Here is a 57,671-nt window from a genome sequence, read left to right as displayed (position 1 = left end):
CGACAGGCGGGTATGCGAACGCTTTTTGAAAACGGCTGCCTGGCCGTGGAGCAAGGCTTAACCACCTTTGAAGAGTTAATCCGCGTATTGGGGATGCCGCATGGCGAGTAAGCAACTCTGGCGCTGGCATGGCATAACCGGCGACGGCAATGCGCAAGATGGGATGCTATGGGCAGAGAGCCGTGCTTTGCTGCTCATGGCACTACAGCAACAGATGGTTACCCCACTAAGCCTGAAGCGAATCGCCATCAATTCTGCGCAGTGGCGAGGAGATAAAAGCGCGGAAATCATTCATCAACTGGCGACGCTGCTCAAAGCCGGGTTAACGCTTTCTGAAGGGCTGGCACTGCTGGCGGAACAGCATCCCAGTAAGCAATGGCAAGCGTTGCTGCAATCGCTGGCACACGATCTCGAACAGGGCATTGCCTTTTCCAATGCCTTATTACCCTGGTCAGAGGTATTTCCGCCGCTCTATCAGGCGATGATCCGCACGGGTGAACTGACCGGTAAGCTGGATGAATGCTGCTTTGAACTGGCGCGTCAACAAAAAGCCCAGCGTCAGTTGACCGACAAAGTGAAATCAGCGTTACGTTATCCCATTATCATTTTAGCGATGGCAATCATGGTGGTTGTGGCAATGCTGCATTTTGTTCTGCCGGAGTTTGCCGCTATCTATAAGACCTTTAACACTCCGCTACCGGCGCTAACGCAGGGGATCATGACGCTGGCAAGCTTTAGTGGCGAATGGGGTTGGTTGCTGGTGCTATTCGGCTTTCTGCTGGCGATAGCCAATAAGCTGCTGATGCGCCACCCAACCAGGCTTATCGCACGGCAGAAATTGCTGTTACGCATCCCGATTATGGGTTCACTGATGCGGGGACAAAAACTCACGCAGATCTTTACGATTCTGGCGCTGACACAAAGTGCAGGCATTACTTTTTTACAGGGCGTTGAGAGCGTCAGAGAAACAATGCGCTGCCCGTACTGGGTGCAACTTCTGACACAAATCCAGCACGATATCAGTAACGGTCACCCCATCTGGCTGGCGCTAAAAAATACCGGTGAGTTTAGCCCGCTCTGTTTGCAATTAGTGAGAACAGGAGAGGCATCCGGCTCGCTGGACCTCATGTTAGACAACCTCGCCCATCATCATCGGGATAACACAATGGCGCTGGCGGATAACCTCGCAACCTTACTGGAACCGGCGTTGCTGATCATAACGGGAGGAATTATCGGTACGCTGGTGGTGGCAATGTATCTGCCAATTTTCCATTTAGGCGATGCGATGAGTGGGATGGGATAACGCTGGCGTGTTGCTCCACGCCAGCGTTGGGAGATTACAGGTTGTTGAAGATGCGGTTTTCTTGTTCCAGCACACGAATAAACGTGGTGCGCTTGGTCAGCTCTTTCAGGCGTGAAGCCCCAACGTATGTACAAGCTGAACGCAGGCCGCCCAAAATATCACGCGCGGTATTTTCAACCGGGCCTCGCAGCGGCAGCTTAACGGTTTTACCTTCTGCTGCGCGATATTCCGCAACGCCGCCAACGTGACGTTTCATCGCAGACTCGGAGCTCATGCCGTAGAACAGCATAAATTTCTCGCCGTTCTCCTCAACGATGCGACCGCCGCTCTCTTCGTGGCCCGCCAGCATGCCGCCAAGCATGACGAAATCGGCACCGCCGCCAAAGGCTTTCGCGACATCGCCCGGCGTGGTGCAGCCACCGTCGCTGACGATCATTCCGCCCAGACCATGCGCAGCATCGGCACATTCGATCACCGCAGAAAGTTGCGGATAACCGACGCCTGTTTTGACGCGAGTTGTACAAACAGAACCTGGGCCAATGCCAACTTTAACGATATCAGCACCGGAGAGGATAAGCTCCTCACACATTTCACCAGTCACTACGTTGCCAGCACAAATGGTTTTGGTCGGCCACGCTTCACGCGCTTTCGCAACGAACTGCACGAAGTGTTCGGAATAACCATTCGCCACGTCAATACAAACGAAGTTTAATGCCGGGTTCAGGTCGAGAATCTGTTTAGTTTTTTCGAAATCCGCATCAGACGTGCCGGTAGAAACCATCACATGTTTCAGCACATCAGCGGAAGAATTGTTGATAAACGCTTGCCACTCTTCGACAGAATAGTGTTTATGCACAGCAGTCAAAATATCAAAAGAAGCCAGCGCAGAGGCCATAGAAAATGTGCCTACGGTGTCCATATTGGCGGCGATAATCGGCACGCCGGACCAGCTCTGACCTGAATGTTTGAAGGTGAATTGACGTTCCAGTTCAACATCGGAACGGCTTTTAAGAGTGGAGCGTTTAGGGCGGATGAGAACGTCTTTAAAACCTAACTTCAGATCTTCTTCAATACGCATGTGCGGATTCCTGGGGTTAATGGCTATAAGGGTAAGAGCGCAACTCCAGTGACGTTATCATACGCACTAATCAATGCGGCGCAAGACTGCGAAATTGTCTTTTTTTACGCTACAATCCCATAAATTTACCTGGTAAATAGTGAGCGAACGTTTCATCAATTTCGCTTTCGTGCGCTCATTTTTAACGTTTTGATAATCATGATGAATTCCCGGGAATATAAATTATGAGGTATATAGTTGCCTTAACGGGAGGCATTGGCAGTGGCAAGAGTACCGTTGCCAATGCGTTTGCTGATCTCGGAATTAACGTCATTGATGCCGATATTATTGCGCGTCAGGTGGTTGAACCAGGTGCACCTGCGCTACATGCCATTGCTGATCACTTTGGCGCTAACATAATTGCTGCTGATGGAACATTGCAGCGCCGGGCCTTGCGCGAGCGGATTTTCGCCAACCCGGAAGAGAAAAACTGGCTTAACGCCCTGCTGCATCCGCTGATTCAGCAAGAGACGCAACACCAGATCCAGCAAGCAACTTCCCCCTATGTACTGTGGGTTGTGCCATTGCTGGTAGAAAACTCACTGTATAAAAAAGCGAATCGAGTGCTGGTGGTGGATGTCAGCCCAGAAACGCAACTTAAGCGCACCATGCAGCGCGACGATGTAACTCGCGAGCATGTCGAACAAATCCTTGCTGCTCAGGCAACGCGCGAAGCTCGCCTTGCCGTGGCAGATGACGTCATTGATAATAACGGCGCACCGGATGCAATCGCATCGGATGTTGCCCGCCTGCACGCACACTATTTGCAGCTTGCGTCGCAGTTTGTCTCACAGGAAAAACCGTAATGCAGACCCAGGTCCTTTTTGAACATCCACTAAATGAAAAAATGCGTACATGGCTGCGCATTGAGTTTTTGATTCAGCAACTCACCGTTAATCTACCCATCGTTGACCACGCTGGCGCGCTGCATTTCTTCCGTAATGTCAGTGAATTACTGGATGTTTTCGAGCGCGGCGAAGTCCGCACTGAGCTGTTGAAAGAACTTGACCGGCAGCAACGTAAACTCCAGACCTGGATTGGCGTGCCTGGCGTGGACCAGAGCCGTATTGAAGCATTAATTCAGCAGTTAAAAGCGGCGGGGAGCGTATTAATTTCCGCGCCGCGTATCGGGCAATTTCTGCGTGAAGATCGTTTGATTGCTCTGGTGCGTCAGCGACTGAGCATCCCAGGCGGCTGTTGTAGCTTTGATTTACCTACATTGCACATTTGGCTGCATCTACCCCAGGCGCAGCGCGACAGCCAGGTAGAAACCTGGATTGCCAGCCTGAACCCGCTCACCCAGGCACTTACCATGGTGCTGGATTTAATTCGCCAGTCGGCCCCCTTCCGTAAACAAACCAGCCTGAATGGTTTTTATCAGGATAACGGTGGCGATGCCGACTTGCTGCGCCTGAATCTGTCACTCGATTCACAGCTTTATCCGCAAATTTCCGGTCATAAGAGCCGTTTTGCCATTCGTTTTATGCCGCTGGACAGTGAAAACGGACAGGTACCAGAACGTCTGGATTTCGAACTGGCCTGTTGCTAAGGAGTAAAAATGTCAGAAACTATTACGGTGAATTGCCCAACCTGCGGGAAAACGGTGGTGTGGGGTGAAATCAGCCCGTTTCGGCCATTTTGTTCCAAACGTTGCCAGCTGATCGACCTCGGAGAATGGGCTGCTGAAGAAAAACGAATCCCCAGCAGTGGCGATCTTTCCGAAAGCGATGACTGGAGCGAAGAGCCAAAGCAGTGACATTTTGTCTGATGCGACGCTGGCCTGATAAGACGCGGGCAGCGTCGCATCAGGCATCGTGTGCAAATGTCGGATGCGGCATAAACACCTATCCGACGTACACGCGCTTAAGCTTCGCAATTACCGGTTCATTGGCTGGCGGAAACTCATCGGCATTAAGACCGACCAGCGACATCCACTTACCGGGTTGCCCTTCTTTACCCCACGGCTCCCCTTCCCAGCTTTCGACCAGCCAGAACCACAGAGTTATATGCCTGTCCGGGAATTCATATTCCAGTTTTTCAAATAGCGAAAAATGTTGTGGGGTAATCCCGACCTCTTCCTGAAGTTCACGCACCACCGCCTGTTCCGGCGTTTCGCTCATTTCAATTTTACCGCCGGGAAACTCCAGTTTATTCGCCATGTGCGCATCTGCTGCGCGACGGGTTATAAAGATTTCATTGTTCTCGTTGCGAATAATACCTACCGCAATTTGCAGCTTTTTCATTGTCTTAAACCTATAAAAAAGGCGCAGAATCCTGCGCCTTTTACTTCAACTGTTAGCTTTTATTGCAGGCGACCATGGCACTGCTTGTATTTTTTACCAGAACCGCACGGGCAAGGATCGTTACGTCCTACTTTGCGCTCACCGGTTTGCGCCGCCAGTGCAGCTGCAGCTGCAGAGTCGTCATCCTGATGGCTAAGCTGCTGCATTTGCGCTAAACGCTCGGCTTCCATACGACGCTGTTGTTCCAGCTCCTCAACCTCTTCAGGCATACGTACCTGAACTTTGCTCAGCGTGCTGATAACTTCATATTTCAACGACTCCAGCATCGCTGCAAACATGGAGAACGATTCACGTTTGTATTCCTGCTTCGGATCTTTCTGTGCATAGCCACGCAGGTGGATACCCTGACGCAGATAGTCCATCGCCGCCAGGTGCTCTTTCCACAGAGAGTCGAGAGTTTGCAGCATGACGCCTTTTTCGAAGTGACGCATCATCTCAGCACCAACCACTTCTTCTTTACGCTGATACACTTCGATGGACTGCGCCAGAATGCGCTCACGCAGCGTCTCTTCATGCAGTTCTGGTTCTTTATCCAGCCACTCGGCAATTGGCAAATCGAGGTCGAAATCGTTCTTCAGACGTTCCTGCAGTCCCGGAATATCCCACATTTCTTCCAGCGACTGTGGCGGAATGTAGGCATCAATGGTCGCTTTGAACACATCTTCACGAATGCTGTTGATGGTTTCGCTCACATCGCTGACATCCAGCAGTTCGTTACGCTGGGAGTAAATGGCGCGACGCTGATCGTTAGCCACGTCATCATATTCCAGCAGTTGCTTACGAATGTCGAAGTTACGACTTTCAACTTTACGCTGGGCGTTGGCAATCGCTTTAGTCACCCACGGGTGTTCAATGGCTTCGCCTGGCTTCATACCCAGTTTACGCATCATGCCGGATACTCGGTCGGAAGCAAAAATACGCATCAGCGCATCTTCCATCGACAGGTAGAAACGGGAAGAACCAGCATCCCCCTGACGACCAGAACGACCGCGCAACTGGTTATCGATACGACGGGATTCGTGACGTTCAGTACCGATGATATGCAGGCCACCTGCTTCCAGTACCGCATCGTGACGAACCTGCCAGTCGGCCTTAATTTTTTCAATTTGCTCTGCGGTCGGATTTTCCAGCGCGGCAACTTCTGCCTGCCAGCTACCACCGAGCACAATATCTGTACCACGACCCGCCATGTTGGTCGCGATAGTCACCGCAGCCGGATAACCTGCCTGAGCAACAATCGCCGCTTCGTTGGCATGGAATTTGGCGTTCAGGACGTTGTGCTTAATACCGGCTTTGGTCAGTTCGTTTGACACCAGCTCAGATTTTTCGATGGAGATAGTACCCACCAGCACCGGCTGGCCTTTCGCAGTACGTTCTTTGATATCTTCAATGATCGCCTGAATTTTTTCCGCTTCAGTCATGTAGACCAGGTCCGGCAGATCTTTACGAATCATTGGACGGTTGGTCGGAACAACGACGGTATCCAGCTTGTAGATGGAGCTGAATTCGAAAGCTTCGGTATCAGCAGTACCGGTCATCCCCGCCAGTTTTTCATACAGACGGAAGTAGTTCTGGAAGGTGATCGAAGCCAGCGTTTGGTTTTCGTTCTGGATCTGCACACCTTCTTTCGCTTCCACAGCCTGGTGCAGACCATCGGACCAGCGACGCCCCTGCATGGTACGACCGGTGTGTTCGTCAACGATGATAACTTCACCATCTTTAACGATGTAGTCGACGTCTCGGGTAAACAGCGCATGAGCGCGCAGCGCCGCCGTTACGTGGTGCATCAGCATGATGTTTGCCGGAGAGTACAGAGACTCCCCTTCATCCATGATGCCTTCTTTCACCAGCAGTTCTTCAATCAGCACCAGACCACGTTCGGTCAGGTTCACCTGGCGAGATTTTTCGTCCACCGAGAAGTGGCCTTCGCCCTGGAAGGTTTCGGAGTCTTCTTTTTCCTGACGGATCAGGTGTGGAATAATTTTATTCACGCGTTTATACATTTCCGAGCTGTCTTCTGCCGGGCCGGAAATGATCAGCGGTGTACGCGCTTCATCGATCAGGATGGAGTCCACTTCGTCCACCAGCGCATAGTGCAGTTTACGCTGTACACGTTCTTCAGGACTGAACGCCATGTTGTCGCGCAGGTAGTCAAAGCCGTATTCGTTGTTCGTACCGTAAGTGATGTCAGCTGCGTAAGCTTCACGCTTTGCCGGTGCTGGCATGCCCGGCAGGTTGATACCAACAGTCAGGCCAAGGAATTCAAACAGCGGACGGTTGTTTTCGGCGTCACGTTGCGCCAGGTAGTCGTTGACGGTAACTACATGCACGCCTTTACCGGTTAGTGCGTTCAGGTAAGCAGGCAGCGTTGCGGTCAGGGTTTTACCTTCACCGGTACGCATTTCGGCGATGCAGCGTTCGTTAAGAACCATACCGCCGAGTAACTGAACGTCGAAGTGACGCATACCAAAAACACGCTTACTGGCTTCACGCACCACAGCGAAGGCTTCCGGGATCAAGTTTTCCAGCACTTCGCCTTTTTCCAGACGCGCGCGGAACTCTGCGGTTTTCCCTTTCAGTTCTTCATCGGAGAGTTTTTCCATCTCCGGTTCCATGGCATTGATGATGTTGACCACTTTGCGCATCCGGCGCAGGGTGCGATCGTTACGACTACCGAAAACTTTAGTTAATAATTTGATTAGCATAATAAAATCTCAAACGCCCCGCGTTGCGGAGTCAATAAAATGAAGTAAAGGTTTATTGTTGTTAGCTGAGGCGTTGAGGGCCAGCACGGATGCCTTGCGCCTGGTTTATCCAGACGGGCGTGCTGAATTTTGCTTGCGGGGTAAAATGCGCATAATCAATGCGATAACCCTTTCCAGACGGCGTGCCTTCCTGGGTCAACAGCGCGCTGAGCGTATCCAGTAATGCAAGATGTTGCGCCTGAAGAGGCAAAGATTCTTCAGCAACGGGCAGCGTTTGCGGTGCCATTGCGAAGGAAAGATGGCGGATTACCGTGCGAATGGCATGTTGATGCCAGTAATCAACGGAATAGTTCGAATTCGGGCGGCGCGTGTTCGCTTCCAGCAAGGCCAATTGACCAAAGTTAACTTTGGCTGAAGGCTCGTGGTTGCGGGTTGTCGCTTTTGCGGGCGCGTTTGGTTCGGCGGCATTGCTGAGTGCAGGCAAACCTAAACTCGCCGCGACCATCCCTAATAAGAGATGCGGCCAGAAGTAGCGTTTACCAAACTGTCGCCAGCGCGTCAGTATTCCACTCACGTTATTGCCATCCCGATCGTATTCAAACGTATTTAGCGCACAAATCTTATCATTAAAGCCTGAAGTCCACAGCACGAATGAAGATAAGTTGTGCGTAAAAGTGCTTAATAAAACAGCGTTCGCACCGTTTTTTATAGCTCTTATAAAATTCAAAAAAAAACGACTGGTTCACCTGGCCGGAGAGAGTGCCAGATTTGCCAGTCGAATTTTATACGACAGTATAAATGTCGTTATGCCAGTACGGCTGAAGGCGCTTTGAAGGCCAACGGCAGTTCTGCGTCGTCCTGGAAGGTCACATATTCCCAGGCTTCCTGTTTTGCAAGGACAGCCTGCAGCAGTTTGTTATTCAGTGCATGACCAGATTTATAAGCGGTAAATGCACCAATAATATTGTGACCACACATGAACAAGTCACCGATCGCATCGAGCATTTTGTGACGCACAAATTCGTCTTCAAAACGCAGGCCGTCTTCGTTCAGTACGCGATAATCGTCAACAACGATGGCACAATCGAAGCTGCCGCCCAGGCACAAACCACGGGACTGCAGATATTCGATATCACGCATGAAACCGAACGTACGCGCACGGCTGATCTGGCGCATAAACGCATCAGCGGAGAAGTTCATCGCATAGCGCTGGTTGCTGGAATCAATAGCCGGATGGTTAAAATCGATGGTGAAATCCAGCGAAAAACCATTGTACGGCTTAAATTCAGCCCACTTATCGCCATCTTCGACACGAACAGTCTCTTTGATGCGAACAAATTTCTTGGCGCAGTTCAGCTCGTCGATACCGGCGTCAAGCAGCAGGTATACAAACGGAGCGGCGCTGCCGTCCATGATCGGGATTTCCGGCGCGTTAACTTCGATAACAATGTTATCGATGCCCAAGCCCGCGAGAGCAGCATTGAGGTGCTCTACGGTTGAAATCCGTACATCATGCTCGTTGACCAGACACGTACAGAGCATGGTATCACGCACAGATTTGGCATCGGCCGGGAAATCTACCGGTGGATTCAAGTCGGTGCGACGATAGATGACCCCGGTGTTGGCCGGCGCAGGGCGTAACGTCAGGGTGACTTTCTTGCCGGTATGTAAACCGACACCCGTCGCCTGAACGATACGTTTAAGTGTCCTTTGTTTGATCATCGTATTATCTCGCCAAATTACCTATCCAACCGAAGTGTACTATACATTCGGCGGGCCAGTTTAGCACAAAGAGCCTCGAAACCCAAATTCCAGTCAATTCTTAATCAGCTTGCTTACGCAGGAATGCTGGGATATCCAGATAATCTGGCTCTTTCGCAGTTTGCGGCGCATTGTCATTCACGACTTTAGCAACCGGCTTCTGCTCCTGGGTCAGCGGAGCCATCCCGTGCTGCTGGTAGCGATCCATCACTGGCTGCTGAACCTGCTTATTGGTCACCAGAGTGATTTCAGGACGTTTGTCCATGCCGATACCTGTCGCAACAACAGTTACGCGCAGCTCGTCATTCATATCCGGGTCAAGAGAAGTACCGATAACCACAGTCGCGTTGTCGGAAGCAAATGCACGGATGGTGTTACCTACCGTTTCGAACTCATCCAGACGCAGGTCGAAGCCCGCTGTGATGTTAACCAGCACGCCGCGCGCGCCAGACAGGTCGATATCTTCCAGCAGCGGAGAAGAGATAGCCATTTCAGCAGCTTCTTCCGCACGGTCTTCACCGCTCGCCACGCCAGAACCCATCATTGCGTAGCCCATTTCAGACATTACGGTGCGAACGTCTGCAAAGTCCACGTTCATCAAACCCGGACGCGTAATCAGTTCGGCGATACCTTGTACAGCACCTTTCAGTACATCGTTCGCTGCGCCAAACGCATCCAGCAGGGAGATACCGCGGCCCAGAACTTTCAGCAGTTTGTCGTTCGGGATAGTGATCAAAGAGTCCACATGCTTGGACAGTTCAGTGATCCCCTGCTCCGCGAATGCCATACGCTTCTTGCCTTCAAAGTTGAAGGGCTTAGTGACGACAGCAACGGTCAGGATACCCAAATCTTTTGCCACTTCAGCGACGACTGGTGCTGCACCTGTACCGGTACCACCACCCATACCCGCAGCAATAAAGACCATGTCTGCACCTTCCAGCGCCGCACGCAGTGCATCGCGATCCTCATCAGCCGCATTGCGGCCAACTTCTGGATTAGCGCCAGCTCCCAGTCCTTTGGTGATACCGCTACCGATTTGAATCGTCTGTCCAACCGCTGTTTTACGCAGCGCTTGTGCATCGGTATTTACCGCGAAGAATTCAACACCTTCAATGCGCTCGCGCACCATGTGTTCAACAGCATTACCGCCGCCGCCGCCGACGCCGATGACTTTAATCACCGCGTCATTGGTAAGTTCCATTGGTTCAAACATAGTTTCTCTCCGATTTGTGCCTGTCGCCTGAGGCCGTAATCATCGTCGGCCTCATAAAAAATTAAAACTCTTTTCGCAGCCAACTATTGAGTCGCTTGATCCACGAGCCAACTGATGCTGTAACACGTTTTTCTACTTCAGCTTCACCGTTAAGATGTGACTCTTTCCCATAGTGAAGCAATCCCACCGCCGTCGAATAATACGGCTCCTGAGCATAATCCGTTAAACCGGTAATGTTCAGCGGCGCGCCGATACGCACTTGCGTATGAAACACGCGCTGAGCACAGGCTGCAAGACCTTCGATCTGCGCTGCGCCACCGGTTAATACAATGCCTGCCGCCAGGTGATGTTTAACCCCTTGTTGGCGAAGCTTTTCCTGCAACTGCAATATCTCTTCGTTGACCAGATTGAGCAGCTCGGTATAGCGCGGCTCGATCACCTCTGCCAGGGTCTGACGTTGCAGACTCCGCGGCGGACGGCCGCCTACGCTCGGCACTTCCACGCTCTCATCTTTTCCAACGATGGAGCCCAGCGCACAACCGTGGCGAACTTTAATCGCTTCGGCGTCACTTGGCGGTGTGCCAAAGGCGTAAGCGATATCACTGGTCACGACATTGCCAGCATAAGGAATTACCTTCGTGTGGCGCAATGCCCCACCGGTATAAACGGCGATATCCATTGTACCACCACCGATATCGACAACGCAGACACCCAGTTCACGTTCATCTTCCGTCAATACCGAATAACTTGATGCCAGTCCGGCAAATATCAGTTGGTCAACTTTCAGCCCACAACGTTCAACCGCTTTGACGATGTTTTTCGCCATATCGTTGTGACATGTGATCAGGTGCACTTTTGCCTGCATCCGCACGCCCGAAAGTCCTACCGGATTCTTGATCCCTTCCTGATAGTCAATCGCATACTCTTGCGGGATCACATGCAGCACACGATGCTCATCGCGCACACGCACCGATTTCGCGGTATGGACGACGTTTTCCACATCTTCTTGCGTCACTTCTTCTTCAGAAATAGGCACCATACCAATTTCATTCTGGCAGCTGATGTGCTTACCAGAAAGCGCCAGATATACCGAAGAGATCTGACAATCTGCCATCAATTCTGCCTGGTCAATGGCGCGTTGTACGCACTTGACCACGGATTCGAGGTCGTTCACCCCGCCTTTATCCATACCACGCGACGGGCAGCTGCCCACGCCAATGATATTGACCATACCGTCGGGCAGAACTTCCCCTACTAAAGCGGCAACCTTCGCGGTACCAATCTCCAGTCCTACTACCAGTTTTCTGTCCGTCGCCTTGATCATTGTTGTTCTGCCTGTGCCTGATTTTGTTGCTGAGTAGATTCCTCTGGCGGCAAGGGCGCCCAGCCTACTGCCGCTCCAGAGTCATAACGCAAATCAACGTAGCTAATCCGTTTGCCATCGGTTTGCGCCTGCTGCTGTAAAACCGGATAAAGTTCTACAAAGCGAGCCAAACGTTTCATCGTATCGCCCCGGCCAAGATTGAGCTTAATATCGTTATTCAGCGTCAACTGCCAGGAACGCCGCGCGGTCATCGCCGCTTCCTTCAGAGTAAATCTGTCCTTTGCCAGCATCTGCCCCATTTCGCGATAGCCCTGCAACACTTCATTGGCGCTGCCTTCCGGGCCATACAGCATTGGAAGCACCTGCTTGCTGGTGCGATCTGGCGGCACGCTGAAAGTGTTTCCTTCCGCGTCTACCATATGTTGATCATTCCACCGCGCAATCGGCACATATTCAACCAGATGAATCTTCAATTCATCAGGCCACTGCTTTCTGACGCTCACCTGCTTAATCCACGGCAGGCGTTGTTCTATTTGCGTCTGGATGATGTTGACATCCTGGGTCATAAAGGTACCTGGCTCACCCAATGCCAGGATCGACTGCCGGATATCGTCATTACGCGTGTAATGGCGTTCACCGGTCAACACCAGCTTTGAGAGCGGCAGGCGTTGCGCATCTTCCATCCAGCCCAACACGACCCAGCCGCTCACCAACACTGTCGTTAAAACGGTCAGCAGGAAAAGGATCCCCGCCAGACGCGTTCCATTATTGCGGCGAGAAGAAACCTCTTCTTCGCTGTTTCGCGTGTTCAGAGCAGCCTGCGACATATTAGTCCGCCAGTTCCAGAATTCGTACTACCAACTGCGAGAAGCTCATACCTGCCTGACGTGCCGCCATCGGCACCAGGCTGTGGCTGGTCATACCCGGTGAGGTATTGGCTTCCAGCAGATAAAACTGTCCATCGCTGTCCAGCATAACGTCAATACGTCCCCATCCTTTGCAACCTAACGTCGTCCATGCTTTCAGCACTAATGCCTGCAAATTGGCCTCTTGTGACGCTTCCAGACCTGCGGGGCAGAAATACTGTGTCTCATCAGAGAGATACTTCGCCTCATAATCATAGAAGGTTCCGGACGGTTGAATACGTATTGACGGTAAAATTTCTTCACCGAGTATCGCAACCGTGAACTCCGGCCCACTTAGCCATTTTTCAATCAATACTTCTTCATCGTGCTGAAATGCCAATCTTAATGCATCTTGTAGAGCATTTTCTGCTACTACTTTTGACATTCCCACACTGGAACCTTCGCGGCTCGGCTTAACGATAACCGGCAAACCCAGAATAGAAATTTCTGCTAACTGCTTATCACTCAGGCCTTTTTCAAACTCTGCGCGGGTTAATGCTACCCACGGCGCTACCGGTAAACCAGCGCCCTGCCAAAGCAATTTGCTGCGTAGTTTATCCATTGAAAGCGCAGATGCCATCACTCCGCTGCCGGTATAAGGCAAGCCCATCAGCTCGAGCATACCCTGCAGCGTGCCATCTTCACCGCCGCGACCATGTAGCGCGATAAACACTTTCTGAAAGCCCATCGACTTCAGTTGCGTCACGTCGACTTCTTTCGGGTCGACAGGATACGCGTCAATACCGCCTTCACGCAGCCCGGCTAACACCGCTGCACCAGAATTCAGAGAAACTTCCCGCTCAGCGGAGGTCCCGCCCAACAGGACCGCGATTTTATCAGTCATGTTGTTCTTCCTCCGGAGTTTGCGGCTTCAGTTTGATTTCAGCTAAAGAACGGGCAATTTTTCCGATATTACCAGCCCCCTGAACGAGAATCAGGTCGTTACCGGTTAATACCGGTGCCAGCATCTCGGCTACCTGCGCCGGGTCCGGCACCAGAATGGGATCAATTTTCCCACGTCCACGAATTGTGCGACACAGCGAACGGCTGTCCGCTCCCGGAATTGGCGCTTCGCCAGCCGGATACACTTCCAGCATCAACAGGGTATCAACCTGCGTCAGCACATTGGCGAAATCATCATACAGGTCGCGCGTACGGGTAAAACGGTGCGGCTGAAACAGCATTACCAGGTTTTTATCCGGCCAGCCTGCACGCGCCGCTTTAATGGTGGCGTCCACTTCCGTCGGGTGGTGGCCGTAGTCATCGACCAACATCGCCGTACCGCTTTTACCATTCACTGGCTCCAGCGGGAATTCACCGAGGAAATCAAAACGGCGACCAGTCCCCTGGAAGCTCTCCAGCGCACGCAAAATAGCCTCGTCGTCAATGCCCTCTTCCGTAGCAACCGCAACCGCAGCTGCGGCGTTCAGCGCGTTATGACGACCTGGCGCATTCAGGGTGACGCGCATCGGCTCTTTGTCCTGGCGCAGCAGCGTAAAGTGCCCCTGCGGGCCAATCTGCTGATAATCTTCTACACGCACGTCGGCATCTTCGCTGAAGCCGTAAGTCGTGGTCTGACGTCCCACACGCGGTAACAATTCGCGGATCACCGGATCATCAACACACATCACCGCACGACCGTAAAACGGCAGGTTGTGCAGAAAATTAATAAAAGTCTGTTTTAAATTCTCAAAGTCGCCCTGGTAGGTATCCATGTGGTCGGCTTCGATATTGGTGACAATCGCCACCATCGGTTGCAGATGCAGGAACGATGCATCACTCTCATCTGCTTCGGCAATCAGGTACCGACCATGCCCCAAACGCGCATGAACCCCCGCCGCTTTTACCAGCCCGCCGTTAACGAAGGTTGGGTCGAGCCCCGCTTCTGCGTAGATGCTGGAAACCATCGCGGTGGTTGTCGTTTTGCCGTGTGTTCCGGCAATGGCGATGCCATGACGAAAACGCATTAACTCAGCCAGCATTTCAGCACGACGGATCACCGGAATACGCGCTTCATGAGCGGCAACAATTTCCGGGTTATCGGCAGAAATCGCGCTGGAAACAACGACCACGCTGGCATCACGTACGTTTTCCGGGCGATGGTTGAAATAAATCGTCGCACCCAGATTCATTAACTGCTGCGTGACCGGATTTGGCGCTAAATCGGAACCACTGATCTGATAACCTTCATTGGCCAGAACTTCGGCAATACCGCCCATACCGGCACCACCGATGCCGACAAAATGTATGTGCCGAACGCGACGCATTTCGGGCACGATGGAACGCAGTTTTGCCAATTGTTGTGTATTCATTCTTTACGCCATTAACTTCTTAAATTCATACGATGCAAAAGGCATCGCTACAATTACGCCCGGGCAGCCCGGCTCACTTCATTTGCCACTCGCTCGGTGGCATCCGGAATGGATGCCGCCCGGGCGCGTTCTGCCATGGTTAATAAGGTTTCTCGCGACCACCCGGCCAGGGTGTTGGCGACAGCATCCACGCTAAGCTGTGACTGCTCGATAATTTTGGCTGCGCCCGCTTTTTCCAGCGGTAGCGCATTCCAGTATTGCTGACGGTCTTTATGTTGAAACGGCACAAACAACGCCGGAAGTCCTGCCGCGGCGATTTCACTCACCGTTAACGCACCGGAGCGGCAAACAACGACATCCGCCCACGCATACGCCGCCGCCATATCATCAATAAATTCCGTCACTTTATGCTGCGGTTGTCCCGCTTCGGCATACGCCTGTTCAACGGATTGTTGCGAACCTTTGCCGCTCTGATGCCAGATAGTGACTGAATCACCCAGTTTTGCAGCAACCTGCGGCATTGTCTGATTAAGAATGCGTGCGCCCTGGGAACCACCCACTACCAACACACGAACCGGACCTTCACGTCCAGCCAAACGTTGCTGCGGCAACGGCAGCGCCAGCACATCGGTACGCACCGGGTTACCCACCACTTCCGCATTAGGGAAAGCGCCTGGAAACGCCTGCATCACTTTGGTAGCAATCTTCGCCAGCCATTTATTGGTTAAGCCCGCAATACCGTTTTGTTCATGAAGTACAACCGGAATGCCTAACGACCACGCAGCCAGACCACCTGGACCTGATACATAGCCGCCCATACCGAGCACCACGTCAGGTTTGTACGCTTTCATAATCGCCCGCGCCTGACGCCAGGCGTTGAAGATACGCAGCGGCGCAGCTATCAGTGCTTTTATACCTTTTCCACGCAGACCAGAGATACGAATGAAATCAATTTCGATGCCATGTTTTGGCACTAAGTCCGCTTCCATACGGTCGGCAGTCCCCAGCCAGCGAACTTGCCAACCCTGAGCCATTAGATGGTGCGCAACCGCCAGTCCCGGGAATACATGTCCACCGGTTCCGCCTGCCATCACCATTAATCGCTTTCCTTGACCACTCATCGTGAACCTCGTACAAACGCCTGCGCTTTCTCCAGACGCGTTTCATAATCAATACGCAACAGCATCATGATGGCTGTCGACATAATCAGTAAGCTCGAACCACCGTAACTGATCAGCGGCAATGTCAGACCTTTGGTCGGTAACATCCCCGCCGCCGCGCCTACGTTAACCAGCGCCTGGAAACTAAACCAGATACCAATAGAACAGGCGAGAAAACCGGAAAAACGGTGGTCAATTTCTAATGCTTTGCGGCCAATCGACATCGCGCGAAAAGCGACGAAGAATACCATTAAAAGTGCCAGCACCACACCGACATACCCCAGTTCTTCGCCGATAATGGCGAAAATAAAGTCAGTGTGCGCTTCCGGCAGATACTCCAGTTTTTGTACCGAGTTACCTAAACCTTGTCCCCACAGTTCACCGCGACCAAACGCCATCAACGATTGCGTTAACTGATAGCCGCTGCCAAAGGGATCTTCCCACGGATTCCAGAATGCGGTAACACGGCGGATACGGTACGGTTCGGCGAGGATCAGCAACACAACAGCTGAAATGCCCATACCGATAATGGCAATGAACTGCCACAATTTCGCTCCCGCCAGGAACAACATCGCCAGCGTAGTCACAAACAACACCACCACCGTACCAAGGTCTGGCTGTGCCAGCAGTAGCACTGCCAACACCAGAATTACGCCCATCGGTTTCAGAAAGCCGCGCAGGTTATTACGTACTTCGTCGCCTTTACGCACCAGATAGTTGGCGATATAGCAAAACAACGACAGTTTTGTCAGCTCCGCAGGCTGGATACGCAGCAAGCCGAGATCGATCCAACGCGATGCCCCTTTAACCGAGCTACCCACTACCAGAACGATCATCAGCAGGATGATAGATCCGAGCAGCATCGTGGCACTGTAGCGTTGCCAGAACTCCATCGGCAGACGCAGCGTAATGATCGCCAGAATGAATGCCAGGATCAGATAGACGCCATCACGCTTCGCGAAGAAGAACGGATCGTTGGTTAAGCGTTGCCCTATGGGCATTGACGCCGAGGTCACCATGATAAAGCCAATCGCCGCGAGGCCGAAGGTCAGCCACAGTAAGGTGCGATCGTACATGATCAGGCTGTCGGTATCTTTTTCCCGCGAGCCCATCACCCAGCCCTTTAGCGCCGTGGAGATCCAGACCAGAATACTGAATCCTGGCAGGCGCGGCATTTTCAGGCGAGGGAGAGATAAACGCATCAACCTAACTCCTTCGCCAGACGGGCAAACTCATTGCCTCGTTGTTCAAAGTTCTTGAACTGATCAAGGCTGGCACAGGCCGGGGAGAGCAGAACCATATCGCCCGGCTGAACACGCGGAGCCAGCAAGCGCATCGCCTGTTCCATGGTTTCGGTTTGTTCTGCCACTTCCGGGCGTAGCGCCGCCAGCTGCGCGCCGTCCCGACCGAAACAATACAGACGTACGTTATCGCCATTCAGGTAACGCGCCAGTGGGCTAAAATCTGCCGATTTACCATCGCCGCCCAGCAACAAATGCAGCGTGCCGTCTACGTGCAGGCCATTCAGTGCCGCTTCCGTACTGCCGACGTTGGTCGCTTTTGAATCGTTAATCCAGCGCACACCGTTATGCTCCAGCACAACTTCAAAGCGATGCGGCAGACCAGTGAATGTGGTTAACGCTTTCAGGCTGCTGGCGCGCGGCAAACCAGCGGCATCTGCCAGTGCCAGAGCTGCCAGTGCATTGGTGTAGTTATGCTGCCCGGAAAGTTTCATTTCTTTCACGTTCAGCACTTTCTCGCCCTTCACCCGCAGCCAGGTTTCACCCTGCTGATGATTCAGGTGATAGTCACCCATGTTGACGCCAAAGCTGACGCAGCGTTCATCCGCACCGCGAATCGGCATTGTTAAGGCATCATCAGCATTAACCACGCAAATTTTTGCGTTTTCGTAAATGCGCAGTTTTGCTGCACGATACTGTTGTAAACCAAACGGATAGCGATCCATATGATCTTCAGTTACGTTCAGAATGGTCGCTGCTACCGCCTGTAAACTGGAGGTGGTTTCAAGCTGGAAGCTCGACAGCTCCAGCACGTACAGTTCGCACTCATCATCCAGCAGCATCAACGCAGGCAGGCCAATATTGCCACCCACACCAACGTTAACCCCCGCCGCTTTCGCCATTTCACCCACTAGCGTGGTGACCGTGCTTTTGCCGTTAGAACCGGTGATCGCCACAATCGGTGCTTGTGCTTCACGACAGAACAGCTCGATATCGCCAACGATTTCGATTCCGGCATCAGCGGCAGCGCTTAAGGATGGATGCGCCAGTGCAATACCGGGACTGGCGACAATCAGATCGGCCGCCATCAGCCATTCATCATTCAGACCGCCCGTGTGGCGTTCTACAGCTTCGGGTAATTTATCCAGGCCAGGCGGTGTCATACGCGTATCCATAACGCGCGGCGTCACACCGCGAGCGAGGAAAAAGTCCACGCAAGAAAGCCCGGTGAGGCCCAGGCCGATAATGACGACATTTTTACCCTGGTAATCAGCCATGATTAACGTACCTTCAGCGTTGCCAGACCAATCAGGACCAGCATCAGCGAAATAATCCAGAAACGTACAATGACGCGCGGTTCCGGCCAGCCTTTCAGTTCATAGTGGTGATGAATCGGTGCCATGCGGAAAATACGTTGTCCGCGCAGTTTAAAGGAGCCGACCTGCAGGATGACGGAAAGTGTTTCTACCACGAACACGCCCCCCATAATCACCAGCAGGAATTCCTGACGCAGCAGTACGGCGATAATACCTAACGCACCACCTAACGCCAGCGAACCGACATCGCCCATAAAGACCTGCGCCGGATAGGTGTTAAACCACAGGAAGCCCAGCCCTGCCCCGACTATCGCGGTACAGACAATGACCAGTTCCCCGGCGTGTCGTAGATACGGTATGTGTAAATAGCTGGCAAAGTTCATGTTGCCGGTCGCCCACGCCACCAGCGCAAAACCACCGGCGACAAATACGGTCGGCATAATTGCCAGACCGTCAAGACCATCAGTCAGGTTTACCGCGTTGCCTGTACCCACAATGACGAAGTAAGCCAGCAGAATGTAGAACAGCCCCAGTTGCGGCATCACATCTTTAAAGAACGGAACCACCAGCTGCGTTGCGGGCGTGTCTTTGCCGGCAAGGTACAGCGCGAAGGCAACACCCAGCGCAATGACCGACATCCAGAAATACTTCCAACGAGCGATCAACCCTTTGGTGTCTTTACGCACCACTTTGCGATAGTCATCAACAAAGCCAATGATGCCGTAGCCTACCAGCACCACCAGTACGCACCAGACGTACGGATTGGATGGATAAGCCCACAGCAGTACGGAGATCACAATCGCTGTCAGGATCATAATCCCGCCCATGGTCGGCGTACCGCGCTTGCTGAAGTGTGATTCAGGACCGTCGTTACGCACCACCTGACCAAAGGAAAGTTTTTGCAAATGAGCAATCATGCGCGGGCCCATCCACAATGAGATGAACAGCGCAGTCAGCAGGCTGACGATGGCGCGAAACGTCAGATAGGAAAAGACGTTAAAGCCGGAATAATATTTGACCAAATGTTCGGCCAGCCAAACTAACATGTCCCATTCTCCTGTAAAGCGCGTACTACCTCTTCCATGGCAGCACTACGTGAACCCTTAACTAAAATCGTAATTACCTGTTGCTCAGCAATCAGTGATTTAAGACGCGCGATAAGCGCAGTTTTATCGGAAAAATGTTCGCCAACGCCGCTGGCGGTGCTGATAGCATGGCTTTGTTTGCCCACGCTTAACACGCGGTCAATACCAGCTGCTTTTGCCGCTTCGCCCACCTGTATATGGCAGGCTTCGCTTTCAGCGCCCAGTTCCGCCATATCGCCCACCACCAGCACGCGGTAGCCCGGCATTTCAGCCAGTACCTGGACTGCTGCAGTCATTGAACCAACATTGGCGTTGTAGGAGTCGTCGAGCAGCAACTGGTTTTCTACCAGTTGAATGGGGAACAGACGGCCTGGAACAGCTTTCAGATTTGCCAGCCCCGCTTTGATAGCATCAAGCGTTGCGCCCACGGCCATGGAGAGCGCAGCGGCTGCCAGCGCATTCGCAATATTGTGACGCCCCGGCAACGGCAGCAGAACATCGACGCTACCTGTTGGGGTTTGCAGCGTAAATTCCGTACCGTGCGAAGTCACATGGATATTGGTGGCGGTGAAATCGCTGTTGGCGGCATTGGGTGAGAAACGCCACACTTTGCGTGAGCCAATTACGCTCTGCCAGTTCAGCCAGTCGTTGTTGTCAGCGTTCATGATGGCGATACCGTTTTCCGGCAGGCCGCTAAATATTTCACCTTTCGCTTTCGCGACACCCGCAAGCGAGCCAAAACCTTCCAGATGTGCCGCTGCCAGGTTGTTGACCAGCGCCGCTTCCGGGCGAGTCAGACTCACAGTCCAGGCAATTTCACCCTGATGGTTCGCGCCAAGTTCAATAACTGCGTAATCGTATTCCGGCGTTAAGCGCAACAGCGTCATCGGTACACCGATGTCGTTATTGAGATTGCCTGCCGTATAAAGTGTGTTGCCGCACTGGTTTAAAATTGCCGCCGTCATCTCTTTAACGGATGTTTTGCCGGAGGAACCTGTCAGAGCAACCACGCGCGCCGGAACTTGCTGGCGAACCCATGCAGCCAGTTCACCAAACGCCAAACGCGTATCCTTGACGATTAACTGCGGCAGATCGATATCCAGCGGACGGCTAACCAGTAGTGCGCCTGCGCCGCCAGCTTTCGCCTGGTCGGCAAAATCATGAGCATCGAAACGTTCGCCTTTCAGGGCAACAAACAGGCAGCCCGGCGTCAGTTTTCGCGTGTCAGTGGTTACAGCATCAAGGGTAATATCTGCACCTTGCAGTTCACCGTTGAGAATATCGGTAAGTTGGCTAAGGGTTACGCTAATCATGCAATCACCCCCAGCAGACGCGCCACCGTGACGCGATCGGAGTAGTCCAGACGCTGATTGCCAACAATCTGGTAATCCTCATGACCTTTGCCCGCGACCAGTACCACATCATTCTCTTTAGCCTGCATAACAGCGCAAGTCACCGCTTCAGCACGGCCTTCCATCACTTTGGCATGTCCGGCATCTAACATTCCCGCCAGAATATCGTTGATGATGGCACGCGGTTCTTCGGTACGCGGGTTATCGTCCGTTACCACCGCCACGTCAGCGAACTCTTCAGCAATTGCGCCCATCAGTGGACGTTTGCCTTTATCACGATCGCCACCACAGCCAAAGACGCACCACAGCTTGCCCGCACAGTGCAGGCGCGCCGCCTGTAAGGCTTTTTCCAGTGCATCTGGCGTATGCGCGTAATCCACCACCACCGTCGGTTTGCCTGGTGCAGTGAACACTTCCATACGTCCGCAAACCGGTTGCAGACGCGCGGCGGTTTTCAGCAGCTCAGCCAGTGGATAGCCGAGTGCCAGCAGTGTCGCCAGCGCCAGCAGCAGGTTGCTGACGTTAAAAGCGCCCATCAGATGGCTTTCAATTTCCCCATCGCCCCAGCTTGAGCTAAAGCGAATAGTCGCACCGCTGTCGTGATAGTTCACTTCAGTCGCTTTCAACCAGCGTCCGTGACAGTTCGGATTGATATGATCTTCCATTGACACCGCAACCGCGTCTGGCAGTTTTGCCAGCCAGCGGCGACCCACTTCATCGTCGGCGTTAACAATCGCCTGACCGCAATGATGTGCAGAATAAAGCAGCCATTTCGCCGCTTCGTAGTGTTCCATATCACCATGGTAATCAAGGTGATCGCGGCTTAAGTTGGTAAAGACCGATGCCGCAAATTTCAATGCCGCCACACGGTGCTGTACCAGCCCGTGGGAGGAAACTTCCATTGCGCAAAAAGTCGCGCCCTGATCCACCAGCCCCGCCAGCTCATGCTGAACATCGACTGCCGAACCGGTGGTATTTTCTGTCGGGATCACTTTCCCCAGCAGGCCGTTACCAACGGTGCCCATTACCGCGCTGGTTTCGCCAAGCAGTTGGCTCCACTGTGCCAGCAGCTGGGTCGTCGTGGTTTTGCCGTTGGTGCCCGTTACGCCTACAAGACGTAAATTGTCAGAGGGTTCATGGTAAAAGCGGCCCGCCAGTGCAGATAAACGCTCGTTGAGCTGGCTGAGATAGATGACCGGTACGCCGTGCATTTCACGGATTTCACCGTCGGTCGCCTCATCTTTCGCCTCTGCAATAATGGCAGCCACACCTTGCGCTATCGCCTGCGGGATATATCGACGCCCGTCCGCCTGATGACCTACTACAGCTACAAAGAGATCGCCCGCCGCAGCCACACGGCTGTCGAGTGTCATCTCTCGCAGTGCTCGCGAAGGTGCGTCTGGCACCCACGGAGCAAGAAGGTCGCGCAAATTACGATCTGCCACCTGTCCCCTCGCCTTGATTAATCACAAATTCATTTTTATCGCCCGTTGTCAGCGCATCCGGCTCGATGTTCATGGTACGCAATACGCCGCCCATGATGGCACCAAAGACCGGCGCGGAAACGGCGCCGCCGTAGTATTTACCCGCCTGCGGATCGTTGATAACAACAACCAGCGCGAAGCGCGGCTGACTCGCAGGCGCAACGCCTGCGGTATAAGCAATATATTTATTGATGTAGCGACCGTCCGGCCCGACCTTTTTCGCGGTACCGGTTTTAATGGCGATACGATAGCCTTTAATCGCCGCCTTCACGCCGCCGCCGCCCGGTAGCGCCACGCTTTCCATCATATGCACCACGGTGCGAACAATGGATTCCGGGAAGACACGTTCACCGGGAACCGGGGGGTCAACTTTGGTAATCGACAGTGGGCGATAAATGCCGTAGCTGCCGATAGTTGCGTAGACTCGCGCTAACTGTAACGGTGTTACCATTAGCCCGTAGCCGAAAGAGAAGGTGGCCCTCTCTATGTCAGACCACCGTTGTTTTTGAGGATATAAGCCACTGCGTTCTCCGACCAACCCCAAATTGGTCGCTTTTCCCAGTCCAAAACGTGAGTAAGTATCTACTAACGCTGAGGACGGCATCGCTAACGCCAGCTTGGAAACACCGACGTTACTCGACTTCTGTAATACCCCGGTCAGGGTTAATTCGCTGTAGCGTGCCACGTCTTTGATTTCGTGGCCGTTAATTCGATAAGGAACGGTATTCAGTACCGAGTTTTCCCGCACTACGCCACGTTGCAACGCGGTCATCACCACCATCGGTTTAACCGTTGAACCCGGTTCAAACACGTCAGTGATGGTACGGTTACGCATCGCCTCTTTCGGCGTGCCACTCAGATTGTTTGGGTTGTATGACGGGCTGTTAGCCATCGCCAGCACTTCACCGGTGTTGACATCCACCAGCACGGCGCTACCAGATTCAGCTTTGTTAAAGGCCACCGCGTTGTTCAGTTCGCGATACACCAGCGCCTGCAGGCGTTCATCAATACTCAGCGCCAGGTTGTGCGCCGCCTGACTGTCGGTGGAAGAGATATCTTCAATTACGCGACCATAGCGGTCTTTACGCACAATGCGCTCACCCGGCTGCCCGGTAAGCCATTTATCGAAACTCTTCTCAACGCCCTCAATCCCCTGACTATCGACGTTAGTAAAGCCGATGAGGTGAGCGGTCACTTCGCCGGATGGATAATAACGGCGAGATTCTTCACGCAGATGAATCCCCGGCAGTTTCAGTTTTTTGATGTACTCTGCCATGTCAGGGTTTACCTGACGCGCCAGATAAATAAAGCGCCCTTTCGGGTTGGCGTTAATGCGGGCTGAAAGCTGATCCAGCGGAATATTGAGTGCGTTAGCCAGCGCCTTCCAGCGATCACCGACGCTGATACCGCCAGCGTCATGCACTTCTTTCGGGTCAGCCCAAATCGCTTTAACCGGCACGCTCACCGCTAACGGGCGACCAGAACGGTCAGTAATCATGCCGCGGGAGGTGGAAACTTGCTGAACGCGAAGAGAACGCATGTCGCCCTCTTTTACCAGCATATCCGGGGAGATAACTTGTAACCACGCTACGCGTCCGAGCAGAAAAGCCAGCGCCAGGAGAATACAGCCGCATAACAACGCAAAACGCCAACTGATAAAGTTGGCATGTTCTTCCTGACGTTTTGGTTTCTGCGTTTTCGCCGCTGCTTTCATGCGTCGCGTTTATCCTTATTTTTGCACTACGATATTTTCTTGTGACGGATCAACATGCTGCATTTGCAGCTTTTCCGTGGCTATCCTTTCCACCCGGCTATGGTCGCCGAGCGCATTCTCTTCAAGGATCAGGTTGCGCCATTCAATGTCTAAAGCATCTCGCTCCAGCACCAGTTGTTCGCGCTGAGCGGTCAGTAAACGGGTATGGTGCGCCGTGGTTACCACGGTCACCGCCGTCAAAATAATGCAAATGAACAGGCAGAGTGGCAGCTTCCCAAATCGCAAAAGATCGTCACCGATAACACCAGGCAATGCATGGCGCTCGTGGCTTCCCATCGATCCTTTAACTTTGCTTAGAGCTTCTGTCACTCTGCTGATCATGCGTTCGTCCTCTCTGCAATACGCAGAACTGAACTACGGGCACGAGGGTTCTCAGCCACCTCTTCTTCGCCCGGCATTAACTTGCCTAGTGCTCGCAGCTGACGGCCACCCAGTTTTTTGAGCTGCTCTTCAGTCATCGGTAACCCTGCCGGAACTTGCGGACCGCGGCTGTTTTCACGCATAAAACGTTTCACAATACGGTCTTCCAGCGAGTGGAAGCTGATGATCGAAAGCCGCCCACCCGGGGCCAGCACGTTGAGCGAGCTTTTTAGCGCCTGCTCTATCTCCTCCAGTTCACTGTTTACCCAAATGCGCACCGCCTGGAAGGTCCGGGTCGCGGGATGTTTAAACTTATCTTTCACCGGCGTTGCAGCAGCCACGACTTCCGCCAGTTCTTTGGTGCGGGTCATCGGCTGTTCGCGGTTACGCTCGACAATTGCGCGGGCAATGCGTTTGGCAAAACGCTCTTCACCATAGGTTTTCAATACCCAGGCGATATCGGCTTCTTCTGCGGTTTGTAGCCATTCAGCGGCTGACTGCCCACGGGTTGGGTCCATACGCATGTCCAGCGGACCATCGCGCATAAAGGAAAAGCCGCGTTCAGCATCATCAAGTTGCGGTGAAGAGACGCCAAGATCGAGGAGAATGCCATCGATCTTGCCGATAAGATCGCGCTCGGCAACGTATTCGCCCAGCGCGGAGAAAGGTCCGTGGATGATGGAGAAGCGCGGATCATCAATAGTCTTCGCAACGGCGATAGCCTGCGGGTCGCGATCGATCGCCAACAAACGCCCCTCTTCGCCAAGCTGCGAGAGGATCAGACGTGAGTGACCACCGCGACCAAAAGTCCCATCAATGTAGATGCCATCAGGACGGATATTGAGGCCATTAACGGCTTCATCCAGCAGCACCGTAGTATGTTTATAGTTTTCCATCATTTTATAGAGACAAGTCCTGCAGTCGCTCCGATAAGTCTCCGGTAGCCAACTGCTCTGCGTCGATATCTTCCTTGACCTGTTGATGCCAGGTTGTTTCATCCCACAGCTCAAACTTGTTGAACTGTCCAACCAGCATCACTTCTTTTGTCAGCCCGGCATGTTGCCGCAGTACTGGCGCGATTAACAATCGACCTGCGCCATCCATCTGACATTCGCTGGCATGACCTAACAGTAGGCGCTGCACACGGCGCTCAACCGGGTTCATGCTCGACAGACGCGATAATTTTTGCTCGATAATTTCCCATTCAGGCAGGGGGTAAAGCAGCAGGCACGGGTGATGAATGTCAATGGTGCAAACCATTTGACCGGCAGCGTTCTCAAGCAGCTGTTCCCGATAACGGGTAGGCACTGATAAGCGCCCTTTGCTGTCGAGATTGACTAACGTTGCTCCCCGGAACATGCCAGCCTCACCCCTTATTCCCACTTTGCCCCACAATTTCCCACTGAAAGGAGTTTACGGAGCGGAGGAAAAGCTTGTCAAGCCAGTCACAAGGCATACCGAGGTAAAAAACCCGATGTTTACGGCTAATATCAGCGTTGTTTATTTTACGTCCAACGTGCGAAGCAAATTAACGTTATGAATAGCTGTAAGAAAAAATCCCTCATCGTCATCACCGTTTTAAAATGACTCACTATTTTCCACAGCAAATATAAAGTGTCAGTTTGCGACGCGAGCGGCATTTTAGGACATATCTTCCCCGGTTAACAGTCCCTGTTGCGTCTGTGTGGCGCTTGATGCCAGCGGGTTTGCGCAAAAGCAAAGAAAAGTGTTTGTTAAATCGGCAATTCATCTCTGCATGTAACAAAATAATGCAAAAACGCGCTATCGATATCACTTAATTATTGTGAATTTCAGCTGGTGAGGTAATTAACGGGCAGGTTTAAAAGCATTTATCAATAATAGCCAGGAATAGTCTTATTTACTTTAAGGATATTGATGTCCATTCCCGTACTCAACGCGCCAGAGAGAAATTCACCTGGCGCGTATTTTTGTTCGCGGCTTAGCTACGGCTGAGCACGCCGCGGCGATAGAGATTACGTTTAATGCGCGTTAAACCAGGTTTTGGCTTACGCGGTTCGTCCAGGCTTGCCAGGACAATCTCCAGCACACGCTCTGCGACATCGCGGTGACGTTGAGCCACTGCCAGCACCGGGCACTGTAAGAAGTCGAGCAGTTCGTTATCGCCAAAGGTGGCAATTGCCAGGTCAGAAGGCAGTTTGCCGTCACGACGTAGCGTGACATCCATCACCCCTTGCAACAACGCAAACGACGTTGTGAACAGTGCCTGCGGCATCGGATGCGTTTCCAGCCATTTTTCGAATAACTGGGCAGCCGCCTCCCGCTCATAGCTGTTGGCATAAAGGAAATGCACTTCGCGCGGATCATCTTTCCAGGCAGTACGGAAACCTTGTTCACGCAGGAAGCTGACAGAAAGCTCCGGCAGCGCGCCAAGATAAAGTACCGTCTCGGCGGGAAACTTACGTAACTCTTCCGCCAGCATTTCGGCATCATCCTGATCGGCACCAACCACGCTGGTGAAATGTTCACGATCGAGGGCGCGGTCCAGCGCGACAATCGGGAACGGGTCGTTAGCCCAGCGTTGATAAAAAGGATGCTCAGGTGGCAACGACGTCGAAACAATAATGGCATCAACCTGACGCTGCAAAAGATGCTCGATACAACGCATTTCGTTGTCGGGCTGATCTTCCGAGCAGGCAATCAGCAGTTGATAACCCCTTTGCCGCGCCTGGCGTTCAAGATAGTTAGCGATGCGGGTATAGCTGGTGTTCTCCAGATCGGGGATCACAAGACCAATAGAACGTGTGCGTCCAGCACGAAGCCCAGCTGCCACGGCGTTCGGGTGGTAATTGTGCTCACGCACCACAGCCATGACTTTTTCAACGGTTTTGTCGCTCACACGGTATTGCTTCGCTTTGCCGTTAATAACATAGCTTGCAGTGGTCCGCGACACTCCCGCCAGCCGAGCGATTTCATCCAGTTTCACAATTGCCCCTTGCGTAAAATGTAAAAACCATAGCCATTGTACTGGTATGGGTTAAATTCATTAACATCTAAGCGCAGAAAATTAACTGCGGCAACTGCTTTTATTCCAGGTTCCCACTGATTTCGCAAAAAAAGCCCAACGTGACATGTTGGGCTGCAAATTGCGCATTGAGATCATTCTCAACGCATTATTTTTTCGCCGCGCGAAAGTCCGACCACACCAGAGCGAGCAACTTCCACAATTTTCGCCACATCGCGAATCGATGCTAAAAATGCATCAAGCTTATCGCTGGTACCTGCTAATTGAACGGTATAAAGCGAGGGTGTGACATCGATAATTTGCCCACGGAATATTTCCGTATTACGTTTCACTTCGTCACGCCCGTAGCCGCTGGCCTGAATTTTCACCAGCATGATTTCCCGCTCAACATGCGCCCCCTGCCCCAACTCGCTCACGCGTAATACATCGACCAGCTTGTGTAATTGCTTTTCGATCTGCTCAAGCACTTTTTCATCGCCCACGGTCTGGATGGTCATACGCGATAATGTCGGATCGTCGGTTGGCGCAACGGTCAGGCTTTCAATGTTGTAGCCACGCTGGGAAAAAAGGCCAATCACGCGGGATAACGCGCCTGATTCATTTTCGAGTAAGACTGATAATATCCGGCGCATAATCAGGTTCTCTCCGTTTTGCTTAACCACATTTCATCCATTCCGCCCCCGCGAATCTGCATCGGGTAGACGTGCTCACTGCCATCGACGGTGACATCAACAAACACCAGGCGATTATTGCGCACCTGTTCCAGCGCCTCGCTAAGTTTGCTTTCCAGTTCTTGCGGATGAGAAATCTGGATCCCGACGTGACCATAGGCTTCCGCCAGACGAACGAAATCGGGTAGCGATTGCATATAAGATTGTGAATGACGGCCGGAATAGATCATGTCCTGCCACTGTTTCACCATCCCCAGATAGCGGTTATTGAGATTCACCACCAGTACCGGCAACTCGTATTGCAAGGCGGTAGACAGTTCCTGGATGTTCATCTGAATACTGCCGTCGCCAGTGACGCAAACCACGGTTTCTTCTGGCAACGCCATTTTGACGCCCAGTGCCGCAGGCAAACCAAACCCCATCGTGCCGAGGCCGCCAGAGTTGATCCAGCGACGCGGTTTGTCGAATGGATAATAAAGCGCAGCAAACATCTGGTGCTGCCCGACATCGGACGTCACGTAAGCGTCTCCCTTCGTCAACCGCCAAAGAGTCTCGATCACCGCCTGCGGTTTAATCTTTTCACTGTGAGAGTCATATTTCAGGCACTGACGAGCGCGCCACTGTTCAATCTGTTGCCACCAGTCGCGGATCTCATCCAGCGGTTGATGGACGGATTCTTGCGACAGGAGTTCAAGCATTTGTTCAAGGACCTGGCGAGCATCCCCCACAATCGGGATATCAGCAGTCACGGTTTTAGAAATGGAAGTAGGATCAATGTCGATATGCAGAACCGTGGCATTTGGGCAGTACTTCGCCAGATTGTTCGTCGTTCGGTCATCAAAACGCACCCCGACGGCAAAAATCACATCCGCGTTATGCATCGTCATATTGGCTTCGTAGGTGCCGTGCATTCCCAGCATGCCCAGTGCCTGACGATGCGTTGCCGGAAACGCCCCCAGCCCCATTAATGAGGAAACAACGGGCAGATTCAACGCCTCCACCGTTTCTTTTAGCTGCTGATGACAGCCCGCCGTGATTGCCCCACCGCCTACATAGACAACCGGTTTTTTTGCCGCCACCAGCGTTTGCAGAGCGCGCTTAATTTGCCCTTTATGCCCGGAGGTCGTGGGATTGTAAGATCGCATACTGACCGACTCCGGCCAGACGTAGGGTAATTTGTTCGCCGGATTAAGAATATCTTTGGGTAAATCAACGACCACGGGCCCAGGGCGACCACTTGCCGCCAGCCAGAAAGCCTTTTTCAGCACCTGCGGAATGTCTTCCGTTTGCTTAACCAGAAAACTGTGTTTAACCACCGGGCGAGAAATCCCCACCATGTCGCACTCCTGAAAGGCATCGTAGCCTATCAACGAGGTCGCTACCTGCCCGGAAAGGACAACTAAGGGAATGGAATCCATATAAGCGGTGGCAATGCCAGTAATCGCATTGGTCGCCCCTGGACCCGACGTTACCAGCACGACGCCGACTTCCCCGGTCGCGCGCGCCAGACCATCGGCCATATGCACCGCCGCCTGCTCATGACGAACTAAAACATGATCGATACCACCCACGGTATGCAATGCATCGTAAATATCAAGGACCGCGCCTCCGGGATAACCGAATACTTGTTTAACGCCCTGATCGATAAGCGATCGGACGACCATCTCGGCTCCAGACAACATCTCCATGGCCTGCCTCACTGTTTGACGGAAAAAATGTGTAAAACACATTAACCGTCCGATCTTGCTTAAGCAATTGGCAGACAGAGACATAAACACGAGGTAATAAGAATAAACAGGAGGAAAGGTGAAAAGAAACGATAAAATCCTCCATTACAGAGGATTAAATTGATAATAAATCGGCTGAATCCTACAACTTACAGCAATTTCTCTATTTTTTTAATTAATCCTAAAATAGAGAGAACACACATTCAGAATAAAATTCTACATTCAATAAAAAATGCAGAATAAACCAGACATTGATGTCTGACCTATTCTGCATTCAGTTAGCGTTTGCAAATTGAGACTAATTGCTCTTCCATCCACTGATGGCCTTTATCGCGCCCGGCAGCTTCATGCCAGGAGAGATAACAGGTTCTGCTGTTTTGTTTTAACGGCAGCGGTAATACCTGTAACTCTAAGGATTCAGCGAACTCTTCAGCCAACCAACGCGGCGCAATAGCGACCAGATGCGTTTGCGACACCACGCTCAGTACACTCATCATTGCCATGCCCTGATACGCGATACTGGCTTGTTTATCTACCGTGTCATACCACGGTTGACTAAATGACGCGAAACGATCGAGCGAAACTGCCGCATGTTGTTCGTTATAAACATCATGTTTCAGTAACGGGCCTTTAATTGTTGGATGATTTTTGCTGGCTACCAGCACCATTTCATCTTTAAATAATGGCACACTGGTAAATTCAGGACGATGGAAGTCTTCATAACTAATCACAAACTCCGTTTCCTGATAACGCAGCTGATGTTCAGTGTTCTGATTTAATGAAGACTTGAACATAACATGTATATTTGGCGCAGTTTGCTCAATGTGATTATAAATCTGCGAGGTCAGAATGCTGTCTAACGGGCTGCAGACACAAAGATGAAATACACGTTCACTACTGGCAGGCTCAAAACCTGAACCTGGCAATTCATTTTGTACTAATTGCAATGCCTGACGAACTGAACCAAAAAGTTGAAATGCGCGAGCAGTCGGTTGAATGCCACGGCCATAACGAACAAAAAGCTCGTCATTAAACATCACCTTCAGGCGTGCAACCGCGTTACTGACCGCAGGTTGCGACATCCCCAGAACATGAGCGGCACGGGTGATGTTTTGCTCCTGCATCACGGCATCGAAAACGGTTAATAAGTTGAGATCGACCATGCGTAGTTGTGGCTTGCTTAACTCCGCCGTCTCTGGTTGATCTGTTTGTACCTCTGGCATACTTAACTCCACTGTCACACTTAACTCCCTTTCCCTTATTGGAATGCAGAGAAATAATCCTCGAGAATATGATTTATCATGCATATAAAATAAGAAAAAGGAAAATGAGAAAAATTAGGAAAACATAAAGATACGGGTTCTTATAAAAACAGAACCCATTGCCGAGTAAAGCGTCATTTACCGCAGCATAATAATCCATAATGTTTTTGTCGCGAAAACAATCTAATCATAACTACCGCGAATACTCAATCATCCACAAAATGGATTAAATGTGCTTTTTTAATAATTAATTTATATGTTTAATGCATTAATTCTTAACATTAATCGAACAATAATATTCACCAAATGAATATCAAAAAATTAGCAAAGCATATAATTCAATACAAATCATCAAGATAGGTTTTGTAACGCGTGCATTTTATCCCCCTTTTCCTCGTTGATTAGATGCAAAAATTTATTCTGAAATATGTCAACCGATGAAAAGCGTCGGTGGTTAAGCAGAAATTAATATCGCTTGTTTTAACCACCGCAGCACAATTAGCTAATTTGACGAATGCAGAACTCACGCTGGCGGAACGTTTTTGTTGCGTCAGGGTTGACATCCGTTTTTGTATCCAGTAACTCTAAAAGCATATCGTATTCATCTGGAGCTGATTTAATGACTCACATCGTTCGCTTTATCGGTCTACTACTACTAAACGCATCTTCTTTGCGCGGTAGACGAGTGAGCGGCATTCAGCATTAAGCCAGCACGCAGTCAAACAAAAAACCCGCGCCATTGCGCGGGTTTTTTTATGCCCGAAGCGAGGCGCTCAAAAAGAGACAAGGACCCAAACCATGAGCCAGCAAGTTATTATTTTCGATACCACATTGCGCGACGGTGAACAGGCGTTACAGGCAAGCCTGAGTGCGAAAGAAAAACTGCAAATTGCGCTGGCCCTTGAGCGTATGGGTGTTGACGTGATGGAAGTCGGTTTCCCCGTCTCTTCGCCGGGCGATTTCGAATCGGTGCAGACCATCGCCCGCCAGGTCAAAAACAGCCGCGTATGTGCGTTAGCTCGCTGCGTGGAAAAGGATATCGACGTGGCAGCTGAATCTCTGAAAGTTGCCGAAGCCTTCCGTATCCATACCTTTATTGCCACTTCACCAATGCACATTGCCACCAAGCTGCGTAGCACGCTGGACGAAGTAATCGAACGCGCTATCTATATGGTGAAACGCGCCCGTAATTACACCGATGATGTTGAATTTTCTTGCGAAGATGCCGGACGCACACCCATTGCCGATCTGGCGCGCGTGGTTGAAGCGGCGATTAACGCCGGTGCCACCACCATCAACATTCCGGACACCGTGGGCTACACCATGCCGTTTGAGTTCGCCGGAATCATCAGCGGGCTGTATGAACGCGTACCCAACATCGACAAAGCCATTATTTCCGTACATACCCACGACGATCTGGGCCTGGCGGTCGGCAACTCACTGGCGGCGGTACATGCCGGTGCACGCCAGGTGGAAGGTGCAATGAACGGGATCGGCGAGCGTGCCGGGAACTGTTCGCTGGAAGAAGTCATCATGGCGATCAAAGTTCGTAAGGATATCCTCAACGTCCATACCGCCATTAATCACCAGGAGATATGGCGCACCAGCCAGTTAGTTAGCCAGATTTGTAATATGCCGATCCCGGCAAACAAAGCCATTGTTGGCAGCGGCGCATTCGCACACTCCTCCGGTATCCACCAGGATGGTGTACTGAAAAACCGTGAAAACTACGAAATCATGACACCAGAATCTATTGGTCTGAACCAAATCCAGCTGAATCTGACCTCTCGTTCGGGGCGTGCGGCGGTGAAACATCGCATGGATGAGATGGGATATAAAGAAAGTGAATATAATTTAGACAACCTGTACGACGCTTTCCTGAAGCTGGCGGACAAAAAAGGCCAGGTGTTTGATTACGATCTGGAGGCGCTGGCCTTCATTGGTAAGCAGCAAGAAGAGCCGGAGCATTTCCGTCTGGATTACTTCAGCGTGCAGTCAGGTTCTAACGATATTGCCACTGCCGCCGTCAAACTGGCCTGTGGCGAAGAAGTCAAAGCAGAAGCCGCCAACGGTAACGGTCCGGTCGATGCCGTCTACCAGGCGATAAACCGCATCACTGACTATAACGTCGAACTGGTGAAATACAGCCTGACCGCCAAAGGTCACGGTAAAGATGCGCTGGGTCAGGTGGATATTGTCGCCAACTACAACGGTCGCCGCTTCCACGGCGTCGGCCTGGCCACCGATATTGTCGAGTCCTCCGCCAAAGCCATGGTGCACGTACTGAACAATATCTGGCGTGCCGCAGAAGTCGAAAAAGAGTTGCAACGCAAAGCTCAACACAACGAAAACAACAAGGAAACCGTGTGATGTCGAAGAATTACCATATTGCCGTATTGCCGGGGGACGGTATTGGTCCGGAAGTGATGACCCAGGCGCTGAAAGTGCTGGATGCCGTGCGCAACCGCTTTGCGATGCGTATCACCACCAGCCATTACGATGTAGGCGGCGCAGCCATTGATAACCACGGGCAGCCGCTGCCGCCTGCGACGGTTGAAGGTTGTGAGCAAGCCGATGCCGTGCTGTTTGGCTCGGTAGGTGGTCCGAAGTGGGAACATTTGCCGCCAGACCAGCAACCAGAACGCGGCGCACTGTTGCCTTTGCGTAAACACTTCAAATTATTCAGCAATCTGCGTCCGGCAAAACTGTATCAGGGGCTGGAAGCATTCTGTCCGCTGCGTGCTGACATTGCCGCTAACGGCTTCGACATCCTGTGTGTGCGCGAACTGACCGGCGGCATCTATTTCGGTCAGCCAAAAGGCCGCGAAGGTAGCGGACAATATGAAAAAGCGTTTGATACCGAGGTGTATCACCGTTTTGAGATTGAACGTATCGCCCGCATCGCGTTTGAATCTGCTCGTAAACGTCGCCATAAAGTGACGTCTATCGACAAAGCCAACGTGCTGCAATCCTCTATTTTATGGCGGGAGATCGTTAACGAGATCGCCACGGAATACCCGGATGTCGAACTGGCGCATATGTACATCGACAACGCCACCATGCAGCTGATTAAAGATCCATCACAGTTTGACGTTCTGCTGTGCTCCAACCTGTTTGGCGACATTCTGTCTGACGAGTGCGCAATGATCACTGGCTCAATGGGGATGTTGCCTTCCGCCAGCCTGAACGAACAAGGTTTTGGTCTGTATGAACCGGCAGGCGGCTCCGCACCCGATATCGCAGGCAAAAACATCGCCAACCCGATTGCACAAATCCTGTCGCTGGCACTGCTGCTGCGTTACAGCCTGGATGCCGATGATGCGGCTTCCGCCATTGAACGCGCCATTAACCGCGCATTAGAAGAAGGCATTCGCACCGGGGATTTAGCCCGTGGCGCTGCCGCCGTTAGTACCAATGAAATGGGCGATATCATTGCCCGCTATGTGGTAGAAGGGGTGTAATCATGGCTAAAACGTTATACGAAAAATTGTTCGACGCTCACGTAGTGTACGAAGCCGAAAACGAAACCCCGCTGTTATATATCGACCGCCACCTGGTGCATGAAGTGACCTCACCGCAGGCGTTCGATGGTCTGCGCGCCCACGGTCGTCCGGTACGTCAGCCGGGCAAAACCTTCGCCACCATGGATCACAACGTCTCTACTCAGACCAAAGACATTAATGCCTGCGGTGAAATGGCGCGCATCCAGATGCAGGAGCTGATCAAAAACTGCAAAGAATTTGGCGTCGAGCTGTATGACCTGAATCACCCGTATCAGGGGATCGTCCACGTAATGGGGCCGGAACAGGGCGTCACATTGCCGGGGATGACCATTGTCTGCGGCGACTCACATACCGCCACCCACGGCGCGTTTGGCGCACTGGCCTTTGGTATCGGCACTTCCGAAGTTGAACACGTACTGGCAACGCAAACCCTGAAACAGGGCCGGGCGAAGACCATGAAAATTGAAGTCCAGGGCAAAGCCGCGCCGGGCATTACCGCGAAAGATATCGTGCTGGCAATTATTGGTAAAACCGGCAGCGCAGGCGGTACCGGGCATGTGGTGGAATTTTGCGGCGAAGCAATCCGTGATTTAAGCATGGAAGGTCGTATGACCCTGTGCAATATGGCAATCGAAATGGGCGCAAAAGCCGGTCTGGTTGCACCGGACGAAACCACCTTTAACTATGTTAAAGGCCGTCTGCATGCGCCGAAAGGCAAAGATTTCGACGACGCCGTTGCATACTGGAAAACCCTGCAAACCGACGAAGGCGCAACTTTCGATACCGTTGTCACTCTGCAAGCAGAAGAGATTTCGCCGCAGGTCACCTGGGGCACCAATCCAGGCCAGGTGATTTCCGTGAACGACAATATTCCCGATCCAGCTTCGTTTGCCGATCCGGTTGAACGCGCGTCGGCAGAAAAAGCGCTGGCCTATATGGGGCTGAAACCGGGTATTCCGCTGACCGAAGTGGCTATCGATAAAGTGTTTATCGGTTCCTGTACCAACTCGCGCATTGAAGATTTACGCGCGGCAGCGGAAATCGCCAAAGGGCGAAAAGTCGCGCCAGGCGTGCAGGCACTGGTGGTTCCCGGCTCTGGCCCGGTAAAAGCCCAGGCGGAAGCGGAAGGTCTGGATAAAATTTTTATCGAAGCTGGTTTTGAATGGCGCTTGCCTGGCTGCTCAATGTGTCTGGCGATGAATAACGACCGTCTGAATCCGGGCGAACGTTGTGCCTCCACCAGTAACCGTAACTTTGAAGGCCGCCAGGGGCGCGGCGGGCGCACGCATCTGGTCAGCCCGGCTATGGCTGCCGCCGCGGCTGTGACCGGACATTTTGCCGACATTCGCAACATTAAATAAGGAGCACACCATGGCAGAGAAATTTATCAAACATACAGGCCTGGTGGTTCCACTGGATGCCGCCAATGTCGATACCGATGCAATCATCCCGAAACAGTTTTTGCAGAAAGTGACCCGTACGGGTTTTGGCGCGCATCTGTTTAACGACTGGCGTTTTCTGGATGAAAAAGGCCAACAGCCAAACCCGGACTTCGTGCTGAACTTCCCGCAGTATCAGGGCGCTTCCATTTTGCTGGCACGAGAAAACTTCGGCTGCGGTTCCTCGCGTGAGCACGCGCCGTGGGCATTGACCGATTACGGTTTTAAAGTGGTGATTGCACCGAGTTTTGCTGACATCTTCTACGGCAACAGCTTTAACAACCAGCTGCTGCCGGTGAAATTAAGCGACGCAGAAGTGGACGAACTGTTTGCGCTGGTGCAGGCCAATCCGGGGATTTATTTCGACGTGGACCTGGAAGCGCAAGAGGTGAAAGCGGGAGAGAAAACTTATCGATTTACCATTGATGCCTTCCGCCGCCACTGCATGATGAATGGTCTGGACAGCATTGGCCTGACCCTGCAGCACGACGACGCTATTGCGTCTTATGAAGAGAAGCAACCGGCGTTTATGCGTTAGTTTGTACACCGTCCGGCACTCAATCGCCAAAAAGAAAAAAGCCAGCAGATAATCACTGCTGGCGTGGCGATTAGCACCAATACTCAGTCACACATGATGTCCGCAAATCAGTAGTCAGAATGACTCCCCTCCCACTGCATCAGTTCTTCAAGCATAGTTAATCGTTGTGGGACGCTTAACCAACGCAACCAGCACAACTTCGCTGTCGCGGTAAAATAGTGCTGATAAAACTGACGCATGGGGCACCTCCTTGCTTCATCGTTAGGAATTATTGACTTAATATAGGGAAAATAAAATTGCTGACTTTTGCGCAGGAGTTCCCCTTTTATGCCATCTGCTCGTCTGCAACAACAGTTCATCCGCCTGTGGCAATGCTGCGAGGGTAAATCGCAGGAGACCACGCTCAACGAACTGGCAGCGTTACTGAGTTGCTCGCGTCGTCATATGCGCACCCTGCTCAACACCATGCAGGATCGCGGCTGGCTGACGTGGGAAGCGGAAGTCGGGCGCGGTAAACGCTCGCGTCTGACATTCCTCTATACCGGGCTGGCGCTTCAGCAACAGCGGGCGGAAGACCTGCTGGAGCAGGATCGTATCGATCAACTAGTGCAGTTGGTTGGCGACAAAGCGACTGTGCGGCAAATGCTGGTTTCTCATCTGGGCCGCAGCTTCCGCCAGGGGCGGCACATCCTGCGCGTTCTCTACTATCGTCCGTTGCGTAATCTGCTGCCCGGTAGTGCATTGCGTCGTTCCGAAACCCATATCGCCCGGCAAATCTTCAGTTCGCTAACGCGTATAAATGAGGAAAATGGGGAACTGGAAGCGGACATCGCCCACCACTGGCAGCAAATTTCACCGCTTCACTGGCGCTTTTTTTTGCGTCCGGGGATCCATTTTCATCATGGTCGTGAACTGGAAATGGACGATGTGATCGCCTCTTTAAAACGGATCAATACGCTGCCGCTCTATTCGCATATTGCTGAAATTGTATCGCCGACGCCCTGGACGCTGGATATCCACCTCACGCAACCGGACCGCTGGTTACCGTTACTGCTGGGGCAAGTTCCGGCGATGATCCTGCCGCGCGAATGGGAAACCCTCAGCAACTTTGCCAGCCATCCCATCGGCACCGGTCCGTATGCGGTGATCCGCAACAGCACCAATCAACTGAAAATTCAGGCATTCGATGACTTCTTCGGTTACCGGGCATTAATCGACGAAGTTAACGTCTGGGTTCTGCCGGAAATTGCCGACGAGCCAGCCGGAGGGCTGATGCTAAAAGGGCCACAGGGCGAGGAAAAAGAGATTGAAAGCCGCCTGGAGGAAGGTTGCTACTATTTACTGTTCGACAGCCGCACCCATCGCGGGGCGAATCAGCAAGTCAGGGACTGGGTAAGCTACGTGCTTTCTCCAACTAATCTGGTCTATTTCGCTGAGGAACAGTACCAGCAACTGTGGTTCCCGGCTTATGGACTGCTCCCCCGTTGGCACCATGCTCGTCCGACACATTGCGAAAAACCCGCCGGGCTGGAAAGCCTCACCCTGACCTTTTATCAGGATCATATTGAGCATCGAGTGATTGCCGGGATCATGCAGCAGATTCTGGCAAGTCACCAGGTCACGCTGGAAATCAAAGAGATCAGCTACGATCAGTGGCATGAAGGAGAGATCGAGAGCGATATCTGGCTTAACAGCGCCAACTTTACGCTGCCGCTGGATTTTTCGCTGTTCGCGCACTTGTGCGAGGTGCCGCTGCTCCAACACTGTCTTCCGATCGACTGGCAAGCCGACGCCGCCCGCTGGCGCAATGGCGAAATGAACCTGGCGAACTGGTGCCAGCAACTGGTCGCCAGCAAAGCAATGGTGCCACTTATCCACCACTGGCTGATCATTCAAGGGCAACGCAGTATGCGCGGCCTGCGTATGAATACCCTCGGCTGGTTCGATTTTAAATCAGCGTGGTTTGCACCACCGGATCCAGAGTAGCTCGCGCCTTTTGGCGGTGATGAGCGCGTTTTTTATATTCAGACGGAATGAATAAAATACATTACTTTTATATTTTCTCTGTTTTATGCATCGTCTGATTAGCGTCGCAAATAAGATTAAAGAAGGGGCATTCCAGCCCCTCTTTCATATTCTGAGTTAATCAATAACGGCGCAGTCTAGCCTTGTTCTGGCCGGAACGGTCAGCTTTTTCAGGTTAACCTCGCACAGGTCAGTCATACCATCTGCTATTGTTCATTTCAGCATTGCTCAGGTCAACCTCGAGACGGTCAATACCACAAATGACAACCCCGTTAAAGTAAGCATTACTCAGATCAATGCACCCGGTCCTGGTGTTCTCTTTCATCTGCAACTCCAGAGTAAATATCGCCTCATCGCCAATAAAAAAACTGACTCTTAACGTATCTTTTGGCGAGAGTGAGGCCTTCGCGGCCATATTTTCCGGATCTATTGCATGTTCTTTGAGTTTATTAAAATTTATCAGCCAGTGGGTAAACTTATCACGCGCATCCCCGTCGACAGCCCCGGTAAAGTATTTTGAGTAGTCATCACTATTATGGAAATAAAATGCATCCTTCAGAATTTGCCTTGCCGCAGCCTGGGAATGTTTATCTGACCGGAAGAGATTGCGTAACGTCTCCCATAGCGCTTCAAAGAGATTCATATTCTCGGTCTTTTTGACCAGGTTAAACATCCTCATAATCTGAGAATGAGTAAGGCCTGGATCTTTAGTGGTATTACTAGCAGAGATACTAATCTGTTCTGGGTTTCTTACTTTCATGCTGATAGCTCCACTCTGAGTTAAAAACTCAGAATAAGCGTCCTGAATAAGAATACTGTCAAAAATCGCTCATTCACGCAATAAGCCGTTGCATTACCGATTTTGACTGTGCTAAGGGATTCTTTCGGTTCAAAGCTTCCCAGCTATGCAAATACGTCCTTGATAGCTGAACGAATATTGGCTTTTTTAATACGCCTTCTCTATGGATTGCTGGTTGATAACAAAATCACTACACTAACGCCGTTCTCAACGGGGTGCCACGCTGCCGCGTGCGCTGAGAAAATACCCGTCGAACCTGATCCGGATAACGCCGGCGAAGGGATTTGAGGCTCCTTCTCAAGTCCTTTGCCACTCTTCTTTGAGGTGCAAAGTGTTAAAAAAATATCTTCCCCTGCTGTTGCTCTGTACAGCACCCGCTTTCGCTAAACCCGTTCTGACTGTTTATACCTATGATTCCTTCGCCGCCGACTGGGGACCTGGTCCGGTGGTCAAAAAAGCCTTTGAAGCCGACTGTAATTGCGAACTGAAACTGGTGGCGCTGGAAGATGGCGTTTCGCTTCTCAACCGTCTACGGATGGAAGGCAAAAACAGCAAAGCCGATGTGGTGCTGGGGCTGGATAACAACCTGTTAGATGCCGCCAGCAAAACCGGGCTGTTTGCTAAAAGCGGTGTGGCAGCGGAAGCCGTTAACGTTCCCGGCGGCTGGAATAATGACACTTTCGTACCGTTTGATTACGGCTACTTCGCCTTCGTCTATGACAAGAACAAACTAAAAAACCCGCCACAAAGCCTGAAAGAGCTTGTTGAGAGCGATCAAAACTGGCGGGTGATTTATCAGGATCCGCGCACCAGTACGCCGGGGCTGGGTCTGTTGCTATGGATGCAAAAAGTCTATGGCGATAACGCCCCGCAAGCCTGGCAGAAACTGGCGAAGAAAACTGTCACGGTCACCAAAGGCTGGAGCGAAGCCTACGGCCTGTTTTTAAAAGGCGAAAGCGATCTGGTACTGAGTTACACCACCTCTCCGGCTTATCACATTCTCGAAGAGAAAAAAGATAACTACGCCGCCGCGAACTTTAGCGAAGGTCACTATCTGCAGGTGGAAGTCGCCGCCCGCACCGCTGCCAGCAAGCAGCCGGAGCTGGCGCAAAAATTCCTCCAGTTTATGGTTTCTCCGGCTTTTCAGAATGCGATCCCAACCGGCAACTGGATGTATCCGGTGGCAAACGTCACGCTGCCTGCCAGTTTTGAACAATTGACCAAACCAGCAACCACGCTGGAGTTCACGCCAGCCGAAGTGGCGGCACAACGTCAGGCATGGATTAGCGAATGGCAACGCGCCGTCAGCCGTTAATTCCCGGCTGGTTAATTCCAGGTGTAAGCGCCGCTACGCTTGTGGTGGCGGTTGCGCTGGCGGCGTTTCTCGCCCTGTGGTGGAACGCGCCGCAGGGTGACTGGGTGGCAGTCTGGCAGGACAGCTATCTGTGGCATGTGGTGCGCTTCTCCTTCTGGCAGGCGTTTCTCTCGGCGCTGCTCTCTGTCGTACCCGCGATATTCCTCGCCCGCGCCCTTTATCGCAGGCGCTTTCCGGGTCGGCTGGCGCTGTTGCGTCTGTGCGCAATGACCTTGATCCTCCCGGTGCTGGTCGCTGTTTTCGGCATTCTTAGCGTCTATGGTCGCCAGGGCTGGCTGGCCTCGCTCTGGCAATCACTTGGTCTGGAGTGGACCTTTTCGCCCTACGGCCTGCAAGGCATTTTGCTGGCCCATGTGTTTTTTAATCTGCCGATGGCGAGCCGTTTATTACTCCAGGCACTGGAAAACATTCCCGGCGAACAACGTCAACTTGCCGCACAACTTGGGATGCGCGGCTGGCATTTTTTCCGCTTTGTCGAATGGCCGTGGTTACGTCGACAAATCCCGCCAGTTGCTGCGCTTATCTTTATGCTCTGTTTCGCCAGCTTCGCCACCGTGCTATCGCTGGGGGGCGGTCCGCAGGCGACCACTATCGAGCTGGCTATTTATCAGGCGCTGAGTTACGACTACGATCCTGCCCGCGCGGCGATGCTTGCGCTGATCCAGATGGTGTGTTGCCTTGGGCTGGTGCTGCTGAGTCAGCGATTGAGTAAGGCCATTGCGCCAGGCACCACGCTGCTGCAAGGCTGGCGCGACCCGGACGATCGTCTGCATAGCCGCATTTGCGACACTGTGTTAATTGTGCTGGCGCTGCTGCTATTGCTGCCACCGTTACTGGCGGTGATCGTCGATGGGGTAAATCGCCAGTTGCCGGAAGTGCTGGCACAACCGGTGCTGTGGCAGGCGCTGTGGACCTCGTTGCGTATTGCGCTGGCGGCAGGCGTATTGTGCGTAGTGCTGACCATGATGCTGCTATGGAGCAGTCGCGAACTGCGGGCGCGGCAGAAAATGCTGGCCGGCCAGGCGCTGGAGATGAGCGGCATGTTGATCCTCGCTATGCCGGGGATTGTGCTGGCAACGGGCTTCTTTTTACTGCTCAACAACACCATCGGCCTGCCACAATCTGCTGACGGCATCGTGATTTTCACCAATGCGTTAATGGCCATCCCTTATGCGCTGAAAGTGCTGGAAAACCCGATGCGCGATATCACCGCGCGTTACAGTATGTTGTGTCAGTCGCTGGGCATTGAAGGCTGGTCACGCTTAAAAGTAGTGGAGCTGCGCGCCCTGAAACGCCCACTGGCGCAGGCGCTGGCCTTTGCTTGTGTGCTGTCGATTGGTGATTTTGGCGTGGTGGCATTGTTCGGTAACGATGATTTCCGTACCCTGCCGTTTTATCTCTACCAGCAAATTGGTTCCTATCGCAGCCAGGACGGCGCGGTCACCGCGTTAATTCTGCTGCTACTCTGTTTTCTGCTGTTTACCGTGATTGAAAAAATACCGGGGCGAAATGTTAAAACTGACTGATATCACCTGGCTTTATCACCATTTGCCGATGCGTTTTAGCTTAACGGTAGAACGCGGCGAGCAGGTGGCGATCCTCGGGCCAAGCGGCGCGGGTAAAAGTACCCTGCTGAATTTGATCGCCGGTTTTCTGACGCCAGCCAGCGGTTCGCTGACTATCGATGGCGTTGATCACACCACGACGCCGCCGTCACGCCGTCCGGTGTCGATGCTGTTTCAGGAAAACAACCTGTTCAGTCACCTGACGGTCGCGCAGAACATCGGGCTGGGGCTAAATCCGGGGTTGAAACTGAACGCGGCACAGCAGGGGAAAATGCACGCGATTGCCCGTCAGATGGGGATTGATAATTTAATAGCGCGGTTACCGGGCGAGCTTTCCGGCGGTCAGCGACAGCGCGTGGCGTTAGCGCGTTGTCTGGTACGCGAACAGCCGATTTTATTGCTCGATGAACCGTTCTCTGCGCTCGATCCGGCGTTACGTCAGGAGATGTTGACGCTGGTGAGCACGAGCTGCCAGCAGCAAAAAATGACGTTATTGATGGTGTCGCACAGTGTGGAAGATGCTGCGCGGATCGCCACGCGCTCGGTGGTGGTCGCCGATGGGCGCATCGCCTGGCAGGGTAAGACTGATGAGTTGTTGAGCGGTAAGGCGAGTGCTTCGGCACTATTGGGGATTACGGGTTAAAAGCGCACGGACAGCCCCCTCGCCCCTCCGGGGTGAGGGGAACAAACCAGCGCCGGTGCAAACTATCTCCTAAACCCCAACCACTTTACGCAAAATATCGATATACACCGGCATCAACGGGTGGCGAATTAACACCACCAGCGCCACCACGCCGATGGCAGAAATCAACGGCGTCAGCCACAACAAACGACCGCGCGACAAATAATGACTCAAACGGTCAGTCGCTTTACCGCTGCGCCATAACCGCCAGCACAGCCAGCCCCCAACCCACAAAAATACCGCCGTCGCCAGCAGCAACCATTTAAACTCACCACTCTGCATCCCGGCAGGAATATCGATCGCCGCACCCGCCAGAATCCCCGGCAGGAAGTAAAACGGTGGCCACAGCAGGCAGCCGATAATATTCGGCGTAATAAATTTTGCCACCGGGAGATCCAGCATTCCCGCCACCATTGGCACCAGCGGACGCGTCGGGCCAACAAAGCGACCGACCAGAATGGTGAACATGCTGTGTTGATGCAACGCATGTTCAGTTTTATCGAGTAATGCTTTGTTTTTCTTCAGAAATGACCAGCGATGCAATGGCTTTTTAAAACGCCAGCCCAGCCAGAAAGAGATCCAGTCGCCCAGCAGGCAACCGACGATCCCTGCCAGCCAGGCGTGCCAGAAACTTAACTCGCCACTGCCAATCAGCGCCCCCAGTCCCGCCATTAGCACCGTACCGGGTAAAATCAAACCGACCAGCGCCAGCGACTCCAGAAAGGCCACCAACACCACCGCCATCAATGAATACACGGTGGATTGGGTAATAAAGTGTTCCAGCAATGCTTGCATAATGTGCCTGTCAAATGGACGAAGCAGGGATTCTGCAAACCCTATGCTACTCCGTCAAGCCGTCAATTGTCTGATTCGTTACCAATTATGACAACTTGACGGCTACATCATTCACTTTTTCTTCACAATCGGCACAAAAGACACCCTCTGCCTATCATTCGATAGTCTCAAAATATTCCACCTGCAGAGAATCACGGTGCTCAATGATGCAATAACGCTGGAAATTATTTGCATAATCACTTTTATCATGAAAAAACCATATACAATCGTTTTGTAGACTCGGTCCCATTCCTTTCAAAAAATCTATTAGCTTTGCTTTCTGAAGAAAAATATTATCTATATTTCGCCATGTAACAATCACTCTTGTTTGCATATCATCAACATTATAGTAATAGCTATACTCGGCTACGTTTGATATATTTGGCAAATTTCGCAAACTCTCTGGCGTATAAAGGAAAAATGGGGAAAGTTCATGCTGTGTATAGTGATGTTCCTTTGACATCAATGAGATATAAGCATAGAAAAATATAAAGAATAAAACTAAAAATGATAATAAAATATAAATATATTTTGACATCTCTACTCACGACCTGTGCGGATAATGAGGGTTTAAGAAAAGAAAAAGCGGTCTTTCAAAGGGAGATTCTGAAAACTTTATAGCTCCCGAACTTGATAATGAACTATACAACTCATGATTTATTCTGTTTTTATCTTTATAATAATTAGTAATAGGTCTATTATTATATTGATTATATAACAATGTTGAAAAAGACTCATCTAATGGCTTTATATAATTTAACCATTCTGGAAGCTTCTTTTTTATTAGTTGATTTTTTTTAAAAGGAGGATGGGTTGTAAATAAGAATGGCGTAAACTCAGTATTTTTAAAATTCCCTGGCGCTCCATATGTATCCCATATTTGTAAGGCTTTTGTGTAAGATAAAGGTTTTGCCAATAAAAGTGGATCGGGGCCTGTTCCAAATACACGATAAAAACCAATCAAGTCTGAGACTAAATCTTCTGCACTAAATCCGCTATCAGTATACCAGTTAAAAATAAATGAGTTTTGCCATGCTTCAAACCTCTTCGCAGTTCCATACATTAACGTTAAGGCAACTCTTGCTTTAAGAGTGGGTGAAAGACATGAACGAACCATAACCTTCGTATAAACACCGGTATGAAATGTAAGATCTACTCCTAATATTTTTTCCCGAATTCCCATTTCCTGATGATAATCAACAGGAAAATACCAATCATGAAATTCATCGTAATATGTTGAAAAATGTTCTTGCTCCAATTTTCTTTTTAATATTCTGGCATCTTGTCCCTGAGCATGCCCCAAATCGATCCAACCTAACTCTTCGGTATAAACTAATCCATACTTTTTCGTTGTTGCAAATATTCCATCAGTAATATCGTTACGTTTGCTCATCACAATCTCCCCTCAAAAAAAACGTATAGCAAATAATATCAATAAGGAAAAATATTATTTTTCAATGTTTTTTTGTATACAATTCATTTTATGAATGAATTTACAAAGATAGCTGCGCCTGATACCGCTACACTTTTGCCAGACCATGTTCTCCTCTGAGGGAGTAACTGGCGCTTTTCATAGAATGCCGTACTTTTTTCAACAACTGCCACATCGAACGGCATTTATGGTGGCGTGAAGTGCCTGCCATAACCGCTCAATGTGGTGTTCCTACGATGAACAAACCGCTTGATATATTCTCCTGATACAACCGGACAATATGTTCATGATGGGTATCCCGATACATAAGCCTTCGTTTTATTTTTACAAAAAGAAATCGTTGTCGATATTTTATCAAGAAAAAAATAATTCAGGTAAAACGATTCAACTAAAAATAACTAAAATTAATCCCCCGTGAAATATATAAATAACGTCAGATGAAGAAAGCAAGGGGGGCCCCCCCTTGCTTTCTTATTATTCACATCCAGCCCTAAACTCGCTCGGGCTGGCCCCGGTGCATTTTTTAAATACTCGCGAGAAATAGAGTTGATCGTCAAAACCAACATTGCGACCGACGGTGGCGATAGGCATCCGGGTGGTGCTCAAAAGCAGCTTCGCCTGACTAATGCGTTGGTCCTCGCGCCAGCTTAAGACGCTAATCCCTAACTGCTGGCGGAAAAGATGTGACAGACGCGACGGCGACAAGCAAACATGCTGTGCGACGCTGGCGATATCAAAATTGCTGTCTGCGAGATGATCGCTAATGTACTGACAAGCCTCGCGTACCCGATTATCCATCGGTGGGTGGAGCGACTCGTTAATCGCTTCCATGCGCCGCAGTAACAATTGCTCAAGCAGATTTATCGCCAGCAATTCCGAATAGCGCCCTTCCCCTTGCCCGGCGTTAATGATTTGCCCAAACAGGTCGCTGAAATGCGGCTGGTGCGCTTCATCCGGGCGAAAGAAACCCGTATTGGCAAATATTGACGGCCAGTTAAGCCATTCATGCCAGTAGGCGCGCGGACGAAAGTAAACCCACTGGTGATACCATTCGCGAGCCTCCGGATGACGACCGTAGTGATGAATCTCTCCTGGCGGGAACAGCAAAATATCACCCGGTCGGCAGACAAATTCTCGTCCCTGATTTTTCACCACCCCCTGGCCGCGTATGGTGAGATTGAGAATATAACCCTTCATTCCCAGTGGTCGGTCGATAAAAAAATCGAGATAACCGTTGGCCTCAATCGGCGTTAAACCCGCCACCAGATGGGCGTTAAACGAGTATCCCGGCAGCAGGGGATCATTTTGCGCTTCAGCCATACTTTTCATACTCCCGCCATTCAGAGAAGAAACCAATTGTCCATATTGCATCAGACATTGCCGTCACCGCGTCTTTTACTGGCTCTTCTCGCTAATCCAACCGGTAACCCCGCTTATTAAAAGCATTCTGTAACAAAGCGGGACCAAAGCCATGACAAAAACGCGTAACAAAAGTGTCTATAATCACGGCAGAAAAGTCCACATTGATTATTTGCACGGCGTCACACTTTGCTATGCCATAGCATTTTTATCCATAAGATTAGCGGATCCTACCTGACGCTTTTTTTCGCAACTCTCTACTGTTTCTCCATACCCGTTTTTTTGGATGGAGTGAAACGATGGCGATTGCAATTGGCCTCGATTTTGGCAGTGATTCTGTGCGAGCTTTGGCGGTGGACTGCGCCACCGGTGAAGAGATCGCTACCAGCGTAGAGTGGTATCCCCGTTGGCAGAAAGGGCAATTTTGTGATGCCCCAAATAACCAGTTCCGTCATCATCCGCGTGACTACATTGAGTCAATGGAAGCGGCGCTGAAAACCGTGCTTGCAGAGCTTAGCGCCGAGCAGCGCGCAGCTGTGGTCGGGATTGGCGTTGACACAACCGGCTCGACGCCCGCACCGATTGACGCGGACGGTAACGTCCTGGCGCTGCGCCCGGAGTTTGCCGAAAACCCGAACGCGATGTTCGTATTGTGGAAAGACCACACCGCGGTTGAAGAAGCGGAAGAGATAACCCGCTTATGTCACACGCCGGGCAACGTTGACTACTCCCGCTATATTGGCGGTATTTATTCCAGCGAATGGTTCTGGGCAAAAATCCTGCATGTGACTCGCCAGGATAGCGCCGTGGCGCAATCTGCCGCATCGTGGATTGAGCTGTGCGACTGGGTACCAGCTCTGCTTTCCGGTACCACCCGCCCGCAGGATATTCGTCGCGGACGTTGCAGCGCCGGGCATAAGTCGCTATGGCATGAAAGCTGGGGCGGCCTGCCGCCAGCCAGTTTCTTTGACGAACTGGACCCGATCCTCAATCGCCATTTGCCTTCCCCGCTGTTCACTGATACCTGGACTGCCGATATTCCGGTGGGCACGTTATGTCCGGAATGGGCACAGCGTCTCGGCCTGCCTGAAAGCGTGGTGATTTCCGGCGGCGCGTTTGACTGCCATATGGGCGCAGTTGGTGCAGGCGCACAGCCTAACGCACTGGTAAAAGTTATCGGTACTTCCACCTGCGACATTCTGATTGCCGACAAACAGAGCGTTGGCGAGCGGGCAGTGAAAGGTATTTGCGGTCAGGTTGATGGCAGCGTGGTGCCTGGATTTATCGGTCTGGAAGCAGGCCAATCGGCGTTTGGCGATATCTACGCCTGGTTCGGTCGCGTACTCGGCTGGCCGCTGGAACAGCTTGCCGCCCAGCATCCGGAACTGAAAGAGCAAATCAACGCCAGCCAGAAACAACTGCTTCCGGCGCTGACCGAAGCATGGGCTAAAAACCCGTCTCTGGATCACCTGCCGGTGGTGCTCGACTGGTTTAACGGCCGCCGCACACCGAACGCTAACCAACGCCTGAAAGGGGTGATTACCGATCTGAACCTCGCCACCGACGCACCGCTGCTGTTCGGCGGTTTAATTGCCGCCACCGCCTTTGGCGCACGCGCAATTATGGAGTGCTTCACCGATCAGGGGATCGCCGTCAATAACGTGATGGCACTGGGCGGCATCGCGCGCAAAAACCAGGTCATTATGCAGGCCTGCTGCGACGTGCTGAATCGCCCGCTGCAAATTGTTGCCTCTGACCAGTGCTGTGCGCTCGGTGCGGCGATTTTCGCTGCCGTCGCCGCGAAAGTGCACGCAGATATCCCATCAGCCCAGCAAAAAATGGCCAGTGCGGTAGAGAAAACCCTGCAACCGCGCAGCGAACAAGCACAACGCTTTGAACAGCTTTATCGCCGCTATCAGCAATGGGCGATGAGCGCCGAACAACACTATCTTCCAACTTCCGCCCCGGCACAGGCTGCCCAGGCCGTTCCGACTCTATAAGGACACGACAATGACGATTTTTGATAATTATGAAGTGTGGTTTGTAATTGGCAGCCAGCATCTGTATGGCCCGGAAACCCTGCGTCAGGTGACGCAACATGCGGAACACGTTGTTAATGCACTGAATACAGAAGCGAAGTTGCCCTGCAAACTGGTGCTGAAACCGCTGGGCACCACGCCGGATGAAATCACCGCTATTTGCCGCGACGCGAATTACGACGATCGTTGCGCTGGTCTGGTGGTGTGGCTGCACACCTTCTCCCCGGCCAAAATGTGGATCAACGGCCTGACCATGCTCAACAAACCGTTGCTGCAATTCCACACCCAGTTCAACGCGGCGCTGCCGTGGGACAGCATCGACATGGACTTTATGAACCTGAACCAGACCGCGCATGGCGGTCGCGAGTTCGGCTTCATCGGCGCGCGTATGCGTCAGCAACATGCCGTCGTTACCGGTCACTGGCAGGATAAACAAGCCCATGAGCGTATCGGCTCCTGGATGCGTCAGGCGGTCTCTAAACAGGATACCCGTCATCTGAAAGTCTGCCGTTTTGGCGATAACATGCGTGAAGTGGCGGTCACCGATGGCGATAAAGTTGCCGCACAGATCAAGTTCGGTTTCTCCGTCAATACCTGGGCGGTTGGCGATCTGGTGCAGGTAGTGAACTCCATCAGCGATGGCGATGTTAACGCGCTGGTCGATGAGTACGAAAGCTGCTACACCATGACGCCTGCGACACAAATCCACGGCGAAAAACGACAGAACGTGCTGGAAGCGGCGCGTATTGAGCTGGGGATGAAGCGTTTCCTGGAACAAGGTGGCTTCCACGCGTTCACCACCACCTTTGAAGATTTGCACGGCCTGAAACAGCTTCCTGGTCTGGCCGTACAGCGTCTGATGCAGCAGGGTTACGGCTTTGCGGGCGAAGGCGACTGGAAAACTGCCGCCCTGCTTCGCATCATGAAGGTGATGTCAACCGGTCTGCAGGGCGGCACCTCCTTTATGGAGGACTACACCTATCACTTCGAGAAAGGCAATGACCTGGTGCTCGGCTCCCATATGCTGGAAGTCTGCCCGTCGATCGCCGCAGAAGAGAAACCGATCCTCGACGTTCAGCATCTCGGTATTGGCGGTAAAGACGATCCTGCCCGCCTGATCTTCAACACTCAAACCGGTCCAGCCATTGTCGCCAGCCTGATTGATCTCGGCGATCGTTACCGTCTGCTGGTTAACTGCATCGACACGGTGAAAACACCGCACTCCCTGCCGAAACTGCCGGTGGCGAATGCGCTGTGGAAAGCGCAACCGGATCTGCCAACTGCTTCCGAAGCGTGGATCCTCGCTGGTGGCGCGCACCATACCGTTTTCAGCCATGCGCTGAACCTCAACGATATGCGCCAGTTCGCCGAGATGCACGACATTGAAATCACGGTGATTGATAACGACACCCGCCTGCCAGCGTTTAAAGACGCGCTGCGCTGGAACGAAGTGTATTACGGGTTTCGTCGCTAAGTAGCCGCATCAGGTGTGTAACGCCTGATGCGACGCTGACGCGTCTTATCAGGCCTACACGCTGTGATTTTGTAGGCCGGATAAGCAAAGCGCATCCGGCATTGTTTTCCCCCTCGCCCCTCTGGGGAGAGGGCCGGGGTGAGGGGAAACGACCTCTCAGGAGTCAACATGTTAGAAGATCTCAAACGCCAGGTATTAGAAGCCAATTTGGCGCTGCCAAAACATAACCTGGTCACGCTCACATGGGGCAACGTCAGCGCCGTTGATCGCGAGCGCGGCGTCTTGGTGATCAAACCTTCCGGCGTCGATTACAACGTCATGACCGCTGACGATATGGTCGTGGTCAGCATCGAAACCGGTGAAGTGGTTGAAGGAACGAAAAAGCCCTCCTCCGACACGCCAACTCACCGGCTGCTCTATCAGGCATTCCCGTCCATTGGCGGCATTGTGCACACACACTCGCGCCACGCCACCATCTGGGCGCAGGCGGGTCAGTCGATTCCAGCAACCGGTACCACCCACGCCGACTATTTCTACGGCACCATTCCCTGCACCCGCAAAATGACCGACGCAGAAATCAACGGTGAATATGAGTGGGAAACCGGTAACGTCATCGTAGAAACCTTCGAAAAACAGGGTATCGATGCGGCGCAAATGCCCGGCGTCCTGGTCCATTCTCACGGCCCATTTGCATGGGGCAAAAATGCCGAAGATGCAGTGCATAACGCCATCGTGCTGGAAGAGGTCGCTTATATGGGGATATTCTGCCGTCAGTTAGCGCCGCAGTTACCGGATATGCAGCAAACGCTGCTGGATAAACACTATCTGCGTAAGCATGGTGCGAAGGCATATTACGGGCAGTAATGACTGTATAAAACCACAGCCAATCAAACGAAACCAGGCTATAATCAAGCCTGGTTTTTTGATGGAATTACAGCGTGGCGCAGGCAGGTTTTATCTTAACCCGACACTGGCGGGATACCCCGCAAGGAACCGAAGTTTCCTTTTGGTTAGCGACGGACAACGGGCCGTTGCAGGTTACGCTTGCGCCGCAAGAGTCCGTGGCGTTTATTCCCGCCGATCAGGTTCCCCGCACCCAGCATATTTTGCAGGGTGAGCAAGGCTTTCGCCTGACGCCGCTGGCGTTAAAGGATTTTCATCGCCAGCCGGTGTATGGCCTTTACTGTCGCGCCCATCGCCAGTTGATGAATTACGAAAAGCGCCTGCGTGAAGGTGGCGTTACCGTCTACGAGGCCGATGTGCGCCCGCCAGAACGCTATCTGATGGAGCGGTTTATCACCTCACCGGTGTGGGTCGAGGGTGATATACGCAATGGCGCTATCGTTAATGCCCGTCTGAAACCGCATCCCGACTATCGTCCGCCGCTCAGGTGGGTTTCTATTGATATTGAAACCACCCGCCACGGTGAGCTGTACTGCATCGGCCTGGAAGGTTGCGGGCAGCGTATCGTTTATATGCTGGGGCCAGAGAATGGCGACGCCTCCGCGCTCGATTTTGAACTGGAATACGTCGCCAGTCGCCCGCAGCTACTGGAAAAACTCAACGCCTGGTTTGCGACTCACGATCCTGATGTGATCATCGGCTGGAACGTGGTGCAATTCGATCTACGAATGCTGCAAAAACATGCCGAGCGTTATCGTATTCCGCTGCGGCTGGGGCGCGATAACAGTGAGCTGGAGTGGCGCGAGCACGGCTTTAAAAACGGCGTCTTTTTTGCCCAGGCCAAAGGGCGACTGATTATCGACGGTATCGAGGCGCTGAAATCCGCGTTCTGGAATTTCTCTTCATTCTCGCTGGAAACCGTCGCTCAGGAGCTATTAGGCGAAGGAAAATCTATCGATAACCCGTGGGATCGGATGGACGAAATTGACCGCCGTTTCGCCGAAGATAAACCTGCGCTGGCAACTTATAACCTGAAAGATTGCGAGCTGGTCACCCAGATCTTCCACAAAACTGAAATCATGCCGTTTTTACTCGAACGAGCGACGGTTAACGGCCTGCCGGTAGACCGCCACGGCGGTTCGGTGGCAGCGTTTGGTCATCTCTATTTTCCCCGTATGCATCGCGCTGGTTATGTCGCGCCTAATCTCGGCGAAGTGCCGCCGCACGCCAGCCCTGGCGGCTACGTGATGGATTCGCGACCTGGGCTTTATGATTCGGTGCTGGTGCTGGACTACAAAAGCCTGTACCCGTCGATCATCCGCACCTTTCTGATTGATCCCGTCGGGCTGGTGGAAGGCATGGCGCAGCCTGATCCAGAGCACAGCACCGAAGGTTTTCTCGACGCCTGGTTCTCACGGGAGAAACATTGCCTGCCGGAGATTGTGACTAACATCTGGCACGGGCGCGATGAAGCCAAACGTCAGGGTAATAAGCCGCTTTCGCAGGCGCTGAAGATCATTATGAATGCCTTTTATGGCGTGCTTGGCACCACCGCCTGCCGCTTCTTCGATCCGCGCCTGGCGTCGTCGATCACCATGCGTGGTCATCAGATCATGCGGCAAACCAAAGCGTTGATTGAAGCGCAGGGCTACGACGTGATCTACGGCGATACCGACTCAACGTTTGTCTGGCTGAAAGGCGCACATTCGGAAGAAGAAGCGGCGAAAATCGGTCGTGCACTGGTGCAGCACGTTAACACCTGGTGGGCAGAAACGTTGCAACAGCAACGGCTGACCAGCGCATTAGAACTGGAGTATGAAACCCATTTCTGCCGTTTTCTGATGCCAACCATTCGTGGAGCCGATACGGGCAGCAAAAAGCGCTATGCCGGGCTGATTCAGGAGGGCGATAAACAGCGGATGGTGTTTAAAGGGCTGGAAACCGTGCGCACCGACTGGACGCCGCTGGCCCAGCAGTTTCAGCAGGAGCTGTACCTGCGTATCTTCCGCAACGAGCCATATCAGGAGTACGTCCGCGAAACCATCGACAAACTGATGGCGGGCGAACTGGATGCGCGGCTGGTTTACCGTAAACGCCTTCGCCGTCCGCTGAGCGAATATCAGCGTAATGTGCCGCCTCATGTACGCGCCGCTCGCCTTGCCGATGAAGAAAACCATAAGCGCGGTCGCCCCTTGCAATATCAGAACCGCGGCACCATTAAGTACGTATGGACCACCAACGGCCCGGAGCCGCTGGACTACCAACGTTCACCACTGGATTACGAACACTATCTGACCCGCCAGCTACAACCCGTGGCGGAGGGAATACTCCCTTTTATTGAGGATAATTTTGCTACACTTATGACCGGGCAACTTGGGCTATTTTGAACAAAAAAAGAGTTCGCCAGATACCATTTTGATGCGTGACGAATGCTTTGCCATCCAGTACCATAGCGCCCTTTCCATTCCTGGACCTGAATAACACCACTACCTCATAAGCACGGTAGCGGGTGGTTATTGCCTGCAATTAAAGATATAGAGCCGAACACATATGCCTTTTACACTTGGTCAACGCTGGATCAGCGATACAGAAAGCGAATTGGGACTTGGAACCGTTGTCGCGGTGGATGCGCGAACTGTCACTTTACTTTTCCCATCTACTGGTGAAAACCGTCTGTACGCACGCAGTGATTCCCCCGTGACCCGCGTGATGTTCAACCCTGGTGATACCATTACCAGCCATGACGGCTGGCAGATGCAAGTCGAAGAAGTAAAAGAAGAAAATGGCTTGCTGACCTATATCGGTACTCGCCTGGATACTGAAGAGTCCGGCGTAGCCCTGCGTGAAGTTTTCCTTGATAGCAAACTGGTGTTCAGCAAACCGCAGGACCGTCTGTTTGCCGGGCAGATTGACCGTATGGACCGCTTTGCGCTGCGTTATCGCGCGCGTAAGTATTCCAGCGAACAGTTCCGTATGCCGTACAGCGGCCTGCGCGGTCAGCGTACCAGCCTGATCCCCCATCAGCTCAACATCGCTCATGATGTTGGTCGCCGCCACGCGCCGCGCGTCCTGTTGGCTGACGAAGTGGGTTTAGGGAAAACCATTGAAGCCGGGATGATCCTGCATCAGCAACTGCTCTCTGGCGCTGCTGAACGTGTGCTGATTATCGTCCCGGAAACCTTACAGCATCAGTGGCTGGTAGAAATGCTGCGCCGTTTCAACCTGCGCTTTGCTCTGTTTGATGATGAGCGTTATGCCGAAGCTCAGCACGATGCTTACAACCCGTTCGACACCGAACAGCTGGTGATTTGCTCGCTGGATTTTGCCCGTCGTAGCAAACAGCGTCTGGAACATCTCTGTGAAGCCGAATGGGACCTGCTGGTGGTCGATGAAGCCCATCACCTGGTGTGGAGCGAAGATGCGCCGAGCCGCGAATATCAGGCCATTGAACAACTGGCAGAGCACGTGCCGGGCGTTCTGCTGCTGACCGCAACCCCGGAACAACTGGGGATGGAAAGCCACTTCGCCCGTCTGCGTCTGCTGGACCCGAACCGTTTCCACGATTTTGCGCAATTCGTTGAAGAGCAGAAAAATTATCGTCCGGTTGCGGACGCCGTTGCCATGCTGCTGGCAGGTAACAAACTGAGCAATGATGAACTGAACATGCTCGGTGAGATGATCGGCGAGCAGGATATCGAGCCGCTGTTGCAAGCAGCAAACAGCGACAGCGAAGATGCACAGAGCGCCCGTCAGGAGCTGGTTTCGATGCTGATGGATCGCCACGGCACCAGCCGCGTGCTGTTCCGTAACACGCGTAACGGTGTGAAAGGCTTCCCGAAACGCGAGCTGCACACCATTAAGCTGCCGCTGCCGACACAGTATCAGACGGCTATTAAAGTCTCCGGCATTATGGGCGCACGCAAAAGTGCGGAAGACCGCGCTCGCGATATGCTCTACCCGGAGCGTATTTATCAGGAATTTGAAGGTGATAACGCCACCTGGTGGAACTTCGATCCGCGCGTTGAGTGGCTGATGGGCTACCTGACCAGCCATCGCTCTCAGAAAGTGCTGGTGATCTGTGCCAAAGCTGCCACTGCGCTGCAACTGGAGCAGGTACTGCGCGAACGTGAAGGTATTCGCGCCGCGGTGTTCCACGAAGGCATGTCGATAATCGAACGTGACCGCGCTGCCGCCTGGTTTGCTGAAGAAGACACCGGTGCGCAGGTACTGCTGTGCTCGGAAATCGGTTCTGAAGGACGTAACTTCCAGTTCGCCAGCCACATGGTGATGTTTGACCTGCCATTCAACCCGGATCTGCTGGAGCAGCGTATTGGGCGTCTGGATCGTATCGGCCAGGCGCACGATATTCAGATCCATGTGCCTTATCTGGAGAAAACTGCTCAGTCGGTGCTGGTGCGCTGGTATCACGAAGGTCTGGATGCATTCGAGCACACCTGCCCGACCGGACGCACTATTTACGATAGCGTATACAACGATCTGATTAACTATCTGGCTTCACCGGATCAAACCGAAGGCTTTGACGATCTGATCAAAAACTGCCGTGAGCAACATGAAGCGCTGAAAGCACAGCTGGAACAGGGTCGTGACCGCCTGCTGGAAATCCATTCCAACGGTGGCGAAAAAGCCCAGGCACTGGCAGAAAGCATTGAAGAGCAGGATGACGATACCAACCTGATCGCCTTCGCCATGAATCTGTTCGATATTATCGGTATCAATCAGGACGATCGCGGCGACAACATGATCGTACTGACGCCGTCCGATCATATGCTGGTGCCGGACTTCCCTGGCTTGTCGGAAGATGGCATCACCATCACCTTTGATCGTGAAGTGGCGCTGGCGCGTGAAGATGCGCAGTTTATTACCTGGGAACATCCGCTGATCCGCAACGGTCTGGATCTGATCCTTTCTGGCGATACCGGTAGCAGCACGATTTCACTGTTGAAAAACAAAGCGTTGCCGGTAGGTACGCTGTTGGTGGAACTGATTTACGTGGTCGAAGCCCAGGCTCCGAAGCAGTTGCAGCTCAACCGCTTCCTGCCACCGACGCCGGTACGTATGCTGCTGGATAAAAACGGCAACAACCTGGCGGCGCAGGTGGAGTTTGAAACCTTTAACCGTCAGCTTAACGCGGTTAACCGTCACACCGGCAGCAAACTGGTTAACGCCGTGCAGCAGGATGTTCACGCTATCCTTCAGCTGGGTGAAGCACAGATCGAGAAATCTGCCCGTGCACTGATTGATGCCGCACGTAACGAAGCCGACGAAAAACTGTCTGCCGAGCTGTCTCGTCTGGAAGCTCTGCGTGCAGTGAACCCGAACATTCGTGACGACGAACTGACCGCCATTGAGAGCAACCGTCAGCAGGTAATGGAAAGCCTGGATCAGGCAGGCTGGCGTCTGGATGCCCTGCGTTTGATCGTTGTAACGCATCAGTAACGGAGCCGAAAATGGGGATGGAAAACTACAATCCACCGCAGGAACCCTGGTTGGTTATCCTGTATCAGGATGACCATATTATGGTGGTCAACAAGCCGAGCGGTTTGTTGTCTGTGCCGGGTCGTCTGGAAGAGCACAAAGACAGCGTGATGACGCGCATTCAGCGTGATTATCCGCAGGCAGAATCGGTGCATCGTCTGGATATGGCTACCAGCGGCGTGATTGTAGTGGCGCTGACCAAAGCCGCGGAGCGGGAGTTAAAACGCCAGTTCCGCGAGCGCGAGCCGAAAAAGCAGTATGTGGCCCGCGTCTGGGGGCATCCATCCCCTGCGGAAGGTCTGGTAGATCTGCCGCTGATTTGCGACTGGCCAAACCGCCCGAAACAGAAAGTCTGTTACGAAACAGGTAAACCTGCGCAGACGGAATATGAAGTGGTGGAGTATGCGGCGGATAACACGGCAAGAGTGGTGTTAAAACCGATTACCGGGCGTTCGCATCAGTTGCGTGTGCATATGCTGGCGCTGGGTCATCCGATTCTCGGCGATCGTTTTTATGCATCACCAGAAGCGAGAGCAATGGCACCGCGTTTGTTGCTACATGCAGAGATGTTGACGATTACCCATCCGGCATATGGCAATAGTATGACGTTTAAAGCACCAGCGGATTTTTAATAGTCACGCTGGCGAAGTTCGATAGGCCGGAGAAGGCGTTCACGCCGCATCCGGCAATTTTGCGCCGATTGCCTGATGCGACGCGGGCCGCGTCTTATCAGGCCTTGTATTATCCCTCCTGTGCAGAGAAAATCGGCCAGTTTTCTCTGCCTGCAGTCCGCATGCCGTATCGGGCCTTAGGTTTTCAACCTGTTGCG

General features: G+C 52.3%; 53 protein-coding genes, 1 pseudogene and 1 riboswitch (1 of these 55 running past the window's edge). Of the genes and pseudogenes, 21 read left to right on the top strand and 33 right to left on the bottom strand.

Annotated elements, in window-relative coordinates:
* Positions 1-111, top strand: partial view of a type II secretion system protein GspE gene (gene gspE / locus ACJHYW_RS19915; RefSeq protein ID WP_001025186.1) — the final stretch only. The gene continues 1,275 nt to the left of window position 1, outside the view; the window shows 111 of its 1,386 coding nt (coding positions 1,276-1,386); its start codon lies off the left edge, out of view; the stop codon is at positions 109-111.
* Complete coding sequence (gene hofC / locus ACJHYW_RS19910; RefSeq protein WP_000157222.1) at positions 101-1,303, top strand: protein transport protein HofC; 1,203 nt, start codon at positions 101-103, stop codon at positions 1,301-1,303. The genes gspE and hofC overlap by 11 nt, the downstream gene beginning before the upstream one ends.
* 34 nt (positions 1,304-1,337) lie before the next feature.
* Here hofC and guaC read toward each other — a convergent pair whose 3' ends face one another.
* Both guaC and ACJHYW_RS19900 read right to left on the bottom strand, forming a co-directional pair.
* Positions 1,338-2,381 (bottom strand): GMP reductase, encoded by a 1,044-nt coding sequence (guaC, locus tag ACJHYW_RS19905; RefSeq protein ID WP_001217337.1) that lies wholly within the window; start codon positions 2,379-2,381, stop codon positions 1,338-1,340.
* 155 nt (positions 2,382-2,536) lie between these two features.
* On the bottom strand, positions 2,537-2,581 hold the full coding sequence (locus tag ACJHYW_RS19900; protein WP_120795372.1) for a protein YacM: 45 nt from the start codon (positions 2,579-2,581) through the stop codon (positions 2,537-2,539).
* A 24-nt stretch (positions 2,582-2,605) separates the two neighbouring features.
* On the opposite strand from ACJHYW_RS19900, the gene coaE reads away from it, so the two are divergent.
* The 3 genes from coaE to yacG are packed head-to-tail and all read left to right on the top strand — an operon-like array spanning position 2,606 to position 4,176.
* Complete coding sequence (gene coaE, locus ACJHYW_RS19895; RefSeq protein WP_001269506.1) at positions 2,606-3,226, top strand: dephospho-CoA kinase; 621 nt, start codon at positions 2,606-2,608, stop codon at positions 3,224-3,226.
* On the top strand, positions 3,226-3,969 hold the full coding sequence (gene zapD / locus ACJHYW_RS19890; RefSeq protein ID WP_001194731.1) for a cell division protein ZapD: 744 nt from the start codon (positions 3,226-3,228) through the stop codon (positions 3,967-3,969). The genes coaE and zapD overlap by 1 nt, the downstream gene beginning before the upstream one ends.
* Before the next feature lie 9 nt (positions 3,970-3,978).
* Positions 3,979-4,176, top strand: coding sequence for a DNA gyrase inhibitor YacG (gene yacG / locus ACJHYW_RS19885; protein WP_000005042.1), 198 nt, complete (start codon positions 3,979-3,981; stop codon positions 4,174-4,176).
* 88 nt (positions 4,177-4,264) lie between these two features.
* Here the strand turns inward: yacG and mutT are convergent, their stop codons facing one another.
* The 23 genes from mutT to ilvI all read right to left on the bottom strand — a co-directional run bounded on the left by mutT (position 4,265) and on the right by ilvI (position 30,078).
* Positions 4,265-4,663, bottom strand: a complete 399-nt coding sequence (mutT, locus tag ACJHYW_RS19880) for an 8-oxo-dGTP diphosphatase MutT (protein WP_000736040.1) — start codon at positions 4,661-4,663, stop codon at positions 4,265-4,267.
* A 59-nt stretch (positions 4,664-4,722) separates the two neighbouring features.
* On the bottom strand, positions 4,723-7,428 hold the full coding sequence (secA, locus tag ACJHYW_RS19875; protein WP_000905789.1) for a preprotein translocase subunit SecA: 2,706 nt from the start codon (positions 7,426-7,428) through the stop codon (positions 4,723-4,725).
* A gap of 61 nt (positions 7,429-7,489) precedes the next feature.
* Entirely contained in the window at positions 7,490-8,002 is a 513-nt protein-coding gene (secM, locus tag ACJHYW_RS19870) for a secA translation cis-regulator SecM (protein ID WP_000014324.1), read from the bottom strand.
* 230 nt (positions 8,003-8,232) lie between these two features.
* Positions 8,233-9,150 carry a UDP-3-O-acyl-N-acetylglucosamine deacetylase gene (gene lpxC / locus ACJHYW_RS19865; protein WP_000595482.1) on the bottom strand — a complete coding sequence of 306 codons (918 nt, stop codon included), beginning with the start codon at positions 9,148-9,150 and terminating at the stop codon, positions 8,233-8,235.
* 100 nt (positions 9,151-9,250) lie between these two features.
* Positions 9,251-10,402 (bottom strand): cell division protein FtsZ, encoded by a 1,152-nt coding sequence (gene ftsZ, locus ACJHYW_RS19860; protein ID WP_000462776.1) that lies wholly within the window; start codon positions 10,400-10,402, stop codon positions 9,251-9,253.
* A gap of 61 nt (positions 10,403-10,463) precedes the next feature.
* Complete coding sequence (gene ftsA / locus ACJHYW_RS19855; protein ID WP_000588474.1) at positions 10,464-11,726, bottom strand: cell division protein FtsA; 1,263 nt, start codon at positions 11,724-11,726, stop codon at positions 10,464-10,466.
* Positions 11,723-12,553: a cell division protein FtsQ gene (ftsQ, locus tag ACJHYW_RS19850; RefSeq protein ID WP_000075744.1), complete on the bottom strand. Its 831-nt coding sequence runs from the start codon at positions 12,551-12,553 to the stop codon at positions 11,723-11,725. Before ftsQ ends, ftsA begins: the two co-directional genes overlap by 4 nt.
* Position 12,554: 1 nt before the next feature.
* Positions 12,555-13,475 carry a D-alanine--D-alanine ligase gene (gene ddlB / locus ACJHYW_RS19845; protein WP_000130062.1) on the bottom strand — a complete coding sequence of 307 codons (921 nt, stop codon included), beginning with the start codon at positions 13,473-13,475 and terminating at the stop codon, positions 12,555-12,557.
* The gene (gene murC / locus ACJHYW_RS19840; RefSeq protein ID WP_001096048.1) at positions 13,468-14,943 is read right to left on the bottom strand and encodes a UDP-N-acetylmuramate--L-alanine ligase; all 1,476 of its coding nucleotides are present in this window, start codon (positions 14,941-14,943) and stop codon (positions 13,468-13,470) included. The genes ddlB and murC overlap by 8 nt, the downstream gene beginning before the upstream one ends.
* 53 nt (positions 14,944-14,996) lie before the next feature.
* The gene (gene murG, locus ACJHYW_RS19835; protein ID WP_000016564.1) at positions 14,997-16,064 is read right to left on the bottom strand and encodes an undecaprenyldiphospho-muramoylpentapeptide beta-N-acetylglucosaminyltransferase; all 1,068 of its coding nucleotides are present in this window, start codon (positions 16,062-16,064) and stop codon (positions 14,997-14,999) included.
* Positions 16,061-17,305 (bottom strand): cell division protein FtsW, encoded by a 1,245-nt coding sequence (gene ftsW / locus ACJHYW_RS19830; RefSeq protein WP_001295532.1) that lies wholly within the window; start codon positions 17,303-17,305, stop codon positions 16,061-16,063. The genes murG and ftsW overlap by 4 nt, the downstream gene beginning before the upstream one ends.
* The gene (gene murD, locus ACJHYW_RS19825) at positions 17,305-18,621 is read right to left on the bottom strand and encodes a UDP-N-acetylmuramoyl-L-alanine--D-glutamate ligase (protein WP_000796455.1); all 1,317 of its coding nucleotides are present in this window, start codon (positions 18,619-18,621) and stop codon (positions 17,305-17,307) included. The genes ftsW and murD overlap by 1 nt, the downstream gene beginning before the upstream one ends.
* A 2-nt stretch (positions 18,622-18,623) precedes the next feature.
* Entirely contained in the window at positions 18,624-19,706 is a 1,083-nt protein-coding gene (gene mraY / locus ACJHYW_RS19820; protein WP_000964122.1) for a phospho-N-acetylmuramoyl-pentapeptide-transferase, read from the bottom strand.
* Positions 19,700-21,058: a UDP-N-acetylmuramoyl-tripeptide--D-alanyl-D-alanine ligase gene (gene murF / locus ACJHYW_RS19815; protein WP_000626667.1), complete on the bottom strand. Its 1,359-nt coding sequence runs from the start codon at positions 21,056-21,058 to the stop codon at positions 19,700-19,702. Before murF ends, mraY begins: the two co-directional genes overlap by 7 nt.
* A complete protein-coding gene (murE, locus tag ACJHYW_RS19810; RefSeq protein ID WP_000775105.1) occupies positions 21,055-22,542 on the bottom strand; it encodes a UDP-N-acetylmuramoyl-L-alanyl-D-glutamate--2,6-diaminopimelate ligase in 1,488 nt (495 codons plus the stop codon). The genes murF and murE overlap by 4 nt, the downstream gene beginning before the upstream one ends.
* Positions 22,529-24,295 (bottom strand): peptidoglycan glycosyltransferase FtsI, encoded by a 1,767-nt coding sequence (gene ftsI, locus ACJHYW_RS19805; protein WP_000642212.1) that lies wholly within the window; start codon positions 24,293-24,295, stop codon positions 22,529-22,531. The genes murE and ftsI overlap by 14 nt, the downstream gene beginning before the upstream one ends.
* Positions 24,296-24,310: 15 nt before the next feature.
* Entirely contained in the window at positions 24,311-24,676 is a 366-nt protein-coding gene (ftsL, locus tag ACJHYW_RS19800) for a cell division protein FtsL (protein WP_000625658.1), read from the bottom strand.
* Positions 24,673-25,614, bottom strand: a complete 942-nt coding sequence (rsmH, locus tag ACJHYW_RS19795; RefSeq protein WP_000970479.1) for a 16S rRNA (cytosine(1402)-N(4))-methyltransferase RsmH — start codon at positions 25,612-25,614, stop codon at positions 24,673-24,675. Before rsmH ends, ftsL begins: the two co-directional genes overlap by 4 nt.
* A gap of 1 nt (position 25,615) precedes the next feature.
* Positions 25,616-26,074 (bottom strand): division/cell wall cluster transcriptional repressor MraZ, encoded by a 459-nt coding sequence (gene mraZ, locus ACJHYW_RS19790; protein ID WP_001295770.1) that lies wholly within the window; start codon positions 26,072-26,074, stop codon positions 25,616-25,618.
* Between the two features lie 601 nt (positions 26,075-26,675).
* Positions 26,676-27,680: a catabolite repressor/activator gene (cra, locus tag ACJHYW_RS19785; RefSeq protein WP_000762401.1), complete on the bottom strand. Its 1,005-nt coding sequence runs from the start codon at positions 27,678-27,680 to the stop codon at positions 26,676-26,678.
* Positions 27,681-27,761: 81 nt separating this feature from the next.
* Entirely contained in the window at positions 27,762-27,848 is an 87-nt protein-coding gene (locus ACJHYW_RS19780; protein WP_001303787.1) for a fruR/shl operon leader peptide, read from the bottom strand.
* A gap of 11 nt (positions 27,849-27,859) precedes the next feature.
* Positions 27,860-28,351 (bottom strand): acetolactate synthase small subunit, encoded by a 492-nt coding sequence (gene ilvN / locus ACJHYW_RS19775; protein WP_001353460.1) that lies wholly within the window; start codon positions 28,349-28,351, stop codon positions 27,860-27,862.
* A 2-nt stretch (positions 28,352-28,353) separates the two neighbouring features.
* Positions 28,354-30,078, bottom strand: coding sequence for an acetolactate synthase 3 large subunit (ilvI, locus tag ACJHYW_RS19770; protein WP_000425651.1), 1,725 nt, complete (start codon positions 30,076-30,078; stop codon positions 28,354-28,356).
* Positions 30,079-30,196: 118 nt separating this feature from the next.
* Between ilvI and ACJHYW_RS19765 the strand changes: the two genes are divergently transcribed.
* On the top strand, positions 30,197-30,241 hold the full coding sequence (locus ACJHYW_RS19765; RefSeq protein WP_120795371.1) for a protein YabR: 45 nt from the start codon (positions 30,197-30,199) through the stop codon (positions 30,239-30,241).
* A gap of 154 nt (positions 30,242-30,395) precedes the next feature.
* On the opposite strand, the gene leuO is transcribed toward ACJHYW_RS19765, so the two are convergent.
* The gene (leuO, locus tag ACJHYW_RS19760; RefSeq protein ID WP_001361829.1) at positions 30,396-31,340 is read right to left on the bottom strand and encodes a transcriptional regulator LeuO; all 945 of its coding nucleotides are present in this window, start codon (positions 31,338-31,340) and stop codon (positions 30,396-30,398) included.
* A 658-nt stretch (positions 31,341-31,998) separates the two neighbouring features.
* On the opposite strand from leuO, the gene leuL reads away from it, so the two are divergent.
* From leuL to leuD, 5 genes are all read left to right on the top strand, one after another.
* Positions 31,999-32,085, top strand: coding sequence for a leu operon leader peptide (gene leuL / locus ACJHYW_RS19755; protein ID WP_001300467.1), 87 nt, complete (start codon positions 31,999-32,001; stop codon positions 32,083-32,085).
* Positions 32,086-32,177: 92 nt separating this feature from the next.
* Positions 32,178-33,749, top strand: coding sequence for a 2-isopropylmalate synthase (gene leuA, locus ACJHYW_RS19750; protein WP_000082807.1), 1,572 nt, complete (start codon positions 32,178-32,180; stop codon positions 33,747-33,749).
* A complete protein-coding gene (gene leuB, locus ACJHYW_RS19745) occupies positions 33,749-34,840 on the top strand; it encodes a 3-isopropylmalate dehydrogenase (protein WP_000042358.1) in 1,092 nt (363 codons plus the stop codon). The genes leuA and leuB overlap by 1 nt, the downstream gene beginning before the upstream one ends.
* 2 nt (positions 34,841-34,842) lie before the next feature.
* Positions 34,843-36,243 (top strand): 3-isopropylmalate dehydratase large subunit, encoded by a 1,401-nt coding sequence (gene leuC, locus ACJHYW_RS19740; RefSeq protein WP_001140652.1) that lies wholly within the window; start codon positions 34,843-34,845, stop codon positions 36,241-36,243.
* A 10-nt stretch (positions 36,244-36,253) separates the two neighbouring features.
* Complete coding sequence (gene leuD / locus ACJHYW_RS19735; protein ID WP_000818238.1) at positions 36,254-36,859, top strand: 3-isopropylmalate dehydratase small subunit; 606 nt, start codon at positions 36,254-36,256, stop codon at positions 36,857-36,859.
* A 107-nt stretch (positions 36,860-36,966) separates the two neighbouring features.
* Here leuD and sgrT read toward each other — a convergent pair whose 3' ends face one another.
* Positions 36,967-37,098, bottom strand: a complete 132-nt coding sequence (gene sgrT / locus ACJHYW_RS19730) for a glucose uptake inhibitor SgrT (protein ID WP_001248768.1) — start codon at positions 37,096-37,098, stop codon at positions 36,967-36,969.
* 88 nt (positions 37,099-37,186) lie between these two features.
* On the opposite strand from sgrT, the gene sgrR reads away from it, so the two are divergent.
* Entirely contained in the window at positions 37,187-38,845 is a 1,659-nt protein-coding gene (gene sgrR, locus ACJHYW_RS19725; protein WP_001138635.1) for a DNA-binding transcriptional regulator SgrR, read from the top strand.
* A gap of 229 nt (positions 38,846-39,074) precedes the next feature.
* Here the strand turns inward: sgrR and espY2 are convergent, their stop codons facing one another.
* Positions 39,075-39,644, bottom strand: coding sequence for a T3SS effector EspY2 (gene espY2, locus ACJHYW_RS19720; RefSeq protein ID WP_000868330.1), 570 nt, complete (start codon positions 39,642-39,644; stop codon positions 39,075-39,077).
* Between the two features lie 240 nt (positions 39,645-39,884).
* Positions 39,885-39,984: riboswitch (TPP riboswitch) on the top strand.
* Positions 39,985-40,014: 30 nt separating this feature from the next.
* On the opposite strand from espY2, the gene thiB reads away from it, so the two are divergent.
* Genes thiB through thiQ form a run of 3 tightly spaced genes read left to right on the top strand, consistent with a single transcriptional unit; the run spans position 40,015 to position 43,266 of the window.
* Positions 40,015-40,998 (top strand): thiamine ABC transporter substrate binding subunit, encoded by a 984-nt coding sequence (gene thiB, locus ACJHYW_RS19715; RefSeq protein ID WP_001361830.1) that lies wholly within the window; start codon positions 40,015-40,017, stop codon positions 40,996-40,998.
* Complete coding sequence (gene thiP, locus ACJHYW_RS19710) at positions 40,974-42,584, top strand: thiamine/thiamine pyrophosphate ABC transporter permease ThiP (protein WP_000235674.1); 1,611 nt, start codon at positions 40,974-40,976, stop codon at positions 42,582-42,584. The genes thiB and thiP overlap by 25 nt, the downstream gene beginning before the upstream one ends.
* Positions 42,568-43,266, top strand: a complete 699-nt coding sequence (gene thiQ, locus ACJHYW_RS19705; protein ID WP_000916296.1) for a thiamine ABC transporter ATP-binding protein ThiQ — start codon at positions 42,568-42,570, stop codon at positions 43,264-43,266. Before thiP ends, thiQ begins: the two co-directional genes overlap by 17 nt.
* A gap of 69 nt (positions 43,267-43,335) precedes the next feature.
* Here thiQ and ACJHYW_RS19700 read toward each other — a convergent pair whose 3' ends face one another.
* The 5 genes and pseudogenes from ACJHYW_RS19700 to araC all read right to left on the bottom strand — a co-directional run bounded on the left by ACJHYW_RS19700 (position 43,336) and on the right by araC (position 46,891).
* Complete coding sequence (locus ACJHYW_RS19700; RefSeq protein WP_001148403.1) at positions 43,336-44,100, bottom strand: DedA family protein; 765 nt, start codon at positions 44,098-44,100, stop codon at positions 43,336-43,338.
* Positions 44,101-44,254: 154 nt separating this feature from the next.
* On the bottom strand, positions 44,255-44,677 hold the full coding sequence (locus tag ACJHYW_RS19695) for a hypothetical protein (protein WP_000049680.1): 423 nt from the start codon (positions 44,675-44,677) through the stop codon (positions 44,255-44,257).
* 6 nt (positions 44,678-44,683) lie between these two features.
* A complete protein-coding gene (locus ACJHYW_RS19690) occupies positions 44,684-45,532 on the bottom strand; it encodes a hypothetical protein (protein WP_000044498.1) in 849 nt (282 codons plus the stop codon).
* A 127-nt stretch (positions 45,533-45,659) separates the two neighbouring features.
* A pseudogene (locus tag ACJHYW_RS19685) lies at positions 45,660-45,799 on the bottom strand (IS630 family transposase); the annotation flags it as partial.
* Positions 45,800-46,045: 246 nt separating this feature from the next.
* Positions 46,046-46,891 (bottom strand): arabinose operon transcriptional regulator AraC, encoded by an 846-nt coding sequence (gene araC / locus ACJHYW_RS19680; protein WP_001361831.1) that lies wholly within the window; start codon positions 46,889-46,891, stop codon positions 46,046-46,048.
* Positions 46,892-47,229: 338 nt separating this feature from the next.
* Here araC and araB point away from each other — a divergent pair, with 338 nt between their 5' ends.
* From araB to rluA, 6 genes are all read left to right on the top strand, one after another.
* Positions 47,230-48,930, top strand: coding sequence for a ribulokinase (araB, locus tag ACJHYW_RS19675; RefSeq protein WP_000951845.1), 1,701 nt, complete (start codon positions 47,230-47,232; stop codon positions 48,928-48,930).
* 10 nt (positions 48,931-48,940) lie between these two features.
* Positions 48,941-50,443 (top strand): L-arabinose isomerase, encoded by a 1,503-nt coding sequence (araA, locus tag ACJHYW_RS19670; protein WP_000151726.1) that lies wholly within the window; start codon positions 48,941-48,943, stop codon positions 50,441-50,443.
* A 168-nt stretch (positions 50,444-50,611) separates the two neighbouring features.
* The gene (araD, locus tag ACJHYW_RS19665; protein ID WP_000888679.1) at positions 50,612-51,307 is read left to right on the top strand and encodes an L-ribulose-5-phosphate 4-epimerase; all 696 of its coding nucleotides are present in this window, start codon (positions 50,612-50,614) and stop codon (positions 51,305-51,307) included.
* Between the two features lie 74 nt (positions 51,308-51,381).
* A complete protein-coding gene (gene polB / locus ACJHYW_RS19660; RefSeq protein ID WP_061093020.1) occupies positions 51,382-53,733 on the top strand; it encodes a DNA polymerase II in 2,352 nt (783 codons plus the stop codon).
* A gap of 163 nt (positions 53,734-53,896) precedes the next feature.
* On the top strand, positions 53,897-56,803 hold the full coding sequence (rapA, locus tag ACJHYW_RS19655; protein ID WP_001117011.1) for an RNA polymerase-associated protein RapA: 2,907 nt from the start codon (positions 53,897-53,899) through the stop codon (positions 56,801-56,803).
* A gap of 11 nt (positions 56,804-56,814) precedes the next feature.
* Positions 56,815-57,474: a bifunctional tRNA pseudouridine(32) synthase/23S rRNA pseudouridine(746) synthase RluA gene (gene rluA, locus ACJHYW_RS19650; RefSeq protein ID WP_000525176.1), complete on the top strand. Its 660-nt coding sequence runs from the start codon at positions 56,815-56,817 to the stop codon at positions 57,472-57,474.
* The last annotated feature ends 197 nt before the right edge of the window (positions 57,475-57,671 follow it).

It is taken from the genome of Escherichia sp. WS3063 (assembly GCF_046486595.1).
Lineage (GTDB): Bacteria > Pseudomonadota > Gammaproteobacteria > Enterobacterales > Enterobacteriaceae > Escherichia > Escherichia coli.
This window is presented reverse-complemented; position numbering and strand designations above follow the sequence as displayed.

Excerpts from the sequence above, each read along its gene's own strand:
- hofC (WP_000157222.1), top strand. The coding sequence starts at position 101 with ATGGCGAGTAAGCAACTCTGGCGCTGGCATGGCATAACCGGCGACGGC.
- guaC (WP_001217337.1), bottom strand. The coding sequence starts at position 2,381 with ATGCGTATTGAAGAAGATCTGAAGTTAGGTTTTAAAGACGTTCTCATC.
- coaE (WP_001269506.1), top strand. The coding sequence starts at position 2,606 with ATGAGGTATATAGTTGCCTTAACGGGAGGCATTGGCAGTGGCAAGAGT.
- zapD (WP_001194731.1), top strand. The coding sequence starts at position 3,226 with ATGCAGACCCAGGTCCTTTTTGAACATCCACTAAATGAAAAAATGCGT.
- yacG (WP_000005042.1), top strand. The coding sequence starts at position 3,979 with ATGTCAGAAACTATTACGGTGAATTGCCCAACCTGCGGGAAAACGGTG.
- mutT (WP_000736040.1), bottom strand. The coding sequence starts at position 4,663 with ATGAAAAAGCTGCAAATTGCGGTAGGTATTATTCGCAACGAGAACAAT.
- secA (WP_000905789.1), bottom strand. The coding sequence starts at position 7,428 with ATGCTAATCAAATTATTAACTAAAGTTTTCGGTAGTCGTAACGATCGC.
- lpxC (WP_000595482.1), bottom strand. The coding sequence starts at position 9,150 with ATGATCAAACAAAGGACACTTAAACGTATCGTTCAGGCGACGGGTGTC.
- ftsZ (WP_000462776.1), bottom strand. The coding sequence starts at position 10,402 with ATGTTTGAACCAATGGAACTTACCAATGACGCGGTGATTAAAGTCATC.
- ftsA (WP_000588474.1), bottom strand. The coding sequence starts at position 11,726 with ATGATCAAGGCGACGGACAGAAAACTGGTAGTAGGACTGGAGATTGGT.
- ftsQ (WP_000075744.1), bottom strand. The coding sequence starts at position 12,553 with ATGTCGCAGGCTGCTCTGAACACGCGAAACAGCGAAGAAGAGGTTTCT.
- ddlB (WP_000130062.1), bottom strand. The coding sequence starts at position 13,475 with ATGACTGATAAAATCGCGGTCCTGTTGGGCGGGACCTCCGCTGAGCGG.
- murC (WP_001096048.1), bottom strand. The coding sequence starts at position 14,943 with ATGAATACACAACAATTGGCAAAACTGCGTTCCATCGTGCCCGAAATG.
- murG (WP_000016564.1), bottom strand. The coding sequence starts at position 16,064 with ATGAGTGGTCAAGGAAAGCGATTAATGGTGATGGCAGGCGGAACCGGT.
- ftsW (WP_001295532.1), bottom strand. The coding sequence starts at position 17,305 with ATGCGTTTATCTCTCCCTCGCCTGAAAATGCCGCGCCTGCCAGGATTC.
- murD (WP_000796455.1), bottom strand. The coding sequence starts at position 18,621 with ATGGCTGATTACCAGGGTAAAAATGTCGTCATTATCGGCCTGGGCCTC.
- mraY (WP_000964122.1), bottom strand. The coding sequence starts at position 19,706 with ATGTTAGTTTGGCTGGCCGAACATTTGGTCAAATATTATTCCGGCTTT.
- murF (WP_000626667.1), bottom strand. The coding sequence starts at position 21,058 with ATGATTAGCGTAACCCTTAGCCAACTTACCGATATTCTCAACGGTGAA.
- ftsI (WP_000642212.1), bottom strand. The coding sequence starts at position 24,295 with ATGAAAGCAGCGGCGAAAACGCAGAAACCAAAACGTCAGGAAGAACAT.
- ftsL (WP_000625658.1), bottom strand. The coding sequence starts at position 24,676 with ATGATCAGCAGAGTGACAGAAGCTCTAAGCAAAGTTAAAGGATCGATG.
- rsmH (WP_000970479.1), bottom strand. The coding sequence starts at position 25,614 with ATGATGGAAAACTATAAACATACTACGGTGCTGCTGGATGAAGCCGTT.
- mraZ (WP_001295770.1), bottom strand. The coding sequence starts at position 26,074 with ATGTTCCGGGGAGCAACGTTAGTCAATCTCGACAGCAAAGGGCGCTTA.
- ACJHYW_RS19780 (WP_001303787.1), bottom strand. The coding sequence starts at position 27,848 with ATGCGCAATTTGCAGCCCAACATGTCACGTTGGGCTTTTTTTGCGAAA.
- ilvN (WP_001353460.1), bottom strand. The coding sequence starts at position 28,351 with ATGCGCCGGATATTATCAGTCTTACTCGAAAATGAATCAGGCGCGTTA.
- ilvI (WP_000425651.1), bottom strand. The coding sequence starts at position 30,078 with ATGGAGATGTTGTCTGGAGCCGAGATGGTCGTCCGATCGCTTATCGAT.
- leuO (WP_001361829.1), bottom strand. The coding sequence starts at position 31,340 with ATGCCAGAGGTACAAACAGATCAACCAGAGACGGCGGAGTTAAGCAAG.
- leuL (WP_001300467.1), top strand. The coding sequence starts at position 31,999 with ATGACTCACATCGTTCGCTTTATCGGTCTACTACTACTAAACGCATCT.
- leuA (WP_000082807.1), top strand. The coding sequence starts at position 32,178 with ATGAGCCAGCAAGTTATTATTTTCGATACCACATTGCGCGACGGTGAA.
- leuB (WP_000042358.1), top strand. The coding sequence starts at position 33,749 with ATGTCGAAGAATTACCATATTGCCGTATTGCCGGGGGACGGTATTGGT.
- leuC (WP_001140652.1), top strand. The coding sequence starts at position 34,843 with ATGGCTAAAACGTTATACGAAAAATTGTTCGACGCTCACGTAGTGTAC.
- leuD (WP_000818238.1), top strand. The coding sequence starts at position 36,254 with ATGGCAGAGAAATTTATCAAACATACAGGCCTGGTGGTTCCACTGGAT.
- sgrT (WP_001248768.1), bottom strand. The coding sequence starts at position 37,098 with ATGCGTCAGTTTTATCAGCACTATTTTACCGCGACAGCGAAGTTGTGC.
- sgrR (WP_001138635.1), top strand. The coding sequence starts at position 37,187 with ATGCCATCTGCTCGTCTGCAACAACAGTTCATCCGCCTGTGGCAATGC.
- espY2 (WP_000868330.1), bottom strand. The coding sequence starts at position 39,644 with ATGAAAGTAAGAAACCCAGAACAGATTAGTATCTCTGCTAGTAATACC.
- thiP (WP_000235674.1), top strand. The coding sequence starts at position 40,974 with ATGGCAACGCGCCGTCAGCCGTTAATTCCCGGCTGGTTAATTCCAGGT.
- thiQ (WP_000916296.1), top strand. The coding sequence starts at position 42,568 with ATGTTAAAACTGACTGATATCACCTGGCTTTATCACCATTTGCCGATG.
- ACJHYW_RS19700 (WP_001148403.1), bottom strand. The coding sequence starts at position 44,100 with ATGCAAGCATTGCTGGAACACTTTATTACCCAATCCACCGTGTATTCA.
- ACJHYW_RS19695 (WP_000049680.1), bottom strand. The coding sequence starts at position 44,677 with ATGTCAAAATATATTTATATTTTATTATCATTTTTAGTTTTATTCTTT.
- ACJHYW_RS19690 (WP_000044498.1), bottom strand. The coding sequence starts at position 45,532 with ATGAGCAAACGTAACGATATTACTGATGGAATATTTGCAACAACGAAA.
- araC (WP_001361831.1), bottom strand. The coding sequence starts at position 46,891 with ATGGCTGAAGCGCAAAATGATCCCCTGCTGCCGGGATACTCGTTTAAC.
- araB (WP_000951845.1), top strand. The coding sequence starts at position 47,230 with ATGGCGATTGCAATTGGCCTCGATTTTGGCAGTGATTCTGTGCGAGCT.
- araA (WP_000151726.1), top strand. The coding sequence starts at position 48,941 with ATGACGATTTTTGATAATTATGAAGTGTGGTTTGTAATTGGCAGCCAG.
- araD (WP_000888679.1), top strand. The coding sequence starts at position 50,612 with ATGTTAGAAGATCTCAAACGCCAGGTATTAGAAGCCAATTTGGCGCTG.
- rapA (WP_001117011.1), top strand. The coding sequence starts at position 53,897 with ATGCCTTTTACACTTGGTCAACGCTGGATCAGCGATACAGAAAGCGAA.
- rluA (WP_000525176.1), top strand. The coding sequence starts at position 56,815 with ATGGGGATGGAAAACTACAATCCACCGCAGGAACCCTGGTTGGTTATC.